Origin of the sequence: Mycobacterium sp. (assembly GCF_052144515.1) — a bacterium.
GTDB lineage: Bacteria > Actinomycetota > Actinomycetes > Mycobacteriales > Mycobacteriaceae > Mycobacterium.
The window spans coordinates 1-57,671 of record NZ_JBKQQD010000158.1 but is presented as its reverse complement, the minus strand read 5'-3'; the positions used below and the strand labels follow the sequence as shown (position 1 = coordinate 57,671).

Annotated in this window: 47 protein-coding genes, 1 tRNA gene and 6 pseudogenes (1 of these 54 running past the window's edge); 20 read left to right on the top strand and 34 right to left on the bottom strand. The window is 65.9% G+C overall.

Annotated elements, in window-relative coordinates:
• From ACLP9N_RS10295 to ACLP9N_RS10285, 3 genes and pseudogenes are all read left to right on the top strand, one after another.
• Nucleotides 1-165 carry the final stretch of an NADP-dependent isocitrate dehydrogenase gene (locus ACLP9N_RS10295; protein ID WP_442407305.1) on the top strand. The gene continues 2,073 nt to the left of window position 1, outside the view, so 165 of the gene's 2,238 nt are visible here — the last part of the coding sequence; the start codon falls outside the window, past its left edge; the stop codon is at nt 163-165.
• A gap of 20 nt (nt 166-185) precedes the next feature.
• Nucleotides 186-427: pseudogene (locus ACLP9N_RS10290) on the top strand (DUF167 domain-containing protein).
• An 85-nt stretch (nt 428-512) separates the two neighbouring features.
• Entirely contained in the window at nt 513-1,721 is a 1,209-nt protein-coding gene (locus tag ACLP9N_RS10285) for a sodium-dependent bicarbonate transport family permease (RefSeq protein ID WP_442407304.1), read from the top strand.
• A 4-nt stretch (nt 1,722-1,725) separates the two neighbouring features.
• On the opposite strand, the gene ACLP9N_RS10280 is transcribed toward ACLP9N_RS10285, so the two are convergent.
• From ACLP9N_RS10280 to ACLP9N_RS10260, 5 genes are all read right to left on the bottom strand, one after another.
• Nucleotides 1,726-3,066 carry a sensor histidine kinase gene (locus ACLP9N_RS10280; protein WP_442407318.1) on the bottom strand — a complete coding sequence of 447 codons (1,341 nt, stop codon included), beginning with the start codon at nt 3,064-3,066 and terminating at the stop codon, nt 1,726-1,728.
• Nucleotides 3,067-3,149: 83 nt separating this feature from the next.
• The gene (locus tag ACLP9N_RS10275; RefSeq protein ID WP_442407303.1) at nt 3,150-4,142 is read right to left on the bottom strand and encodes an LLM class flavin-dependent oxidoreductase; all 993 of its coding nucleotides are present in this window, start codon (nt 4,140-4,142) and stop codon (nt 3,150-3,152) included.
• 21 nt (nt 4,143-4,163) lie between these two features.
• Nucleotides 4,164-5,972, bottom strand: a complete 1,809-nt coding sequence (selB, locus tag ACLP9N_RS10270) for a selenocysteine-specific translation elongation factor (protein ID WP_442407317.1) — start codon at nt 5,970-5,972, stop codon at nt 4,164-4,166.
• Nucleotides 5,969-7,285, bottom strand: a complete 1,317-nt coding sequence (gene selA / locus ACLP9N_RS10265) for an L-seryl-tRNA(Sec) selenium transferase (protein WP_442407302.1) — start codon at nt 7,283-7,285, stop codon at nt 5,969-5,971. The genes selB and selA overlap by 4 nt, the downstream gene beginning before the upstream one ends.
• A 16-nt stretch (nt 7,286-7,301) precedes the next feature.
• A tRNA-Sec gene (locus tag ACLP9N_RS10260) sits at nt 7,302-7,394 on the bottom strand.
• A gap of 156 nt (nt 7,395-7,550) precedes the next feature.
• Between ACLP9N_RS10260 and selD the strand changes: the two genes are divergently transcribed.
• Nucleotides 7,551-8,528, top strand: a complete 978-nt coding sequence (gene selD / locus ACLP9N_RS10255) for a selenide, water dikinase SelD (RefSeq protein ID WP_442407301.1) — start codon at nt 7,551-7,553, stop codon at nt 8,526-8,528.
• On the opposite strand, the gene nrfD is transcribed toward selD, so the two are convergent.
• The 6 genes and pseudogenes from nrfD to ACLP9N_RS10225 all read right to left on the bottom strand — a co-directional run bounded on the left by nrfD (nt 8,525) and on the right by ACLP9N_RS10225 (nt 16,091).
• Nucleotides 8,525-9,595, bottom strand: a complete 1,071-nt coding sequence (gene nrfD / locus ACLP9N_RS10250) for an NrfD/PsrC family molybdoenzyme membrane anchor subunit (RefSeq protein WP_442407300.1) — start codon at nt 9,593-9,595, stop codon at nt 8,525-8,527. The two genes, selD and nrfD, sit on opposite strands and share 4 nt — an antisense overlap.
• Complete coding sequence (locus tag ACLP9N_RS10245; RefSeq protein ID WP_442407299.1) at nt 9,592-10,554, bottom strand: 4Fe-4S dicluster domain-containing protein; 963 nt, start codon at nt 10,552-10,554, stop codon at nt 9,592-9,594. The genes nrfD and ACLP9N_RS10245 overlap by 4 nt, the downstream gene beginning before the upstream one ends.
• A complete protein-coding gene (gene fdh, locus ACLP9N_RS10240; protein ID WP_442407298.1) occupies nt 10,554-13,841 on the bottom strand; it encodes a formate dehydrogenase in 3,288 nt (1,095 codons plus the stop codon). Before fdh ends, ACLP9N_RS10245 begins: the two co-directional genes overlap by 1 nt.
• Nucleotides 13,842-13,892: 51 nt before the next feature.
• A complete protein-coding gene (locus ACLP9N_RS10235) occupies nt 13,893-14,780 on the bottom strand; it encodes a fructose bisphosphate aldolase (RefSeq protein WP_442407297.1) in 888 nt (295 codons plus the stop codon).
• A gap of 66 nt (nt 14,781-14,846) precedes the next feature.
• Nucleotides 14,847-15,137, bottom strand: a pseudogene (locus ACLP9N_RS10230) (ABC transporter permease); the annotation flags it as partial.
• A 12-nt stretch (nt 15,138-15,149) separates the two neighbouring features.
• The gene (locus ACLP9N_RS10225) at nt 15,150-16,091 is read right to left on the bottom strand and encodes an alpha/beta hydrolase (protein ID WP_442407296.1); all 942 of its coding nucleotides are present in this window, start codon (nt 16,089-16,091) and stop codon (nt 15,150-15,152) included.
• 91 nt (nt 16,092-16,182) lie between these two features.
• On the opposite strand from ACLP9N_RS10225, the pseudogene ACLP9N_RS10220 reads away from it, so the two are divergent.
• Nucleotides 16,183-17,183 (top strand): annotated as a pseudogene (locus tag ACLP9N_RS10220) (LacI family DNA-binding transcriptional regulator).
• Between the two features lie 14 nt (nt 17,184-17,197).
• Here the strand turns inward: ACLP9N_RS10220 and ACLP9N_RS10215 are convergent.
• On the bottom strand, nt 17,198-18,610 hold the full coding sequence (locus ACLP9N_RS10215) for a xylulokinase (protein WP_442407295.1): 1,413 nt from the start codon (nt 18,608-18,610) through the stop codon (nt 17,198-17,200).
• A 254-nt stretch (nt 18,611-18,864) separates the two neighbouring features.
• Here ACLP9N_RS10215 and ACLP9N_RS10210 point away from each other — a divergent pair, with 254 nt between their 5' ends.
• On the top strand, nt 18,865-19,269 hold the full coding sequence (locus tag ACLP9N_RS10210; RefSeq protein WP_442407294.1) for a SecDF P1 head subdomain-containing protein: 405 nt from the start codon (nt 18,865-18,867) through the stop codon (nt 19,267-19,269).
• A gap of 239 nt (nt 19,270-19,508) precedes the next feature.
• Here the strand turns inward: ACLP9N_RS10210 and ACLP9N_RS10205 are convergent, their stop codons facing one another.
• The 5 genes and pseudogenes from ACLP9N_RS10205 to ACLP9N_RS10185 form a co-directional block, all read right to left on the bottom strand.
• Complete coding sequence (locus ACLP9N_RS10205; protein WP_442407293.1) at nt 19,509-20,252, bottom strand: hypothetical protein; 744 nt, start codon at nt 20,250-20,252, stop codon at nt 19,509-19,511.
• A gap of 75 nt (nt 20,253-20,327) precedes the next feature.
• On the bottom strand, nt 20,328-20,648 hold the full coding sequence (locus ACLP9N_RS10200) for an STAS domain-containing protein (RefSeq protein ID WP_442407292.1): 321 nt from the start codon (nt 20,646-20,648) through the stop codon (nt 20,328-20,330).
• Nucleotides 20,648-24,791 (bottom strand): annotated as a pseudogene (locus tag ACLP9N_RS10195) (SpoIIE family protein phosphatase). The gene ACLP9N_RS10200 and the pseudogene ACLP9N_RS10195 overlap by 1 nt, the downstream one beginning before the upstream one ends.
• A 240-nt stretch (nt 24,792-25,031) precedes the next feature.
• The gene (locus ACLP9N_RS10190) at nt 25,032-26,069 is read right to left on the bottom strand and encodes an LLM class F420-dependent oxidoreductase (RefSeq protein ID WP_442407291.1); all 1,038 of its coding nucleotides are present in this window, start codon (nt 26,067-26,069) and stop codon (nt 25,032-25,034) included.
• A 20-nt stretch (nt 26,070-26,089) separates the two neighbouring features.
• Nucleotides 26,090-26,458: a nuclear transport factor 2 family protein gene (locus tag ACLP9N_RS10185; RefSeq protein WP_442407316.1), complete on the bottom strand. Its 369-nt coding sequence runs from the start codon at nt 26,456-26,458 to the stop codon at nt 26,090-26,092.
• 182 nt (nt 26,459-26,640) lie between these two features.
• On the opposite strand from ACLP9N_RS10185, the gene ACLP9N_RS10180 reads away from it, so the two are divergent.
• The 4 genes and pseudogenes from ACLP9N_RS10180 to ACLP9N_RS10165 all read left to right on the top strand — a co-directional run bounded on the left by ACLP9N_RS10180 (nt 26,641) and on the right by ACLP9N_RS10165 (nt 29,420).
• Complete coding sequence (locus tag ACLP9N_RS10180; RefSeq protein WP_442407290.1) at nt 26,641-27,198, top strand: PadR family transcriptional regulator; 558 nt, start codon at nt 26,641-26,643, stop codon at nt 27,196-27,198.
• Nucleotides 27,199-27,229: 31 nt separating this feature from the next.
• Nucleotides 27,230-28,195, top strand: a complete 966-nt coding sequence (locus ACLP9N_RS10175) for a DMT family transporter (protein ID WP_442407289.1) — start codon at nt 27,230-27,232, stop codon at nt 28,193-28,195.
• Between the two features lie 76 nt (nt 28,196-28,271).
• Nucleotides 28,272-28,680, top strand: a pseudogene (locus ACLP9N_RS10170) (flavin reductase family protein).
• Between the two features lie 8 nt (nt 28,681-28,688).
• On the top strand, nt 28,689-29,420 hold the full coding sequence (locus ACLP9N_RS10165) for a pyrimidine reductase family protein (RefSeq protein ID WP_442407288.1): 732 nt from the start codon (nt 28,689-28,691) through the stop codon (nt 29,418-29,420).
• Here the strand turns inward: ACLP9N_RS10165 and ACLP9N_RS10160 are convergent.
• The gene (locus ACLP9N_RS10160) at nt 29,396-30,319 is read right to left on the bottom strand and encodes a class I SAM-dependent methyltransferase (RefSeq protein WP_442407287.1); all 924 of its coding nucleotides are present in this window, start codon (nt 30,317-30,319) and stop codon (nt 29,396-29,398) included. The two genes, ACLP9N_RS10165 and ACLP9N_RS10160, sit on opposite strands and share 25 nt — an antisense overlap.
• Nucleotides 30,320-30,428: 109 nt before the next feature.
• On the opposite strand from ACLP9N_RS10160, the gene ACLP9N_RS10155 reads away from it, so the two are divergent.
• Nucleotides 30,429-31,049, top strand: coding sequence for a TIGR03085 family metal-binding protein (locus tag ACLP9N_RS10155; RefSeq protein ID WP_442407286.1), 621 nt, complete (start codon nt 30,429-30,431; stop codon nt 31,047-31,049).
• 9 nt (nt 31,050-31,058) lie between these two features.
• Here the strand turns inward: ACLP9N_RS10155 and ACLP9N_RS10150 are convergent, their stop codons facing one another.
• The gene (locus ACLP9N_RS10150) at nt 31,059-34,010 is read right to left on the bottom strand and encodes an aminotransferase class I/II-fold pyridoxal phosphate-dependent enzyme (protein WP_442407285.1); all 2,952 of its coding nucleotides are present in this window, start codon (nt 34,008-34,010) and stop codon (nt 31,059-31,061) included.
• A gap of 273 nt (nt 34,011-34,283) precedes the next feature.
• Between ACLP9N_RS10150 and ACLP9N_RS10145 the strand changes: the two genes are divergently transcribed.
• Nucleotides 34,284-34,529, top strand: coding sequence for a hypothetical protein (locus tag ACLP9N_RS10145; protein WP_442407284.1), 246 nt, complete (start codon nt 34,284-34,286; stop codon nt 34,527-34,529).
• Between the two features lie 117 nt (nt 34,530-34,646).
• Here ACLP9N_RS10145 and ACLP9N_RS10140 read toward each other — a convergent pair whose 3' ends face one another.
• Complete coding sequence (locus ACLP9N_RS10140) at nt 34,647-35,732, bottom strand: ketopantoate reductase family protein (RefSeq protein WP_442407283.1); 1,086 nt, start codon at nt 35,730-35,732, stop codon at nt 34,647-34,649.
• A gap of 98 nt (nt 35,733-35,830) precedes the next feature.
• Between ACLP9N_RS10140 and ACLP9N_RS10135 the strand changes: the two genes are divergently transcribed.
• A complete protein-coding gene (locus ACLP9N_RS10135) occupies nt 35,831-36,097 on the top strand; it encodes a YdeI/OmpD-associated family protein (protein WP_442407282.1) in 267 nt (88 codons plus the stop codon).
• A 403-nt stretch (nt 36,098-36,500) separates the two neighbouring features.
• Here the strand turns inward: ACLP9N_RS10135 and ACLP9N_RS10130 are convergent, their stop codons facing one another.
• The gene (locus ACLP9N_RS10130; protein WP_442407281.1) at nt 36,501-36,950 is read right to left on the bottom strand and encodes a hypothetical protein; all 450 of its coding nucleotides are present in this window, start codon (nt 36,948-36,950) and stop codon (nt 36,501-36,503) included.
• A 126-nt stretch (nt 36,951-37,076) separates the two neighbouring features.
• On the opposite strand from ACLP9N_RS10130, the gene ACLP9N_RS10125 reads away from it, so the two are divergent.
• The 3 genes from ACLP9N_RS10125 (at nt 37,077) to ACLP9N_RS10115 (ending at nt 39,049) form a co-directional block, all read left to right on the top strand.
• Nucleotides 37,077-37,289 (top strand): hypothetical protein, encoded by a 213-nt coding sequence (locus ACLP9N_RS10125; RefSeq protein ID WP_442407280.1) that lies wholly within the window; start codon nt 37,077-37,079, stop codon nt 37,287-37,289.
• Nucleotides 37,290-37,404: 115 nt separating this feature from the next.
• The gene (locus tag ACLP9N_RS10120; RefSeq protein ID WP_442407279.1) at nt 37,405-37,800 is read left to right on the top strand and encodes a Zn-ribbon domain-containing OB-fold protein; all 396 of its coding nucleotides are present in this window, start codon (nt 37,405-37,407) and stop codon (nt 37,798-37,800) included.
• 37 nt (nt 37,801-37,837) lie between these two features.
• A complete protein-coding gene (locus tag ACLP9N_RS10115) occupies nt 37,838-39,049 on the top strand; it encodes a thiolase family protein (RefSeq protein ID WP_442407278.1) in 1,212 nt (403 codons plus the stop codon).
• 122 nt (nt 39,050-39,171) lie between these two features.
• Here ACLP9N_RS10115 and ACLP9N_RS10110 read toward each other — a convergent pair whose 3' ends face one another.
• The 4 genes from ACLP9N_RS10110 to ACLP9N_RS10095 all read right to left on the bottom strand — a co-directional run bounded on the left by ACLP9N_RS10110 (nt 39,172) and on the right by ACLP9N_RS10095 (nt 45,972).
• Nucleotides 39,172-40,785: an MFS transporter gene (locus ACLP9N_RS10110; RefSeq protein ID WP_442407277.1), complete on the bottom strand. Its 1,614-nt coding sequence runs from the start codon at nt 40,783-40,785 to the stop codon at nt 39,172-39,174.
• Nucleotides 40,786-40,946: 161 nt separating this feature from the next.
• On the bottom strand, nt 40,947-41,879 hold the full coding sequence (locus tag ACLP9N_RS10105) for a TIGR03564 family F420-dependent LLM class oxidoreductase (protein WP_442407276.1): 933 nt from the start codon (nt 41,877-41,879) through the stop codon (nt 40,947-40,949).
• A gap of 173 nt (nt 41,880-42,052) precedes the next feature.
• Nucleotides 42,053-42,793, bottom strand: coding sequence for an SDR family NAD(P)-dependent oxidoreductase (locus ACLP9N_RS10100; RefSeq protein WP_442407275.1), 741 nt, complete (start codon nt 42,791-42,793; stop codon nt 42,053-42,055).
• Nucleotides 42,794-42,885: 92 nt separating this feature from the next.
• Nucleotides 42,886-45,972, bottom strand: coding sequence for a replicative DNA helicase (locus tag ACLP9N_RS10095; RefSeq protein WP_442407274.1), 3,087 nt, complete (start codon nt 45,970-45,972; stop codon nt 42,886-42,888).
• Nucleotides 45,973-46,224: 252 nt separating this feature from the next.
• On the opposite strand from ACLP9N_RS10095, the gene ACLP9N_RS10090 reads away from it, so the two are divergent.
• The gene (locus tag ACLP9N_RS10090; RefSeq protein WP_442407273.1) at nt 46,225-46,383 is read left to right on the top strand and encodes a hypothetical protein; all 159 of its coding nucleotides are present in this window, start codon (nt 46,225-46,227) and stop codon (nt 46,381-46,383) included.
• Between the two features lie 129 nt (nt 46,384-46,512).
• Here ACLP9N_RS10090 and ACLP9N_RS10085 read toward each other — a convergent pair whose 3' ends face one another.
• The 9 genes and pseudogenes from ACLP9N_RS10085 to ACLP9N_RS10045 form a co-directional block, all read right to left on the bottom strand.
• The gene (locus ACLP9N_RS10085) at nt 46,513-47,202 is read right to left on the bottom strand and encodes a sensor domain-containing protein (protein WP_442407272.1); all 690 of its coding nucleotides are present in this window, start codon (nt 47,200-47,202) and stop codon (nt 46,513-46,515) included.
• A 117-nt stretch (nt 47,203-47,319) separates the two neighbouring features.
• On the bottom strand, nt 47,320-47,778 hold the full coding sequence (rplI, locus tag ACLP9N_RS10080; RefSeq protein ID WP_442407271.1) for a 50S ribosomal protein L9: 459 nt from the start codon (nt 47,776-47,778) through the stop codon (nt 47,320-47,322).
• A 32-nt stretch (nt 47,779-47,810) separates the two neighbouring features.
• On the bottom strand, nt 47,811-48,065 hold the full coding sequence (gene rpsR / locus ACLP9N_RS10075; RefSeq protein WP_442407270.1) for a 30S ribosomal protein S18: 255 nt from the start codon (nt 48,063-48,065) through the stop codon (nt 47,811-47,813).
• Between the two features lie 55 nt (nt 48,066-48,120).
• Nucleotides 48,121-48,642: a single-stranded DNA-binding protein gene (locus tag ACLP9N_RS10070; RefSeq protein WP_442407269.1), complete on the bottom strand. Its 522-nt coding sequence runs from the start codon at nt 48,640-48,642 to the stop codon at nt 48,121-48,123.
• A gap of 179 nt (nt 48,643-48,821) precedes the next feature.
• The gene (gene rpsF / locus ACLP9N_RS10065) at nt 48,822-49,112 is read right to left on the bottom strand and encodes a 30S ribosomal protein S6 (RefSeq protein WP_442407268.1); all 291 of its coding nucleotides are present in this window, start codon (nt 49,110-49,112) and stop codon (nt 48,822-48,824) included.
• Nucleotides 49,113-49,237: 125 nt separating this feature from the next.
• The gene (locus tag ACLP9N_RS10060; protein ID WP_442407267.1) at nt 49,238-49,876 is read right to left on the bottom strand and encodes a DJ-1/PfpI family protein; all 639 of its coding nucleotides are present in this window, start codon (nt 49,874-49,876) and stop codon (nt 49,238-49,240) included.
• Nucleotides 49,836-51,546: pseudogene (locus ACLP9N_RS10055) on the bottom strand (glycosyltransferase family 87 protein); the annotation flags it as partial. The pseudogene ACLP9N_RS10055 and the gene ACLP9N_RS10060, both read right to left, overlap by 41 nt.
• On the bottom strand, nt 51,543-54,095 hold the full coding sequence (locus tag ACLP9N_RS10050) for a transglycosylase domain-containing protein (protein WP_442407266.1): 2,553 nt from the start codon (nt 54,093-54,095) through the stop codon (nt 51,543-51,545). The gene ACLP9N_RS10050 and the pseudogene ACLP9N_RS10055, both read right to left, overlap by 4 nt.
• Nucleotides 54,088-54,522 (bottom strand): DUF5318 family protein, encoded by a 435-nt coding sequence (locus tag ACLP9N_RS10045; protein ID WP_442407265.1) that lies wholly within the window; start codon nt 54,520-54,522, stop codon nt 54,088-54,090. Before ACLP9N_RS10045 ends, ACLP9N_RS10050 begins: the two co-directional genes overlap by 8 nt.
• A gap of 292 nt (nt 54,523-54,814) precedes the next feature.
• Between ACLP9N_RS10045 and ACLP9N_RS10040 the strand changes: the two genes are divergently transcribed.
• From ACLP9N_RS10040 to ACLP9N_RS10030, 3 genes are all read left to right on the top strand, one after another.
• On the top strand, nt 54,815-55,345 hold the full coding sequence (locus ACLP9N_RS10040; protein ID WP_442407264.1) for a PadR family transcriptional regulator: 531 nt from the start codon (nt 54,815-54,817) through the stop codon (nt 55,343-55,345).
• 74 nt (nt 55,346-55,419) lie between these two features.
• On the top strand, nt 55,420-56,529 hold the full coding sequence (locus ACLP9N_RS10035; RefSeq protein WP_442407263.1) for an inositol-3-phosphate synthase: 1,110 nt from the start codon (nt 55,420-55,422) through the stop codon (nt 56,527-56,529).
• A 90-nt stretch (nt 56,530-56,619) separates the two neighbouring features.
• Nucleotides 56,620-57,531: an alpha/beta fold hydrolase gene (locus ACLP9N_RS10030; protein ID WP_442407262.1), complete on the top strand. Its 912-nt coding sequence runs from the start codon at nt 56,620-56,622 to the stop codon at nt 57,529-57,531.
• Nucleotides 57,532-57,671 lie beyond the last annotated feature (140 nt).

The window sequence follows — 57,671 nt, the reverse complement described above, 5'->3', positions numbered from 1 at the left end:
GAAGCGTTGGCCAAGAACGAAGACGTCATCGTGGCTGAACTCAACGAGGCCCAGGGCGAGGAGGTCGACATCGGCGGCTACTACCTGCCGGACACCGAGAAGACAGTGGCGGTGATGCGGCCGAGCAAAACCTTCAATGCCGCGTTGGAGGCCGCGCAAGGCTGACGCCCCCCTTGGGTAAGAGCATGACGGACATCATCGTCGTCAAGGTCAAGCCGGGCAGCCGCAAGGGACCCCTTGTCGAGATCGGTTCCACCGGTGAGTTGACAATTTACGTGCGCGAGCCGGCGGTCGACGGCAAGGCCAACGACGCGGTCGCGCGCTTGTTGGCCGCCCACCTCCAATTACCAAGAAGCCGCATCGAATTGGTGTCCGGAGCTATGTGCTGTTCCTGTCGCGCCAGAAGCGCTTTCGTGTTAGCCGCTGATCGCAGCCGTTGTATCGCCGTCGGGGTGCCGGCGCCGACGGACTGACGGCTAACCTGATCGCTGCACCACTCACAGGAGAGAACAATGCTGCACGCGTTCTGGCATAACTTCACCCATAACCTGTTCAAGCCGCTCCTGCTGTTCTTCTACTTCGGGTTCCTGATCCCGATCCTGAGGGTGCGTTTCGAGTTTCCGCATGGCATCCACCAGGCCCTGACCATGTATCTGCTGGTAGCGATCGGCTGGCAGGGGGGCGAGCAGCTCGCCGCGATCAAGCCGGTGCATATCGGCGCGATCGCCGGCTTCATGATCCTGGGCTTCGTCTTGAACTTCGCGATCGGTGCCGTCACCTACGTGGCGCTGAGTTGGCTGAGCGCCATGCGGCGCGTGGACCGGGCGATGGTCGCGGGCTATTACAGCTCGGATTCGGCCGGGACCTTCGCCACCTGTGTGGCCGTGCTGACCGGCCTGGGCATCGCGTTCGACGCCTACATGCCGGTCATGCTCGCCGTCATGGAGATTCCCGGCTGCCTGGTCGCGTTGTATCTCGTCGCGCGACTGCGGAATCGGGGCATGGACCCGGCGGGGAACATGCCTGATGAGCCAGACTACTGCGCACCGGCGACGGTCGGCGCCGGGCCCGGTACCGAGGCGGCGGGCACGCACGACCAGGCCCATGCCGCCGCGGGCGAACGCGAGATCGCTTCGGGTAAGGGGGAATATCTCGAGCGAGAGCGCCCGCACGGGGATGGCGTAGACCAGCGCGTCTCCAAAACCGAGCTGCTCAACGAGGTCCTGCTCAACCCCGGGATCTGCCTTCTCGTCGGCGCGATTTTCATTGGCTTCATCAGCGGGTTGCAGGGCCAGAAGGTGATTCACGACGACAACGCTTTCTTTGTGTCGGCCTTCCAGGGGGCGCTGTGTCTGTTCCTGCTCGAAATGGGCATGGCTGCCTCACGTAAGCTGAAGGACCTGCGGTCGGCGGGCCCGGGCTTCATCCTCTTCGGTTTGGTTGCACCCAATGTCTTTGCGACACTGGGGATCGTCATCGCTCACGGATACGCCTTCTACACCCACACTGAGTTCAAACAAGGCACCTACGTGCTGTTCGCGGTGTTATGTGCGGCCGCGTCTTACATCACCGTCCCGGCGGTTCAGCGGCTGGCGGTCCCCGAAGCCAGCCCGACCCTACCGTTGGCGGCGTCGCTGGGTTTGACGTTTTCCTACAACGCCACCATAGGAATACCCCTGTATATCGAGATCGCCCGCGTCGCCACTTGGTGGGGCCTGTAACGGTTCAGGCGGGGCCGCGTCCGTCGCCGGTGAGTTTCACCAGCAGTCGCGTGCCACCCAGCGGGCTGGCGTGCAGAGACGCTGCGCCGCCGTGCAATTCGGCCTGCTGGGCGACCAGTGCCAGTCCTAATCCGGACCCTGAACGCGATGCGGTCGACCCGCGGGAGAAGCGTTCGAAGACCGCGGCGCGTTCCTCCTCGGGGATCCCGGTGCCGTTGTCGTCGATCGCGATTTCCACGCCGTCGCCGGAACTGGTTACGTTGAGCCGAATTTCGCTGGCGCCGCCGTGTTTGACAGCGTTGGCGATGGCATTGTCGATCACCAGCCGCAGCCCGGTGGGCAGCCCGATCATCAGCACGGTGGGCGACGGCACCAGCGACACCTGCACGTCCGGGTAGATGCGGAGCGCGTCGTGTGCGGCGCGGTCCAACAGCTCGGTGATGTCGAAGGGGACAAAATCGTCGACGGTGGTCAGTTCGCCTTGCGCCAGTCTTTCCAGCGCCGTCAGTGTCGCTTCGATCCGGCTTTGGGTGCGGATGATGTCGCCGATCACCTCGTGACGCTGGTCGGCGGCCAGCTCCAAGGTGGACAGCACCTCCAGGTTGGTGCGCATGGCCGTCAACGGGGTGCGCAATTCGTGTGAGGCAACGGCGGCGAAGTCGCGGGCCGACTCCAGCGCTGCCTTAGTCCGCTGTTGCTCGTTGCCGATGCGGGCCAGCATTCCCTCTACCGCTTCGGCGATCTCGACGGCTTCATGCACACCGCGGACCTGGACTTCGTCGGGGCTGGACTGGGCATTGATGGCGCGTGCCTGCTGCGCCAGCAGAAGGAACGGGTTGACCATGATCAACGAGATCACCCAGCCGACCAGAACCGTGCCACCGATGACGCCGGCGCAGATCAGCAACACCCGCAGATGGAGCTCGTTGATCCGATGTTGAGCCTCGGCCAACGGCGCGGCCAGCGCGATCGAGGCCGGACCCGCGGAGAAGGTACGGACGCGGTATTGCACGCCGTTGATGGTCGTGTTGGCATAGCCGGTCGCAAGTTTGGGCACGACGACGTTGCTGGGCACGGACACCGTCACGCCCCCGATGCGTGCGGTGCGTACCAGGTCGCCGTCCGACGTTGGCCGGTCGGGGTTGGCGAGCTGCGCGGTGTTGAGCAGGCTGTTGATATCACCCAAGCTGCTGACCGAATCCAGGCGGCGGTCGAGCTGGCTGTATTGATCGTTGGTGACGCCAATCCACACCCACGCGCCCAGCGCGAGCACAAGTGCGATCACCGATAGTTGCGAGACGATGACGATGGTGCGTAGCGACAGCACCCGCGTCGGCAGCCGCATCCCAAACACGCGGATATCGGGCTGCCCTGCGCCGACAGCGCTTCCCTGTGACATCTTTCCTTCTAGTTTCCTCTCTAGGCCTGTCAGCTTGCGAGGCCAGCGGCGGACGCGAATGCTTCAAGTTCTCGCTCGATGCCGGATCCGGCGGGCTGGTAAACGATCTCGGTGACGCCTTGGGCGGCGAGGCCGGCGATCTTGTCCGCGACTTGCTCGGCGGTGCCCGTCAGCGCCATCGAGCTGGCAAGCGGGATCAGGTCGACAACATGCGGCTCATCAAGAGGATTGGCCTGCACGAGATGCCCGGCATGGATGGCGAGATGCCGCTCGTCCTCGGGATAAGCCTCGACCGCCTCGCGCCAGCCTTGCCCACCCGGGAATGCGTCCACCGCCGCGCCGCCGCGCTCGTACACGGCGTGGTAGAGCACCACCGCACCGGGCCCCGCGGCATCGATGGCGCGGGGCGACGTCAGGTCCTCGCCATCGTCGAGCACCGTGCCGAAGCACAGCAGCGCCCTCCAGTCGGTCCACTTCGCGGCATCGGGCTGGGGTACGGCGGCGGAGAACACGCCGTCGCCGAGCTCGGCGGCCACAGCCAACCCCTTTGGGCCCTCGGCGCCGATCAGTATCGGCACCTGAATCGGTCGCAGCGCCCCGAAGCGGGGCAGGTGCAGCATCGAGATCTTGGCCCCCTCCCACTCGGCGGTGTCGCCGGCGAGAAGAGCCCGCAAGCAGCGGACGTACTCGGCGACCTTGCGCCACGGCATCGGCCGCTGGCCCAGAGCCATCCGGCCGGTAAACCCTGAGCCGACCGCGACCACGACCCGCCCGGGTGCCTGGCCCTCCAGCTCGGCGATCGCAGCGGCATTGACCATCGGATGCCGCAGGCTGGGAACGAGCACTCCCGGCCCGAGGCCGATGCGCGTCGTGCGCTCGGCGCATCGGGTCAGCACCATCCACACGTCCGGGTAGAGCGCCGGCGAGTCGTAGAGCCACGCATGCCGGTAGCCCAGTGTTTCGGCCAGCTCCACGTGGGCCGGTGTGTCGGACGAAGTGGCAAACGCACAGGAGATGTCCATCGCCAAACACTAGCCCGGCCGTCAGCGCACTACCTCGCGGTGGCCCGCGTCGAGGCGACGGGTCCAGCCGCGCGCGTCCAGGTGTTCCAGCAACGGGATCGCGACCCGTCTAGTGGTGCAAAGGGCTTGCCGCGCTTGGCTTGTGGTGAACGGTTGTTCCAGCGCGGCGAGAGCCCGCATCGCCAGCGCGGGTGCCGTGGGCAGCAGCACCACGCCGTCACGCAGTCGCAGCACCCGACCGGCGCGCTCGGCCGCGGCCAGTTCGCGGGCGCCGAGCCGCAGCGCCGACAGCTCGTCGGCCTCCGGCGCGTGGAATGGCTCGGCCCGTAGCCGCGCCTCCAGCTCACCGACGGCCGCTTCGGCGTTTCCGAGGTCGTCGCGGGCGCCGGCCAGCCGGATGTGCCCGCCGCCCTGCTCGAGTCCCGCGTCGCGGGCGACCGCGTCCAGTAGCGACTCGTCCGGCATACCCAGCAGGTCGCGGGCCGCGCCACGAGATAGTCCATCCGCCAACGGATCTCGGGCGTGCAGCTCGTTCACCGCGGACCGCAGCCGCTGCTGCCAGGCGTCGTAGGCCGGGCCGTGTACCCACCAGCCGTCGAGCACCCGAACGCCCATCGGCGGATCAGCGTCGCGGGATAGCAGCCCCAACCGTCGTAGGTGGCGCTCTCGCACCGCACCCCGCCGTGCCACCTCGGCTGCCACGTCACCGCCGGGGTCCATTCCGGCGAGCGCCGCGGCCCGCCGAGCGCTGTCGCCGCGGCGCCGCAATGGCGGCGGATCGGCGTCGAGCACCTGTGCACCGGCGAGTGCTTGACTGCCGCCTGGGTAGCGCAATATCAACCGGTCGCCGAGGACCAGCGGCAGCCGCCGTTCCAAGGTCAGCCGGCCGTGCTCGTCGTCGAAAGGTCGCAGCCGCGCCGGCACGGCCGCGGTTCCGACATGCACGACGAGCTCCGCCGGGGCTTCGGTCAGTGGGCTACCGGTAACGCGGCGCACGTCGAGGGTGCGCGTGCTCGGCCACGCGTCGGGTGTGACCAGCGCGTCGCCGCGGTGGACGGCGTCGCGGGACACCCCGCGCAGGTTGAGCGCGACTCGAGCCACCGGTCCGACGTTGGGGTACGGTTCGCCGCGGCTCTGCAGACCGCGGATCACCACCGATCGCGTGCGTTGCGCCCCGAGCAGGTCAAGCCGGTCACCGCAGGCGAGCGTGCCCGCCCCCAGCGTCCCGGTGACCACGGTTCCCGCACCGGTGATGGTGAAGGAGCGGTCGACCCACAGCCGCACCCGCGCGGTGGTCTCGGGCGGGGGTACCCGCGAAAGGACACGGTCGAGGGCGGCACCCAACTGGGTCAGCCCGCTGCCGTCGAGCGCCGAGACGATGACGCCGGGCGCGTCGCGCAACCCGGTCTCCGAAAGCCTCTCGCGGGCCTGCTCGAGGACTTTCGCGCCGGCACCTTCCGGTGCTCGGTCGGCGCGGGTGATCGCGATGAGGCCGTGCCGAATACCCAACGCGGCGAGCGCATCTCGGTGGTCGCTGGACTGCGCCTGCCACCCCTCGTCGGCGGCGACCACGAAGCAGACCACCGGTGCCGGGCCGAGACCGGCCAGGGTGTTGCCCAGGAAGCGATGGTGGCCGGGTACATCGACGAATGCGACCTCGCGGCCCGACGCCAACGTGGTCCAGGCGAAGCCGAGGTCGATAGTCAGCCCGCGACGACGCTCCTCCTCCCAGCGGTCGGGCTCCATGCCGGTGAGGGCCCGGATGAGGGTGCTCTTGCCGTGGTCGACGTGGCCGGCGGTGGCAACGACATACGTCTGCGGGGTCTTCAGCGGTCGTCCTGCAGTCGCGCCAGCGCTTCACGTACGGCGCCCAGCAGGCGATCATCGTCGGATTCGGGGATGCACCGCAGGTCGAGCAGGCACGCCCCGTCGTGCACCCGCGGCAGCACCGCGGGGTCACCCGAGCGTAGGGGGCCGGCCGCGGCTTCGGGCAGGCGCACCGCCCATCCGGGCAGGGGGACGCCGGGGGCTCCCCCGCCGCCGACCCGGCCGTCGTGCGCGACGACCGACGCGCCCACCGCGTCGGCGAGACGCTCGGCCCGGGCGCGCAGCCGTTCGACGTCGGCGTGCAGCGCCTGGGTCACCGGCGAAGCGCCGGCGCGAAGGGTCGCCTCGAGCGCGGCGAGGGTGAGCTTGTCGGCGCGCACCGCGCGCGCCAGCGGATGCCGCGCCATCCGGGCGACCACGTCCGCGCGGCCGAGCACGATGCCCGCCTGCGGGCCGCCGAGCAGCTTGTCACCGCTGGCGGTGACGACGTCTGCGCCTTCGGACAGCGCGGTGGCGGCATCGGGCTCATCGGGCAGCACGGGGTCGGGCGCGAGCAGCCCGCTGCCGAGGTCTGCGACCAGGGGCACGTTGTTGGCAGCGGTCAGCTCCCGAAGCTCTTGCAGGGCAACGGATTTCGTGAAACCTTCCACCCGGAAGTTGCTCTGATGCACCTTGAGCACGCAACCGGTCTGTGGCCCGATCGCGTCGGCGTAGTCCTTCAGGTGGGTGCGGTTGGTGGTGCCCACTTCACGCAGGCGGGCACCGGTGGAGGCGATCAGGTCGGGCAGCCGGAACCCGGCGCCGATTTCGATCAATTCCCCGCGACTTATCACCACCTCCGCGCCGGCCGCGAGTGCTGTGGTGGCGAGCACCAGCGCGGCGGCGCCGTTGTTGACCACGAGGGCGTCCTCGGCTGCCGAGCAGGCGGCCAGCAGCGCCTCGCGGGCCGCGACCCCCCGCTTCGAGCGGGTGCCGGTGGCCAGGTCCAGTTCCACATCGACGTAGCCGCTCGCGGAGATCAGCGCTTCGACCGCGCCCGCGGCCAGCGGGGCGCGACCCAGGTTGGTGTGCACGACGACACCGGTGGCGTTGAGCACTGGCCGCAACGTGGTGGCGGTGCGCTGGGCCAGTGACTTGATTAGAGCGTCTTGTACCTGGTCGGCTGCCAGGTCACCGCGTCGGGCCTGGTCCTGAATATCGCGCACGGCCGCTTTTACGACGTACTCGCCCAGCCGCGCCCGCGCCTGCCGCACTGCCGGGAGCGCCAGCAGCTGATCCGTGCGCGGAATTGGGCGTCGCGGGTCGACCTGAGTCACGTGCCTCCTCGATTCGCGGAGGCGGACGGGAATCGAACCCGCCAGACCGAGCTACTCGATCTCACCGGTTTTGAAGACCGGGGGGACCACCAGGAACCCAAACGCCTCCACCGGACAAACTAGCCCGTGCGGCTGGTGCCGGGCGACGTATCAAGTCACATCCGCCACAGTGGCCTCCCGGGAGGACGGTGTTCGTTTTGTCCAAATTGGATATACCTGCTGGCCCAGAGACACGTCTGGCAATTGTGACCAATACGCTGTCGGCATGGGCCACACGCGCCTCACCGGATACGCGCACGGCGGCGGGTGTGCTTGCAAGATCCCACCCGGTGAGCTCGAAGAAGCGGTCCGCGGTCTCGTCGGGCAATCGGGCGAGGACGTCTTGGTCGGGCTCGACGACGGCGACGACGCGGCCGCGGTGCGAGTCGGCGAACTTGCGGTGCTGTCCACGGCGGACTTCTTCACACCGGTCGTCGACGACGCCTACGACTGGGGCCGGATCGCCGCGGCCAACGCGCTTTCGGACGTCTACGCGATGGGCGGTCGCCCGATCGTAGCGATCAACCTTGTCGGCTGGCCGCGTGATGTGCTGCCGCTGCAGCTGATGACCGAGGTCCTACGCGGCGGGTTGGCGGTGGCGTCGGAGGCGGGCTGCCCGGTCATCGGTGGCCATTCGATCGACGACCCGGAACCGAAGTACGGGATGGCCGTCACCGGTGTCGCCGACCCGGCTCGGCTGCTGCGCAACAACGCCGCCGAACCGGGCCTGCCGCTCACCCTGACCAAACCGCTCGGTGTCGGACTGCTCAACAATCGGCACAAACAGACCGGCGAGGTGTTCGCCGAAGCGATAGCCACGATGACGCAGCTCAACCGCGACGCCGCCGAGGCCGCGGTGGCCAGCGGTGTGCGCGCGGCCACCGACGTCACCGGCTTCGGGCTGCTCGGGCACCTCTACAAAATGTGCCGGGCCTCCAAAGTAGGTGCCGTCATCGACGTCGCCGGGGTGCCGGTTATCGAGAGCGCACGCGGCGCGTTGCGCGACGGGTTCGTCTCCGGTGGGACTCGCCGCAACCTCGACTGGGTTCGGCCGCAGCTGCGATGCGCGCCGCACATCAGTGAGGATGACCTGCTGTTGCTCGCCGACGCGCAAACCTCCGGCGGCCTGCTCGTGGTCGGCGAACTACCCGGTCATCCGGTGATCGGTTACACCGTGGCGGGCGAGGGTATCGAAATCCGCTAGCTCGCTGTCGTGATCGAATCGCCGGTGATACCCGCGGCGCGGCGCGCGGCCAGCCTGCGCTTCTGCGGCTCGATCGTGTAGCGGGGATCGCGAGCTGATTCCTTGCCCGCCTCGAAGAAACCAAACCTCAGCATCGCCGACGCCGTCAGTAGCGTCAGGCCGGACAAGGCAGCGACACCGCGGCGTTGGCCGCCGAGCAACGCGCCCAAACCGCCTGCGGCGGCTAGCCATTCGCTCCATGCCAGCAACCGGCCTGGCGTGCCGTGATGCAGCGGTTCTCTGGTCACAGGGTCCATCCGATACTCCGTGAACCTGGCGGAGATCAGATCACACGCCGCACCGATGACAGCTAGCCTGCGGGCAGGCCCGGCCTCGGAGACGGGAGTGGTGATCATCGCCAATCCCGATGCGGCCAGGCTCGCCGAACTGACGAAGACGAACGGCAGGTCTTTGTACGCAGCGTTCCACGTCGGGGTCGCGGTGTCGGTGAGCAGCACCGCGGTGTAGACGGCAAGCGGCGGCGCAAAGATCGCGGCTTCCAATCCGGCCGGTCCCTCCATCGCCCGCAGCACGGGCCGCAACGGGCCCAACGGGATTCGCTCGCCGGTCATCCGGTCGACCTCGGACGCCGCGGCAATCCCGATGCCAGCGCTGAAGAAGCTCAGAATCCACGAGCCAATGCTCATCGGCGAGGTCAACTTGATGGTCCGCAACATGTTGACGAAACGCTCGGGCCGGCCCAGGTCCTTCACCAGCGCAACCGCGCCCAGCAGCACCGCAACCAGGGCGGACAGCCTTGTGTTGCGGCGCAACGTGTTTCGCCCGGTGAGTTGGGCGCCGGCCGCCAGCAGACCGGACCCGCCCGCAACGCCACCCAGGAACAGATACGCGCCGACCTCGTGGCCCCACGTCGCCGGCTTGACCACCGGGCGCCCGTAGTAGCTGGTGAACTCCGCCTCGGGCACCATCAACGACTCGTCGCGTCGGCGCCGGTTGCCCTGAGGCCTCAGGCGCCGCTTGCCACCGGGCTCCGGCGGACGCAGGCTGTCGTACTCAGACGTGCTCACCGGCTTCTCCAAAACGCCAGCGCCCCAGCCGCGAACATTCCCGCCGCGGCCATGCCCGCCCGTTTGAACATCTGCAGCAGGTCGGCGGTCGGCACCCGCGGGTCGGGCGGCAGGCCGTAGACCTCCGGCTCGTCGAGCAGCAGGAAGACCGAGCCGATACCGCCGACGCCGTCGTGCTCGTTGGCACCGTAGAGGCGAGCTTCGGTGAGCCCGCGCGCGTGCAGTTCGGCGACGCGTTCGCGCGCCTGCGCAACCAGGTCGTCGTGGTTGCCGAATTTGATCGACGTTGTCGGGCAGGTCTTGGCGCAGGCCGGTATCTCGTCCTCGATCAGCCGGTCGTAGCACAGCGTGCATTTCTGCGCGACGCCGGTGACGAACTTTTCTTCCGGAAGCTCGGACCGTTTCGTGGGGGTGGTGTACGTCCCGTCGCTGCGGCGTTCGACGACGCCGAACGGGCACCCGGCCACGCACGTGCCGCACCCGTTGCAGACGTCGTGCTGCACGACGACCGTGCCGAACTCGGTGCGGAACAGCGCGCCCGTCGGGCAGACGTCCAGGCACCCGGCGTGCGTACAGTGCTTGCACACGTCGGAGGCCATCAGCCAGCGGAACTCCGGGGTGTCCGGCGGACTCGTATCCGGCGGGCCCGGGACAGTCGGCATGCCCAGATTCACCAGCTCAAGCCCGGATTCGCGTGCCTGCTCGATGCGTTCGCGGCCTTGCTCGATAAATGCGACATGCCGCCAGGTGCTGGCACCCAGGTGACCCGTGTTGTCATAGGACGACCCCAGCAGTTCCAGGTCACCGTCGAGTGGGTTGCGGTTCCACTCCTTGCACGCCACCTCGCAGGCCTTGCACCCGATGCAGATCGACGTGTCGGTGAAGAAACCCTTGCGCGGCTTGGGATCCGACCACCCTGCGGCGGCGGCGGGGTCGGTCGGTCCAGACAGTTGGCCCATCAGTCCTCCCGTCCTGGATCGGTGATGCGGATATTGTCCGTTTCCACGGTTACCCCCGCGCGGGATTGGTACTCCTCGATCAAACGCAGCAGCGCCTCGCCCTGCGGCCGGCGGCCCGGACGGATGTCGCAGGACCCGGCTTTGGACTCCTGGATCTGCACGTTCGGATCGAGCGCCACCCCGAGCAGGTCGTTGGCCGCGTCACCGCTCACCACCGCGTCACCGCCCACTCCCCAGTGATACGGCAGCCCGATCTGGTGCACGGTGTGCCCGCCGATCACCAGCGGGGTCATCCGTTCGGTGACAAGCACTTTGGCCTCGATCGCCGCGCGCGGCGAGACGATGGTCGCCCAGCCGTAGGGTTCCAGGCCACGTTCGGCGGCCAGCTCCGGAGACACCTCGCAGAACATTTCCGGTTGCAGCTCGGACAGGTAGGGCAGCCAGCGGCTCATGCCGCCCGCGGTGTGGTGTTCGGTGAGCCGGTAGGTGGTGAACACGTACGGATATACGTCCGCACCGGGGTCACCTGCGCTCGGCGCCCACAGATTGTCCTTGCGCGGGAAGATGATTCGCGACGGGTTCTGCTGTTGCGGGTAGAGCGCGTTGGTGATCGGCGACTCCTGCGGCTCGTAGTGGGTGGGCAGCGGGCCGTCGACCAAGCCCTTGGGCGCGAACAGCCAGCCCTTGCCGTCGGCCTGCATGATGAACGGGTCGTCGCCCGCCAGGGCATCGGGTCCGCCGACGTCGGGATCCGGGCGGACGTGCGGGGCGCGGTCGACCGGGAAATCGGGCACGTCGTCGCCGACCCAACGGCTCTGCTGCTCGTCCCACCAGATGTAGCGTTTGCGCTCGCTCCACGGTTTGCCGTCGGGGTCGGCCGAGGCCCGGTTGTACAGGATGCGGCGGTCGGCGGGCCAGGCCCAGCCCCACTCGGACTGGCTCGGACTCGGACCGCCCTGCGGCGCTCGGCGGGCGGCCTGGTTGACACCGTCGGCGTACACGCCCGAATAGATCCAGCAGCCGCATGACGTCGATCCGTCGGCACCGAGTTCGGTGTACCCCGGTACGGGCTGGCCGGCTTTGGGCCCGCTCAGGTAGCAGCCGCTGATCTCGGCCAGTACTGCTGTGGAGTCGGGCTCTCCAGGCTCGTCGGTGGGATAGTCCCACGTCAGATCGAGCAGCGGCCGGTCGCGTTCGTCGGTAGACTCGGCCAGCCGCTGCCGGATTCGCTTGCCCAGCTCGACGAAGAACTGCAATTCGCTCTGGCAGTCCCCGGGCGGGTCGACGGCCTTGTGCCGCCACTGCACCAGGCGTTGGGTCTGGGTGAACGATCCGGCCTTTTCGACGTGGGTGGCCGCCGGGAAGAAGAACACCTCGGTCTCGATCTCCTCGGTCTTCAGCTCGCCGGAGGCGATCTCGGGGCCGTCCTTCCAGAAGGTGGCCGACTCGATGAGGTTCAGGTCGCGTACCACCAACCACTTCAGGTGCGACATGCCCATGCGCTGCATGCGGCCGTTGGCCGATCCGACGGCGGGGTTCTGACCCAGCAGGAAGTAGCCGTCGACCTCGTCGTCGAGCATCGACATGACCGTCTGATAGGTGCCGTGCGGGCCGGACAGCCGCGGCAGGTAGTCGAACGCCCAGTCGTTGTCCGCACGGGCGGCATCGCCCCACCACGCCTTGAGTAGGCTAACGATATAGGTGTCGGCGTTGGCCCAGAAGCCTTTCTGATTCTTCGGCCCGACGGCCTCGATGTAGTCGCGGAAGGTGTCGTGGACGCCGGCCTTGGGCATCGACAGGTAGCCGGGCAGCAAATTGAACAGCGTGGGGATGTCGGTGGAGCCCTGAATGGTCGCGTGGCCGCGTAGCGGCATGATGCCGCTGCCGGGGCGTCCGACGTTGCCCAGCAACAGCTGCAAAATCGTTGCGGTGCGGATGAATTGGGCTCCGAGCGTGTGCTGGGTCCAGCCCACCGCGTAGGCGAAGCAGGTGGTGCGTTCGCGGCCGGAGTTCTCGGTGATGGCTCGGGCGAGGTAGTGAAAGTCTTCGATGCTGATGCCGCAGACGTCGCGCACCATTTCCGGTGTGTAGCGGGCATAGTGCCGCTTGACGATCTGAAACACCGTCCGCGGATGCTGCAAGGTCTCGTCGCGCTGCACGCGGGCGTGTGGCAACGGTGGGCCGCCGCTGCCGTGCACATCGCCGGCGGCGCGGGCCGAGGCGCTGGCACCGTGTTCTTGGCCGGCTTCGGCGTCTTCCTGTCCTGCATAGGCCCACGTCGACGGGTCGTATTGTCCCGTCTCGAGATCAAAGCCGGAGAACAGTCCGCCCAGATCCTCTGTGTCCTTGTAGTTTTCGTTGATCAGGGTTGCCGCGTTGGTGTAGGCGATCACGTAGTCCTCGAACCAAAAATCGTGGGTGATCACGTGATTGATGAGCGCACCCAGCAGCACCACATCGGATCCGGCCCTGATCGGGATGTGCTTGTCGCACACCGCAGATGTACGGGTGAACCGCGGGTCGACGTGAATCACCTTCGCGCCGCGGGCTTTGGCTTCCTCGACCCACTGGAAACCGACCGGATGGCACTCGGCCATGTTGGAGCCCTGGATAACGATGCAGTCCGCGTTGGCCATGTCTTGCAGTGATTGGGTGGCGCCGCCGCGCCCGAAGGAGGTCCCCAGACCGGGAACCGTGGCGGAGTGTCAAATACGGGCTTGGTTCTCGATCTGGATGGCGCCCGCGGCGGTGAAGAGTTTCTTGATGACGTAGTTCTCTTCGTTGTCCAGCGTGGCGCCGCCCAGCGCGGCGATCTTCATGGTGCGCCGCAGCGGATGGCCCTTCTTGTCGATGTCCTGCCAGGCGTGGCGGCGGGCCTCGACGAAGCGGTCGGCCACCATGTCGATGGCGGTATCGAGGTCCAGCGACTGCCATTCGGTGGCGTGGGGGGCGCGGTAGAGCATCTTGATCTGCCGGCCCGGGGAGTTGACCAGCTGCTCGCTGGCCGAACCCTTGGGGCACAGCCGGCCTCGCGAGATCGGCGAGTCCGGGTCGCCCTCGATCTGCACGACCCGCTCGTCTTTGACGTACACCAGCTGCCCGCAACCGACCGCGCAGTAGGGACACACGCTTTGCACCACTCGGTCGGCCGTAGTGGTGCGAGCGGTGATGGCGCGGGTCTGCTTGGAGGTCACCGCCGTCCCGCGGCCGAACCGGTCCCCAGAACGCAGCTGACGGACCACGGGCCATTCAAGGAAGATTTTCGGCAGGAAATTGTTCGGCGCCATGCCCGAAAGGTTAGTGCGCTTCGGGCGCGTGCGCGACGGACGCAACCGCGATCACGTCACCGACGCGGTGTAGATCTCCTCGATGTTCGACGCGAGCTTCTGGTCGAATTCCGCGTCGGTCTGCTGGGCGGTCAGCCCCTCCGTCAACGCCCGCGAGAAACTCGCGATGAGTCGGTGATTGCGGGCCAGGATCGCACAACTCACCGCGAGGCTGTAGCCGCCGGACAAGGCGACCACACGCAGCACTCGGGGATGATCAATCAGCGGCGCATAGAGGTTGTCTTCGTCGGGCAACGTCAGTTTGAGCATGACCTGCCTGTCGTCGGAGAGCTCGTCGAGCTTGGTGGTCAGCGCCGCCACCAACAGGCTGTCCGCTTTCGGCTTGTCGGGGCTTTCGATGCTGACCTCGGGCTCGATGATCGGCATGAGTCCCCGCTCGGCGATGGTGTTCGCGTAGTCGAACTGCTGGTCGACGATGGCCTTGATTCCCTCATCGTTCGGCTCCTGGATGAACGAACGCATCTTGGTGCCGAAAATGCCGTTGGCGACGGCGCGCTCCAGCAGGGAGTCGAGCTTCGTCATCGGCTTCATGAGCTGCACACCGTTTTCGGCGGGGCTCAGCCCCTGGTCGACCTTCACAAACGGCACGATGTGCTTCTGCTTCCACAGAAACGCCGCAGTGGCGTCACCGTTAATGGTTCGGTCCATGGTCTGCTCGAAAAGGATGGTCGCCAGTATCTTGTCGCCGGTGAAGCTCGGGCTCGACATGAGACGTGCGCGCATCTCATGGACGAGATCGAACATCTGCTCTTCGCCGTCGTATGAGTCCTCCGAAATCCCGTAGAGCTTCAAGGCTTTTGGCGTGCTGCCACCGCTTTGGTCCAGCGCGGCGATAAAGCCACGCCCCGACGACATCACGTCGCGTTGCTCGTCGTTCACTGTGATCCTTCCGTCGTTGGAGACCTTCGCCCATGTTCTAGCATCGCGCACCGGCACCCCGTCCGGCTAGCACCTGCGGGCAGTGCAGGCGACCCAGCTGCGGCGGCGCACCAATCGATGCTCGACGGCGCCCAGGGCCCAGTCGCTGAGCTTGCCCAACCCGGCGAGCAGGACGATCGCCAGCAGCATCACGTCGGTGCGCCCGGTGTTCTGGCTGTCGATCAGCAGAAACCCGAGACCCTTCGACGAGGCGATCAGCTCCGCTGCGACCAGAAACAGCCATGCGTTGGCCATACCCATGGGCACGGGGGTCAAGATGTCGACTTCCGTTGTCCGAAGCGCCGAGCAACCCACGCGCCTCGCCAGGCGCTACAAGGCCAGCGCCTGGCGCAGCACCGCGATCGCCTCGGCCTGCTCCCGCCGCGAGACCGCCGCGGTTTGGATGAGGGCTGAGCCGTGGAAAGTGCCTGGGAACAAATGCAATTCGACGCTGACTCCGGCGGTGAGCATGGCCAGGGCGTAGGCGACGCCCTCGTCGCGCAGGGGATCGAAGTGCATCACCGAGACGTACGCGGGCGGCAGGCCCGCCAGGTCGGTCGCGCGGGCCGGGGCGGCATAGACCGACACGTCGTCGGAGCCGGCGCGGCCCGGCCCGAGGTAGCAGTCCCAGCTGAACACTGCTCGGGGACGATTCCACAGCGGGGTATCGGTGAATGCGGCCATGCTCGGGCTGGTGAGCCGATCGTCGAGCTCCGGCACCGACAGGAACTGAAAGGCGATATGCGGCCCACCGCGGTCACGGGCCAGCAGCGCCAGCCCCGCGCCCAGTCCGCCGCCGGCGCTCATGCCGTGGATCGCGATGCGCGCAGCGTCAATGCCCAGCTCACCCGCGTGAGCCGCCATCCAGACCAGGCCGGCATAGACGTCTTCCAGCGGCCCGGGGAACGGTGTCTCCGGCGCCAGCCGGTAGTCCACGGACACTACGCCGACGCCGAGCTCACGGGCGAGCGTGACGTTGGAGGCGTGCTCGGTCTCGAGATCCCCGGCGATAAACCCGCCACCGTGGACGCTGTATATCCCGGCGGGTGCGGTGGGATGTTCGGGCCGGTAGATCCGCACGGTCACCGCGGGATCACCGTCGCGGCCTGGGATTTCGCGGTCCTCGATGTGCAGCCCCGTCGTATCCGGCAGCGGCAGCTGGGCGATCATCTCCGACATCGCCGTCCGCATCCTCGCCACGTCGTCCCCCTCCCAGGTGGGGAGGAGAGGGACCATCTCAGCGATTTCAGGGTCGAACGCGTAGGTCGTCATTTGGCGCTCCGGGATCGATTTCGCATCACCACATCTTGCTTAGCAATCCTGCCGCTGGCCAGTGTCGGGACCGATCATGTCACCATGAGGCATGGCCGGCCCCGAGGATGGCGCGTCGAGCGTGAACAAACTCGCGCGGCCCACCAACGCCGACGTGGCCCGGTTGGTGGGCGTGTCGACGGCGACCGTCAGCTATGTGCTGAACGAGGTGGCAGGCCGAAAGATCTCGCCCCGCACCCGTGAGGCGGTCTATCGCGCCGCTGAGCAGGTGGGTTATCGGCCCAATCTCGCCGCGCGCAACCTCGCCCGCGGCAAGAGCGGCGTGGTGTTATACGTGCTGCCGCGCGTCGCGGTGGGCGAGATGCCCATGCAGGCGGGCAGCCGGATGACCACGGAGCTGGCGCGGGTGGGCTTGCTGCAGGTGCAATTCTTTGAGACCGAGGACGACCAGCATGTCATCGACGCGGTCAAGAACCTCGACCCCGTCGCGATCACCAGCCTCTTCCCGTTGAGCAGAGACGTTGTCGACGTGGCGGAGGCCGCCTCGATACCGCACATCGAGATCGGGACGCTGCCCGCTCTGGGAGCCCCGCATCTCTCGGTTGGAGAGCTGCGCGTGGAGCACCTGGTCTCGCGCGGTCACCGATGCATCGCGTTCGCCTACGGGGGGATCGGCCGGTGGCGTGCCCTGGGCGATTACTGGCTGCAAGGGGTCGCCGGCGCGGCGCAGGCTCGTGAGCTTCCGCCCGTGCGCATCGCCGAGGTCACCGGGGAAAACGCCGCGCAGGTGGTCACCGACTGGGTGCGGGACGGCGTCACCGCGGTGTGTGCGCAAAGCGACGAGATCGCGTGCGTGGTTTTGAACGGCATCCGCGATGCGGGGTTGCGCTGCCCGGACGATCTCGCCGTGATGGGCGTTGACGCCACTCCGATGTCAGCGCTGAGCTCTCCCGCGCTCACCACGGTGGAGTTCAACCCCATCGCGGTCGCCGACGTGGCCATCGCCGCTGTGCTCACCGAGTTGGGTATCCCGCCCAACCGCCTCCGCAGCCGACGGACATCGCCCGCCTGGTCGCGCGCGCCTCGACCTGATCGGACGCTAACCGTTACCCCGGGGCCGCGGCGCGTGCTCCCTCAGTGAGATCGCGGACCTGGGCGTAACGTTCACGCACCGCGGGGCAGGGTAGCCCGCGGTACTCGTCGGCGGGCGGCGTCTTCCACTGCGGCGGACGCGGGCCGCCGCTGAGTACCCAGGCGGCCTGTCGCGCCGCCCCGAGCGCCACGTATTCCGCCGGGCTGGGCGCCAGCACGGGGACGCCGAAGACCGTCGGCGCCATTTCGCGCAAGGCCTGCGATCGGGCGCCGCCGCCGATGAGAAGGACCCTGCGGGCAACCACACCGAGCGCGGTCAGGTGGTCGATGCCGTCTGCGAGCGCGCACAGCAGGCCTTCGACTGCCGCACGCGCTAGGTTGGCGGCCGTCGAATTCGACACCCGCAGGCCGTGCAGAGCTCCGGCCGCGTTGGGACGGTTAGGCGTGCGCTCGCCTTCCAGGTAGGGCACCAGCACCAGGCCTTCACTGCCCACCGGCGCCGATAGCGCCAGCCGGGACAGCTCGTCGTGATCGACACGCAACATGCCGGCTGCCGCGTCGAGCACCCTGGCTGCGTTGAGGGTGCACACCAGCGGCAGGTATCGCCCTGTGCCGTCAGCGAATCCGGCGACGAACCCGCGATCGTCGTGGATCGGGGCACGCGCGATCGTCGACACCACCCCTGAGGTTCCCACCGAGACGATGATGTCGCCTTCCTCCGCGCACAGGCCGAGCGCGGCCGCGGCGTTGTCGCCCAAACCCGGCCCGAACGCGGTCGGCCCGCTCGACGTGATGGCCTGACCGGGCCCCAGCACCACCGGCAGCAGCGGGCGCCGGCCGCGCATCGCCAACTCGAGCAGGTCGCTGCGATAGGCGTTGTCCACCGCGTCGTAGTAGCCGGTGCCGCTGGCGTCGCTTCGATCAGTGGTCAGTTCGGTGATCTCGCCGTGGCCGCGTAGCCGCCAGGTCAGCCAATCGTGGGGCAGACACACTGCCGCCGTCCGATCGGCGTGATCGGGTTCGAGGTCGGCCAGCCAGCGCAGCTTGGACACCGTGATCGCCGCCAGCGGCACCACCCCGACCGCATTCGCCCAGGCTTGCCGCCCGCCCAGTTCGGCCACCAGTGCCGTGGCTGCATCGGCCGAGCGGGTGTCATTCCACAGCAGCGCTGGGCGCACCACGTGGCCGTCGCAGTCGAGGCAAACCATGCCGTGCTGCTGGGCCGCCACCGACACTGCGGCCACATCGTCGAGCCCACCGGCGGCCGCGATACCGCTGGCCGCCGCGGATTCCCAAGCGGCCGGGTCGATTTCGGTGCCATCCGGATGTGGCGCGCGTCCCTTGCGAACGACCTCACCCGTGCCGGCATCACAGACCGCAACCTTGCACGACTGAGTCGACGAGTCGATGCCGGCGACGAACTTCACGTCCGCCTCACCCGCTTCTGCGCCACGGCACCAATGATGCCTCACCGTCGGCCGACGCTGATCGCGATCGGGGCCACGGCGCGGTGTTTACTAAACTGTTCTGCACTGTGCTTAACACCGAACACACACCCGCTGCACGCCAAAGGTTTTCCGGCCTTCTGCTTGCCGCCACTTTGGGATTGGGCGGGTGCCAAACACACGTACCTGCACAGAAACCGGCGCCGACACCTACACCGACGCTGCATCCGATCTCGGTGCGTCCGGTCAAAAAGTTCTCCCCTGCGCCGCCGGGATCGTATGAGTGCCAGCAGGCGGTCGCGGCACCGGCGCCGAGCGATCCCCTTGTCGCCTGTGACACCGTCCGCACCGGGTCCTACACGCTCGAGCCCGAGGCGGTGGTGTTGCATCCGACGCGCGCCGAATCACGCCAAAATGCCACCGGGTACGGCGTCGTGGTCGCGTTGGACCAACCCTCACAAGCGGCATTTGCCAGTTACACCTCCGCCAACGTGGGCACCCAAGCCGCGCTCGTCCTCAACGGCGCGGTCATCGGCGCGCCCGAGATCCGTGTGCCCGTAAACTCGAATCAACTCGAGATATCCACCTACGGCGAGACCGCCCAGCAAGCCGACGCCATCGTTCAGTCGTTGCAGTCATGATCCGGCATAACGTCAAAGATGCTTGACGGCAACGGGTTTCGGTTCCCACGCCCGTCGGGCACGTCTCGCGAGTTGAAGAACCCCGATTGCCCATCGCCTGGGTTGAATCCACCCGACCTCTTATTGGTCTTGTTAACGCTCGGTTGGTTGCGCCGCAACCATCGCATTCACGCCCCCGCCAGAAGACTCTATGACCAAATCGGCACGAGTGCCGGAATTTTGGCGCGATGCGAAGACGGTTATGCCACCGTGCCTTTGCGCTGCCCGGAACCGGCAGCCGATAGCGGCGCGTTACTGACAACGCTTAACCCGGCTAGGCGCCGCCATGAGCGGATGGCGTGGCGCGTGACTTCCAGGATCCGGGCGGGGCCATCATCCCCGTTTGCCAGTCTATGAGCTTTCAGGGCATTACCCGTCACGGCATCTAGCGTGTCCCAGTCGTCGGTCTCGACAAGTGCGGTCGATTGGTATGCGGCCCGAACGGCATACCGTTCGGGCGTCACTGGCGTCGTAATGATCGCGCGCGCCGCACGAGCGGCGCTGTCCCACGCTGCGATCGACGGCATCTCGCCGGGGACGAACCTGCGGTGGAGTTCGGCGATCTCGGAGATCGCTTCGACTGCACCGTTCTGCGCGTATCGAACGACGCCCCAGTGCGGGCTGATCAAAAGCTTGGTCACCCACGTGTGAACGACGCTGTCGGCGACGGTGCCGGCCACGCAGGCGGTGCCGACCGTGAGCCAACCCAAGTCGACTACCACAAAGCTGTCTTCTGGGGACAGGTAGCCGTCGGGTCCGGCGAGCAGGTCGTTGCACAACTGGACGAAGGAGGCCAGCGGGCGGGCCGACGTCGCCGGAAAGTCGGTGATCTGCGCGTCGCCGTTGATGTACGAGATCGCGTTCATGGCACACCCTTTGCCCGATTCCGGCTGATGGGATCCTCTGGCCAGCCGCAACGGGTGGGTGATGCGTTCGAAGTCCATTGACGTTGCTTTCTCTGGTGCACGACACGAGCCCTGAAAAACACTCTACGACAAGCGAAGTCGTGCGATGCCCGACTAGGTATTCGTGGGGCCGGCTTCGACGCTCGCGACCTTGGTGAGACCACTTATCGTCAGGACGCGAATCAGCAGGGGATGCACGATCAAATGCAGGTCATCGACTTGGTCGGCATGCTCGAAAAGCGCGTTGATGCCAGCGCTGTCCAGATATTTGACCGCGCTGAGATCGACGGTGATCGGCCCGCGGCTGCCCACCCTGGCGGTTGTGAGCGCCTCGGTGAACGCATCGATGTTGCTGAGGTCGATCTCCCCTGATGCGGTCAACCGAGGCCTCCCGTCGGCGCCAAGGTCGGCTGTCAAGTTGAGTGGTGTGGCCATTACGGGATCCTCGCGTACAGGTGAACGGTGGTGCCGGCATCGCCGGAGTCAATCGTGAAATCATCCATCAGTCCTCGCATGAGGACGATGCCGCGCCCGCGACTGACACCGGCGACCTTGCGCGGCGTCTTCCAGGTGCCGTTGTCGGTCACGGTCACCTGCAGCCGATCAACGAGAGCGGTCGCACGCAACGACACGGTGCCCTCGGGTCGGTCGCGATGGCCGTGTTCGATCGCATTGGCGACGGCTTCGCCGGTGGCGATGAGCACGTTATGAATCTGGTCAGGCCCGAGCCCCGCCTGGTTCAGCCAGCTGCGCAGGGCAGCACGGCTCGGGGCCAGGTGGGTGGCGTCAGCGGCGAATCTCATCGCCAGTGGCGTCGGCTGCCGGTATAGCAACATGGCCACGTCGTCTGGATAACCGCCTTCGGGCTCAAGCCGGGACATCAGCTGGTCTGCGACCTCATCGAGCGCCTCCGAACGGCCATCCTGAACCAGATCAGCAGCACGGCCTATGCCGTCGTCGATCGAACTGCCGCGACGTTCGACCAAGCCGTCGGTATACAGCAACAGCGTCGCGCGGGCCGGTATCGTGATACGGGCTTCGGGTCGGGACCCGGACCGCCAGTGCACCAGCGGAGGCCGGTGTCCGCCCTCCAGCATCACGGTGGTGCCGTCGGGGCACACCATGATGGGCGGTGGATGGCCGGCACTGGAGTAGACCAGTTCACCGTGTCAAGGGTGAGCACCGCACAGAATGCGGTGGTGCACCGGGCGCCGGGCAGATGCGCAGCGAAGCGGTCCAGCCCCGCGAGCGCCGCGCTGGGACTGGGCTCCTCGAGCAGCAAGGCACGGCAAGCGCTGCGAAGCTGACCCATCACGGTGGCCGCGGCCAAGCCGTGGCCGACACAGTCGCCGACGGTCAGCGCGACGCGCCCATCCCCGAGATCGACGACGTCATACCAATCACCGCCCACCTGCAGCGGTCGGCTCGCGGGGCGATACCGGACGGCGAAGCCTTCCGGCAGAGTCGGCGGGCCCAGCATCGCGTGCTGCAGCGCCACGGCGGTTTCCCGTTGCTCGTCGAGCTGGTGGACGCGGTGCAGGCCTTGACCGAGCCGTCCGGCCACCAACGTGAGCAGCGTGTGATCCTCCGGGGTGAACGGCCGTTGCTCAGCCAATCGACCCACACGACCAGCACTCCTCGGGGATGCTGCAACGCGACGCCCGTTGCGCCGACTTCCTCGGCGACGGTTGTGAGCAGGTCGCCATGACGCAGCGACTCGATCAGCTGCCGGTGGCGTTGCGGCAGGTGCGCCCAGTCGGCGGGCTCGCCGGCGCACACCAGGTTCGGCGCGCCGCTTTCGGGAGAGTCGCGGGAGAACGTCGCGGCCAGAACGCGCCGAGCCTGCCACACCCGCCGCAATTCCTCGGCGGCGCCCCGCAGCGCGTCATCCAGCGTATCCGCTTGAGCCAGTTGCTGATTCAGCGCAGCCAGCGCAACCTGGCGCTGCACGGCGTAGTGTTCCGCGGTGACATCGCGGAACGTGCCGACCATGACTCGCCGGCGGGATTCGGGATCGTCGACGTGGTTGAAGTTGACCTCGACCCACAGCCGATGCCCATCCCGGTGGGTGACGGGAATGGTGAAGGCGCCGTGGGTTTGGCTCAGCAGTTCCGCGAACGCCGCTTCGACTTGTCGGTGGGCTTCGGGGTCGGTGTCGGCGTCTGGCCACCACGGGTGGATGGGTTCGTAGGGCAGCTGTTCGGGGCCGTAGCCGAGGATTTCGGTGAAGGCGGTGTTGATCTCGATGACGGCACCGTGTTCGTCGCAGACGAAGAACGCTTCCTGCAGCGAGTCGACCAGGGCGGTGCGCCAACGGGCGTGATGGTTGCGCAGCCGCGCCAGCTCGACGTTGGCGTGTACCCGGGCGAGCAGATCCGCCGCGGCAAACGGTTTGACGAGGTAGTCGTCGGCGCCTGCCAGTAGGCCTTCGATCGAGGCTTCCTGTCCCGCGCGAGCGGACAGCAGCAGGACTGGTAGGGCGGCGGTGCGCGGGTCGTTGCGCAGCACCGCCAGCAATTGCAGACCGTCCAGCTTGGGCATCATCACGTCGCTGATGACGAGGTCGGGGACTTGCGCGCGGATAACCTCGAGCGCCTGCTGGCCGTCGGTGACGCTGCGTACCTCATAGCCGGATGTCTGCAGCAGGTTGGTCAGGTATTCGCGCATGTCGGCGTTGTCATCGGCGACCAACACGCGCGCCGGCCTGCCATCCGTTTCGGCTGGGGTGACGGCGGTCGTGGTTGCCGCCGTACTCGCGTCCGGCGGTGTGGAATTGGCGTCAGCGGGCAACCAGCGCAGAACTTCCTGGACGTAGGGTTCAGCGATGACACCGGGTACGGGGCGGGTGCCCGGCGCTGGGGCCACGTCGTGGGCGGGCAGCTGCGCCGTGCCCATCGGCAACCGGACGGTGAATGTTGTGCCGATATCCTCTCGGCTGTTCGCAGTGATGGTGCCGCCGTGCAATCCGACGAGTTCTTTGACCAAAGCGAGCCCGATTCCGCTGCCTTCGGTGGAGCGTGCGCGTGCGGTTTCGATGCGGTGGAAGCGTTCAAAGAGCCGGGGCACCTCGGCGGCGGGTATTCCGATCCCGGTGTCGGTGACGGTGACTATGGCGTCAGCGGCGTCGGTGTTCTCGCGATCTATGCGGACGGTGATGGAACCCTCGAAGGTGAACTTCAGTGCGTTGGAGAGCAGGTTGAGCACCACCTTCTCCCACATTTCGCGGTCCACGTACACCGGTTGGTCGAGCGGCGGGCAATCCACGACAAACGTCAGCCCGGCCCGATCAATCGCCGATCGGAAGACGCTGGCCAGTTCGGCGGTGACGGCGGACAGGTCGACGGGCTCGAATTTGGCCTGCATTCGGCCTGCCTGGATGCGCGAGAAGTCCAGCAGGGTGTTCACGAGCTTCGCCAGCCGCAAGGCGTTGCGGTGAATGATGTCCAATTCGTGGCGGGCCTGCTCATCGAACCCGTCCGCTCGGCCGCGCAGCTCGTCGACCGGTCCGAGGATCAAGGTGAGCGGGGTGCGAAACTCGTGGCTGACGTTGGAGAAAAACGTCGTCTTGGCCCGGTCGAGTTCGGCCAGTTCTTCGGCGCGCTGCTGCTGGGCCCGGTAGCTGCGCGCGCTGCCCACGCCCGCGGCGATGTGCGCAGCCACGAGCTCGATGAAGCCGCGGTAGCTGTCGTCGAGCGGACGGTTCCGGTTCAGGGCGGCCACCAGGAACCCCAGCGGCGCGGCGCCTTGCTGCACCAGCGGTACCACGAGCGCCCGGGTGGGCGGCGCGTACCAGGCCCCTGTGGGCAAACTCAATGTGCCATCGGCGAGTTCGACCAGCTCGGGTTCACCATGCGCGGGCTTCTCCACGGGCCATAGCGAATCCCCCTCGCGCGAAAGCGTTTCCGGCGCCGCGGGATGCCCGTGCGCGATTCCGCTGGCCCCCGCAAGCCGCGCGTCGCCGTCGTCACCGAACAGATACGTCAGGGTGAAAGGAAGGTCGTACGGGTTGCCGGCGAGCTGGTCGGCCGCGAAGTCGAGCATCTGCCGCTCGGTGCGCACGACGCTCGGGTCGGAGCCCAGGTCTCGCAGCGTCGCCATTCGGCGCTCGGCGATAACCCGGTCGGTGTCCTCGCTGACCACGCACAGCATGCCGATTACGCGCGCTTCATCGTCGCGCAATGGGCTGTAGGAGAACGTGTGGTAGGTCTCCTCCGGGTAGCCCGACCGCTCCAGGATCAGCATCAAGGCCTCGTCCCAGGTCGCCTCCCCGGTTGACAGCACGCGCTCGATCCGCGGGCCGATGTCGGTCCAGATCTCTGCCCACACCTCGCTGGCCGGACGGCCGAGTGCCCAGGGGTACTTGCGGCCGAGGGTGTCGCGGCGATAGGCGGCATTGCAGAAGAACGTCAGGTCGGGTCCCCACGCCATCCACATGGGAAACCGCGACGCCAGCAGGATGTTGATGGCCGTGCGGAGGCTTTGTGGCCATTCGTCCACCGGCCCGAGCGGGGTGGACACCCAGTCGACCCCAGCCAGATCGCTTCCGATCTCCTGGTCTGCCCGGAATACCACTGCCATCCCCTCGAAATGTGACCAGGCCCGGTCGCCTACCCCTGCCGTTTGCGGTTCATCTTTCCTTAAGACAACCATCCATCGGGTTCGCGTGACCAGCGTTTGCCGGAGAACGCGCAAACGGAGCCAACCGGAGCCGCGATCAGACCACATGACGCCGGACTCGGGGCTGCGACGCGAGGCCGACGCCGGACGCGTCGGGATCCTCGCTGCCGCAGCCGGGTGACCGCGCGCGAGCGTTGGCGCTCAGAGCAATTCGCGTAGCGTCTCGATCAGCTTGATCCGCTCGGCCGGCGTAGCCGCGATGGGTGCCACGTTCAAGGTGGTGACCCCCGCCTCACGAAACGCCGCCACGCGTTCCTTGACGAACTCGCGGGTACCGATCAGGTTGACGTCTCGTGCGAGTTCGTCGGGCACGACCTTGGCCGCGCCGTCCTTGTCGCCGGCCAGGTAGAGCTCTTGGATCCGGTCGGCTTGCGGGCCGTAACCGTACTTGGTGGCCAGGGCATGGTAGAAGTTCTTGCCCTTGGCGCCCATTCCCCCGATGTAGAGGGCCAGGTGTGGTTTGACGAATTCCCGCAGTGGCTCCACGTTTTCGCCGATGGCCAGTACCGGCCCGGCGTACACATCCAGCTTGCCCAACGCGGGGTCCCGCTTGGCCTGCCCGGCAGCCAGAGCCTTTCCCCACACGTCTTGAGCCTTCTCGGGCAGATAGAAGATCGGTTGCCAGCCCTCGGCAATTTCGGCGACCAGCTCGACATTCTTGGGTCCCAGCGCGGCCACCAATATCGGAATGCGTTCCCGGACAGGCTGATTGATGAGCTTCAGCGATTTGCCAAGCCCGGTGCCCTGGTCGGCGGGCAACGGGATGGTGTAGTGCTTGCCCTGGTAGTCCAGGTACTCACGGCGCCACACTTGACGGCAGATGTCGATGACCTCACGGGTGCGGCCGATCGGGGCGTCGTAGGGCACACCGTGGAAGCCCTCGATGACCTGTGGGCCAGAGGCGCCCAGGCCGAGCGTGAACCGTCCATCGGAGACGTAGTCGAGGCCGGCCGCGGTCATCGCGGTCAGGGTGGGGGTTCGGGTGTACAGCTGCAAGATGCCCGAGGCCAGCTGAACCTTTTCTGTGGCGGCGGCCAGGTAGCCCAGCGCACTCACCGCGTCGAACGAATACGCCTCGGGGACGAAGACGATGTCCAGCCCGGCGCGTTCGAGGTCGGCCACTTCGGCGGCGACCTCTTTGAACCCGCCGGCGTAATTGATCCCCAGCCCAATCCTCATGTCCAGTTCCCCTCCGCCCCCTACGCCGAAGTGAACTGATCGGCCAGCTCCAGAGCCTCTTGCTGGATCCGGTCGAACTGGGTGCCCATGGCCTCGGACAATGCCGTCGCGCCGGACAGCGGCCGCACCATCACCATGAAGTCGTCGATCAGACCATCGTCGTTGAAGTGCAGGAAATCGCAGCCGGTGATTCTCTTGCCCTCGACGCCGGAAATCCTGGCCTCGAACACGAACGCATGTTCGCGGCCGTTGCGGTCATGGATCTCACGCACGTAGCGGAAGTCCTCGAAGACCCGCAACACACCGCGCAGGATCGCGGCGGTGATCGCCTTGCCGATATAGGGCTTGAACGCCACCGGGCTGGTGAATACGACGTCGTCGGCCAGCATCGCCTGGATGGCCGCCTCGTCGCGTTCCTCGACTGCCTTGCGGAAGGGGTGCTGAGCAGACACGAGAACCTCGCATGGTCAATTTGTTGAGTAGGTGGGACTGACGGTAGAGGGCGGCGGCATTGATGTCTATAGGTGATTAATCACTTTATTGAATAATCGCATCGTTGTACCATCGGCCGATGTCGCTGCGTGACGCGGTGCTGGCCGCACTCCTCGAAGCGGAGGCTTCCGGCTACGACCTGTCCAAAAGCTTCGACGCCTCGGTGGCGAACTTTTGGATGGCGACCCCGCAGCAGCTCTATCGCGAACTGGACCGGCTCGCCGAACAGGGCCTCATCCAGGCGCGCATCGTCGAACAAGAACGGAGGCCCAACAAGCGCATGTATTCACTGACCGAGGCTGGCCACGAAGCGATCCACCGGTTCACTGCCAAGGCGCCGAAGCCCTGTGTGATTCGCGATGAACTGATGGTCAAAGTCTCGGCTGCCGATGCCGGCGACGCGCAGGCTGTCCGCGACTTCATCGTTGAACGGCTGCAATGGGCGACCGCGAAATTGCAACGCTACGAACGGTTTCGGACGCGTCTGTTCGACGGTCGTACCGAGGAGAAATACCTGGCCCAAACCGAACGAGTCGGTCCCTATCTGACGCTGCTGCGTGGAATAGCGTTCGAAGAAGAGAACATCCGATGGGCCGAACGTGCGCTGAAGATCCTCGAGAACCGCCTGCCGAGTTAGCCGCAGAGGAATCCGGGGTATAGACCCCGACATGGGGTGGGTGACATCACACGCGGTCGCAATCTTCTCGGGGTTGCTCGCTGCATTTTGGGCTGCGGTGGGCATCGTCGTTCGGCAGCGAGCCGCCCAGGGTGTTGCGGCTGGTGAGGCCGAGTCCGGAGCGCTGGCGACGACCTTGGTTCGCGAACCGTCGTGGTGGGCCGGGACTCTCGCCGCGGTCGCCGGCTACGCGTTTCAAGCTCTGGCGCTGGCCCATGGGTCGTTGCTTCTGGTCCAGCCGCTGCTGGTTTCGTCGCTGCTGTTCGCGTTGCCGTTAAGCGCGCGCCTTTGCCACCAACGCATCAGCTGGGCTGAGTGGGGCTGGGCCGCGCTGTTGACCGCCGCTCTGGCGGTGTTCGTGCTCGTTGGCCAGCCCCGCGAGGGCCATAACCGCCCCCCAATACCGGCGTGGACATTGGCGTTGGTGATCACCGTCCCGCTGGTGATTGTCTGCGTGACCGCAGCGCGCCGCGCCGTCGGCCGCGGGCGTGCCATGCTGCTGGCGGTCGCGGTGGCGGTCCTGCTCGGCATGATCGCCGTCTTGACGAAGATCTGCACGCACCGCTTCGCCGTCGGCGGATGGCATGGGCTGCTGACCATTCCCGCTCCCTACATGTTGGTCGCACTTGCTGTGACGGTGACCGTGGTGCAAAACGCCGCGCTTCACGCCGGAGCGTTACAGGCGTCGGTACCGGTCATGTTGGTGGGCGAGCCGGTCGTGGCGGTTCTGCTCGGGGTAGTCGTGCTCGGTGAACACGTGGCGGTGCGGGGCCCGGGGGCAATCATCCTAGTGGTGGCCGTCTGGGCGATGGTGGCGGCCACTGTAGCGCTGGCGCGCAATCAAGCGACCGAACAAGCCGGTTCTGCGGTGCAACAACGATATTCGCCGTCCAACCCTCACGCGCCCGACTCTGCAGTCCCACTGGCGGCCGTCGGCGTCCACGATCGCAGCGACTGAGGTCGTGACAGCGTCGACGGGGCCGACAGGGGGAGCAGAAGCCTTCGAACGACTGGTCGGGCTCCTGGACTATCCGATGTTCGTGGTGACGACCAAAGCCCGGGGCGCCCGTGCCGGGTGCCTGGTGGGCTTTGCAAGTCAGACCAGCATCCGGCCGCCGCGATTTCTCATCGGCCTGTCCAAGCGCAACCACACCTACCGAATCGCGCGGGACGCGGACCATCTCGCTCGCGCAGCTGTTCGGGAGCCAGACCGGCGACAGTATTGACAAGTTCAGCCGCTGCGCCTGGCATGCCGGCCCCCAGGACATGCCGATTCTCGATGACGCCATCGCCTGGTTCGTCGGCAAAACACTGACGCGCATCGACGTTGGGGACCACGTCGGTCACCTGTTGGAGCCGATCGCCGGCGAAGCACCGGATTCCGTTGACGAGCTGATCATCTTTGCGGACGTCACCGATCTAGAGCCGGGGCACGAGGCGTGACGGTTCGTATGTCCGCGATTGACGACATCGCTGAACTGCAACGTTTCTACAGCGACCCACCCGACGGAGTGCGCGCCAACATGATCTTCAGTGTCGACGGCGCGGCATCGATGCACGGCCCGGCCGGCCCGCTATCGGGTCCTCTCGATCAACAATTGTTGTTGGCGCTGCGCGGCTATGCCGATGTGGTTATCGTCGGAGCCGGGACGGCACGCGCGGAGAATTACGGCCCGGTGCGGTTGACCGACGCTCAACGCTCCTACCGGCGAGGGCGTTGGGCACTTGACGAACCGCCGCCCATCGCGGTGGTGTCCCAGTCGGGAAAGCTGCCCCAATCATTGTTCGCCGAGCCCGCACAACGCCCGATGGTCATCACGAGTTCGACGGCCGCCGCTGGCCTGCGGTTCGAATCCGAAGCGCGTCCCGACGTGGTGATCGCCGGCGAGGACAGTGTCGATATGACAAAGGTGATTACCGCCTTGAGTTCACGGGGCATGCGGCGCGTCCTGTGCGAAGGCGGTCCCACGCTGCTCGATGAACTTGTCTTACGCGGCCTCATCGATGAAATGTGTGTGACCATCGCCCCTAAACTCGCCGGAACCGGCCGATCCGCAAAATCGGCGGTTTTACCGCAGCTTCCGGCCCCCAACGAACTCTCGTTGCACCACGTGCTGGCCCATCAGGGATACCTGTTCCTGAAATACGGCCTCGCTGATCACCCGAGCTCTGCCTTGATGTAGCTGACGGCGCCGCGAAATGCCTTGATTGCCTCGTGATCCGGCAGCGCAAATCCGTTGGCCGCATATGCCTGCTCGGTGGTGTACTGGGTGACCCGCCAGCCCGCAGATGTCAAGTGATCGGCGGCTTGACGGCGCGAACCGAGCCACACCAACTCGGCAACGTCGATGTCCAGTCCGTGCTTGCGCCACCCACTGCGCAAGGACCGAAACCGCTCGTCGGTAAACACACTCATGTCGGAGATATTCTCCGTGGCCAGCCGGCTGCCCGGCGCGCTGAGTGCGGTGATGTTGTCCAGAAGCCGGTCTTGGGCCTCCGGTGGCAGGTAGGGCAGTAGGCCCTCGGCGATCCAGGCGGTGGGTGCTGCGGTGTCGAAGTAGTTGTCGCGCAAGGCGGTTGGCCAATCGTCACGCAAGTCGACGCCGACGGCGCGGCGCTCGGCGGTCGGTTCAGCACCGAGTTGGGTCAGCGTGGTGCTCTTGAACGCAATGACCTCAGGCTGGTCCACCTCGAACACCACCACGCCCGCCGGCCAGGCCAACCGGTAGGCTCGCGCGTCGAGCCCGGCGGCCAAGATGACAGCTTGACGTATCCCGGCGGCGGTCGCGGTGAGGAAGAAATCGTCGAAAAACCTGGTGCGCACCGCGATCTGTTGGCGCCGCTGCTCCGGGGTGGTGGGCAGGTCCTCATCGTCGAGAGGGATATCGCCGTCCAACATGCGCGTGAAGAAGGGGTGTCCGACCGCACGCACCAATGGCTCGGCGAACCGATCGTCGAGCAGCGGATCCGGGCCGCGAGAAGCCAGCGCTCGGGAAGCCGCCACCATCGTTGCCGTCGCTCCCACGCTGGAGGCCAAGTCCCAGCTGTCGCCCTCGCTACGCGCCGAACTAGGTGATGACACTCGTGCCTCCCAATGATTACCTGGTCTAACCGACAATCCTATCGGCTCTACGCTGAAGCGGTCAGCGCCGCAGGCGAACCACCGCTCACCCAAACTGAAGGGAAATCAGGTGTCTATTGCTCAACGCGAACGCGCCGCCCTCGTCGACACCCTGCGCGGCGTCGGGCCGGAGGCGCCCACCCTGTGCGAAGGCTGGAAAACCCGCGACCTGGCCGCCCATTTGATGATCCGGGAGTACCGGCTCGATGCTGCACCCGGCATCCTCATCTCCTTCTTCGCCGACCACACCGCCAAGGTGCAAGACGGCGTGGCCCAGCGCACCGACTGGAACGAGCTGGTGGACAAGGTCGCATCCGGGCCGCCGGTCTACTCTCCACTCAAACTGCTCGACCCGGTTGCCAATGTCGCCGAGATGTTCATCCATCACGAGGACATTCGCCGCGCGCAGCCCGGGTGGCAGCCCCGTGAGCTCGAACCCGCGCTGACCACCGTGCTGCGCCGCACCCTGCCGCTGATGGGCCGGATGACGCTGGCCAAGGTGCCTGGCAGGCTTGCGTTGCGAACCCCGGAGGGCAAGACAGTCATGACCGTCGGCCGCGGCCCCGCCGTCACGGTGACCGGCGCACCCGAGGAGCTGCTGCTGTTCGCCGTCGGACGAGAGGCCCGGGTTGAATTCAGCGGCGACGCCGCGGCAGTACAGGCGATCCGGGACGCGCCCAAGGGCCTGTAGCGGCTACGCCTACTTGCCGGTGAGGTCTGCTGCGCCGACCTCGGCGGCAGTCCCCTGACCCGGCGGTGGCACGGTGATCCCGTCGCCGGGCTGTTGCCGGCCGACCAACTCATCCTGCCCGACCTCGGGAAGGTTGCGATCGCCATTCCCGCCGCGGCGTGCCAGCTTTTTCTTCGGTGTCTTGCCCGGTGCCGGCGCGGGTACCGCGGAGCCGTGACCGTTCACCGTCAACCTGGCGGCCGCGCTGACCGTCTCGATCGCCTTCTCGGTGTACACGCGATAGCCGAAATTCGGTAAATAGCCGTGGATTTCGGGCGTGTCGAGATCGCGCATGAACTGCAGTATCTCGCGGCTGAACACCTGACCCGGCACGAGGACCGGAAATCCCGGGGGATAGGGCGTTACGTAGGTCGCCGACACGATGTCGACTCCGGCGTCCAGCCGTTCGTCGATCTGCTCGCCGGTGAGGTACTCGCAAGTGGTGTCGTCGTAGGACAGGTAGAAAGCCCGGCGGACATCCCCTTCCGGTGTCGACTCGCTTCCGCTGTGATCCATGAACGCGGGGTGGAAGCCGCTGAAATCGGGCAGGGGCAAAGGCATTTCGGTGAGCCGATACACCGCGCGCTCGAAGTGTTCGCGCTCACCAAGACTCATCTCGGAGATATCTTGGTCGAGTTCGCGCGCGATGTTGACGAGGACTTCCACCAGGAAGGCGACCGAGCTGCGCGTGGTTCCGATATTGGTCATGAACAGCACGCTGTTGCGCGACGTCTTGTTGATCTGAATTCCGTAGCGGTCCATCAACTGCTGGCGCTTGAAGGTGTCGCCGTCGTAGCCGGTGGGCCCGATGAACAGGGTGATCCTCGAGGGATCGAGCACGAACTCGTCCTGATCCCAGGCAGCCATCATGTTGCGCAGGCCCGAGCGCAGCGGTTGGGCGATGGCCGACGGCCGGAACCGGTCTGGAATCAGATCAGAAGTCCGAAGGCACCTCATGTACTTGCTGAGCAAGGGATGGTTGTCGATCGCATCGCGAAGCTGCATCGCGTTTTCAATCTGCCGCTGCACCAATTCGACACCCTCCAGCGCCACCTGCCGGCGGCCCAGATCCAGCGACGCAAGGATCTGGTAGTTGGGTGAAGTCGAGGTGTGCGCCATGTAGGCCTCGTGGAACGGCTCTGCGACCTTCTGGTCGAAGTCCTGGTCGTAGACATGGATCATCGACCCCTGCCGCAGTGCGGTCAGCGTCTTGTGCGTCGACTGGGTGGCGTATACCCGCACCCGGGCCCGTGCCGGGTCGGGAATGAGGCGACGATGCAGGAGGTCGTCTTCGCTGGCTTCTGCCTGGGAGGCAAGAGACTCCTCATAGCGGCGCTTGTAGCCGGAGTCCTGCAGCCGCTCGCGCAATGACTGCGCGGACGCCATCGCGGTGCGAGTCCGATAGACCGGGTGAAAACGCGCGAACGCGAACCACGCCTCGTCCCACAGGAACACCAGGTCGGGCTTGATGGCGAGGCACTCCTCCATGACACGCTGCACGTCGTAGACGACCCCGTCGAAGGTGCAGTTGGTCAGCGACATCATCTTGACCCGGTCGAGCTTGCCGGCGCGCTTGAGTGCCAACAACTTTGACTTGATCTCGCGCAGCGGCACCGCGCCGTACATCGAGTAGTCGTTGAGCGGATAGGCCTCGAGGTAAATGACATTCGCGCCGGCGAGCATCATCCCGTAGTGATGCGACTGGTGGCAGTTGCGGTCCAGCAGCACGATGTCACCGGGTGCCACCAACGCCTGGGTGACGATCTTGTTGGCCGTCGACGTTCCGTTGGTGACGAAGTACGTGTGACGCGATCCGTAGGCTTGCGCCGCGAGTTGCTGTGATTCACGCAAGGGCCCGGTCGGCTCGAGCAGCGAGTCGAGGCCGCCGCACGTCGCCGACGTCTCGGCCATGAACACTTCCAGGCCGTAAAAGCCGACCATGTCCCTGATCCAGTGCGAGTTGACGATCGACTTACCCTGCGAAATCGGCAGGGCGTGAAAGACACCCGTGGGCCGGTGGCTGTACTCCTTCAGCGCGCTGAAGAAAGGCGTGCGGTAGCGCGCCGCCACGCCCTGCAGGATCGACAGGTGCAGCTCGAGCATGCCTTCCCGAGCATGAAACACCCTGCGGAAGTACTGTCCCAGCCGCCCGGCCATCTCCTCCACATCGATCTCGGTCATGAGGTACAGGTCGAGTTCGGGTCGCAACTTCGCCAGGGACACCGCCAGGATCTGCGCGCGTTCCTCGGGCGACTGATGATCGGCCAACTCATCCGACACCGCGGTATCCACGAACTCCGCCAGAGCCGACAAGTCCCGGGTCGACTGATGCGAAAATCGGCGCCGAATCACCACCGCCTGCAAATTGACGTTGAGCCGTGCCGCGATGAGCGCCTCATCTCCGCTGGACACCACCACGAGCTCATAGACGAATTCGTCGTCGGGACGCCGCCATTTGCGTACCTCGTTGCGCAGTGCCCGTTCCTGGTCCTCGGTCATCTTTTCGACGACGAGCACTTCGAAATAGGGGCGGTCGCGCTGGGGCGACGGTTCCTCGAGCCGGCGCGGATCGGACGGAAACATGTCCAGTTCGTCGGCCCCGGCGTTCTCCACGTCCCCCGAGCGGTACGACTCCGTGGTCAGCGCGCGGTTGATCCGCACCACCGCCTGCGCGAACTTGTCATAGCTGCCGGCGGCGAAAAGCCGTTGAACTAGCGCGAATTGGGGTGAGCCCGGGTAGGCCCAGTAGGGCTCTAAGGTGCTCAGGCGCGCCAGTAGCTCCTGGCAGGCGCTCACATACTTCTCTTTCAACGCTCCTGTGGTGGACGGACGCGTCAGCCGATCGGCGGCTTCCTCCAATCGGCACCACGAGTCACTACGGACCTGCCACAGACTGTTGTAAGCGCGCAGATGTTCGGTCATCGCAAGCCCTTCCAAGTCCCGGCGAATCCACCGTCCCGGTGCGTCGCTCAAGGTTCGCAGACCCAGTGCGCCCGTCGGTGACCAGAAGGCAAACACTGCACGTCCGTCGCGTGACGGCGCAAACAGACCGCGGGTGAGGAGTTCGATCGGGTTCCGCCGAGCGACAAATTTCAGCCGGTCCGTCCATTGCGCGAGTGTAGTCAGCTGACTACACTCGCGTACGAAGGGTGTAGTCAACTGACTACACGAGCGGATCACCATAGGAAGGACGAGATGAAAACCAAGCGATCGATCCGGGTTGCGGCCGCCGGCGCACTGGCGTTCGCGGGACTAATGACCACCGGCGTCGGTGTCAGCAACGCGGCCACGCTGCAGACCGAAGCCAGTTATCCGAATCGCGCGGCCTGCATCGCAGCGGGGCCGGGCGTCAAAGCCACAACGGGCGGGAACTGGAACAATTTCTGGTGCGTCCCGGATCACGTCGCCGCTGGGTCGTGGCGCCTGGTTCTGAGCAACTGATGCCGTACTGCACTGCCTATGAGACCCGCATCCAGGGGTGGGCAGCTCATCGTCTCGAAGGCCGCCACCGTTGCCGGAACCTTCGCATGCATGGGAACCCAACGAGGGCAGGCGGGGTCAGTCCGGCACGGTAGTGGTCACGTCAATCCCGAGCAGGTCCGCCAGTTGCGCGGCCGAGTGATGGCTCGGCCCAGAGCCATTGCGGACTGCTGCACGTACTGCCCGCGCTAACGCGGCATTGAGTGGCGCGGTGATGCCGTGCTTGTGAGCGAGCCGAACGATCTCGCCGTTGAAGAAGTCGGTCTCCACGTTGCCGGTGTTGCGGCTCAACGATTGCCAGGTCGAGTTGCTCGCGCCGGCATTCCATCCGGGTACCGGTCGTATGGTCGGTCCGTCTGCCCGCGCCGCCGTGGATGTTTCGAACGAAACGTAGTCAATTCCCGCGTGGCGCAGCACATTCGCGCCTTCACTGCGCACCGCGGCCACCACGTCGCTTGCGTCGGCTGATTCGGCGGTCAGGGCACCCACGGCGTTGCCTAGGTTGCTCAGCAGCTTGTTGTACTTCCAGGGGACGACATCATCGGGAGTACGCACGCGGATTCCCGCGGCACTCCACATCTCGGCGAGCCGCGCCAACAAGTCGACGTCGCCCTGGGTGCTGATCGAGGCGGGCCAACGTGCAGTGTGGAACTGGCCGACCACCGGCCAGGACCGCACGATCACCTCGCCGGGTTCGAGGTGCACGGCGGGCAACCACACGCAGATACCGAACACCCGGCCGAAATAGCGCAGCGCTTTCTCCTCGGCGGCAACGCCATTGAGCGCGGTCATCGCCGGCAGCAGCTCGCCCGCCGTCCTTGCGACACCGTCCCGATCGTCGACCGGTTGATCAACCCAGTCTTGCAGCGCGGCGTCGAGTTGCTGGGTCTTGGTCGCGAAGACCAGCACGTCCCGACGGGTCAACCGCACATCCTCGGGCCGAGACGCCGCGGTGACTGCCGTGTGGAATGTGCCGTCCGGGGTTCTGAGTGTGATGCCCGCGGTTGTCAGGACGTCGGCGTGCCGGCCCCGCGCAACCAACACCGTGGGAATACCGGCCCGCGTCAGCACGGCCCCCACAGTGCCGCCGATAGCGCCGGCACCAATGATCACGTACCGGTAGTCAGCTTCAGAGGACAATGCTCGCCCAATGTCAGAGTCCAATGTCACGCCTTCCATCGATTCTGGCTATTGCGCGAGGTTATCTCCTGTCCCAGACGCACTGCCTGCCTCGCAGCGCAGCAGTGGGTTACCCTGGCCGCGTGAGCACCAAGCGATTACCGGGTGGGGTGGTGCACAAGCTGCCCGCAGACCTACGTACGGCGCTGATCGCCAACTCCACGGCACTCGCCGCGTGGAAGGACATCACACCCTTGGCGCGCAACGAGTTCATCTGCTGGGTCGGGGATGCGAAGCAACAGGTGACCCGTCAGCGACGAATTCGCCGCACCCAAGAGGAACTGGAAGAAGGCCAGCGCCGACCCTGCTGCTGGCCTGGATGCAAGCACCGCGAGCGCACCGGCAGGTAATCGCACTTGGTGCGGGGGTTGTAATTCTTTGCCCAACAATGATATTCGTCGGTACTCGCCGAAACTACCCGCTGACGCTGTGGGCACCGGCATCATCGGCGGTGTCCACAGCGTCGGCGGTCACCTCCCTCCTAACCAAAACCGGTCAGCAGGGAAGGAATGGAACACAGACTGGCGGCGGAGGCGGCGGGCCCCCATAAATCGACGGAGTCTGACGGTGCGTTGTGCCACCATTATCTCCCCTCCTCGGCGTAACAACATCGACGCTAGTCACGGGAGATTGAGCCGGCCTGTCCAAAAGCTATTTCCCAGCTATGCAATTCAGCGCGATGGCCTGCACGCAGCACATAAAACCTTTTTGCACCTTCCCAATTCGGAACGACGGGCCGAATACTGTTGCAGCTCAAAGCTTGTCGAAGATGCTGTTGACGATGTCGTCGCCGATCCCGATGCCCGCACCGGTGACGATTGCCTGGCCAAACCGTCCGCCAAGGAACCGCTGCAGCGTCCCACCGCCGGATGGCGCGGGCTGCTGGTACTGCGGCTGATACGGGGCCTGGTATTGCGGCGGTTGCGCGTACTGGGCAGGCTGCGGATAGTAAGACGGCTCGGTCGCAGCAACATGATTGTCGACCAGTGTGTGGATCGCTTGCAGGAGCTCCGTGGTGGTGCTCTGCTCGTCGCGGATCGCTAGTGCGATCTCCTTGAGGTCCAGTGCCCATTCGCGAGCGTTGGGGTCGCCGGCCGCGGCCGCGGTGGACAATTTCCCGGCGAGCGTTTGGATCAATGTTGCGGTTTGTTGCGCCTGCTGCTGCAGTGCATTGAATTGGCGGTCCACGGTCTCGGTGTCCACTGCCATGCTCCTTTCGAAAGGTGTCTGAGTTGACTTCTACCCTCACACAAGCTGATGTTGCTGAGAGCCGGCTGAATGATTTCGATGAGACGCACGAGGTCACGCAGCATACTCGAGGAACCTGAAATGCCAACCTTCGAATTGCGGGGCTGGTACGTCTCCCATGACGTCAAGTTCGCCGATGACATCACGACCAGCGTCGAGCTTCCAGCCCGTCCTACACGAGAGCAGGCCGAAGGCATTCTGCTTCCGCTCGCCTGGGCCGAGCTCGAACGCTGGTGCGGCGGCGCGGACGATCTGCAGTTCACCTCCGTCGAGGTCGACGGCTCACCGGCCTAAGCCCACCCGACGTTCCGGGGTCTGGCCCCAGTCATGTGACCGGTTCATGATTGTCAAATCTGGGCAAGTAGGTTGACGGTACTGGTGCGCTAAGCCGGACATGGTGGAGGTTTTTATGGCTGGGCAGATCCCTTTGGTCGACTATCTGGTGCTCGACGACGGCGAGCCGCACCTGATCGCGCAGGAATGTACCAACTGCGGCGCCCGGTTTTTTGACCGGCGCAACGCGTGCGCTGGGTGCTTCGCGACCGAATTCAAGACCGTCCCGGTTGCGACCGAGGGCACGGTGCGCGCGTTCACGATCGTCACCTTCGCCGCGCCGGGGATCCCCACCCCGTTCGTCGCGTCCGTGGTCGACTGCGACGGCACCCGGGTCCGCGCCAACCTCATCAACGTCGACCCCGATCCCGAGCAGATCCGCGACGGCATGAAAGTGCGGCTCGCCACATACTCGATCGGCACCGACTCCGAGGGCACCGAGGCGATTGGCTTCGGCTTCGAGCCCGCCTGATGACCCACCACCACCGACCGACGAAGGAGCAGCGACGATGAGCGCCAGCGACGAAATTTGGATTCTCGGGATCCGGATGACCAAGTTCGGCAAGCACCCCGACAAGGACACCGTTGATCTGGCGGCCGAGGCCGCGACCGGCGCGCTCTCCGACGCCGGCGTGACCATGGCCGACATCGGCGTCATTGCGGCCGGCAACCTGATGGCCGCGAACGCCGGGATCGGTCAACAGCTTCAGAAGCAGATCGGCCAGACCGGCATCCCGGTGTACAACGTGGCCAACGCCTGCGCTACCGGGGCCACCGCGCTGCGGACCGCCATCATGGCCGTGAAGGCCGGCGAGGTGAAGTACGGATTGGCCGTAGGTGTCGAAAAGCTCTCCGGCGCTGGGCTGCTCGGCGCGGGCGGCAACAAGAAGGCCGACGCCGACGTCTGGTCGCCAAAGGGCCGCTACGGTGCCGTTGCGCCGGTCGACGGGCGGATCGGCACCGAGGCCATGCCCGGTGTGTTCGCCCAGATCGGCACCGAGTACGGCCACAAGTACGGCGGCACGAGCTTCGAATTGTTCGCCAAGATCAGCGAGACGAACCACGCCCACTCGACGTTGAATCCGCTGGCCGCTTACCAGAAGAGGTTCACGCTCGAGCAGATCATGGGTGACGTCATGATCGCCTACCCGAACACCCGCCCGATGTGCTCGGCCAACTGTGACGGTGCCGCGGCCGCGGTCGTGTGCAACGGCGAGACGTTGAAGTCGCTCTCGCTCGAACAGCAACGGCGCGCGGTGAAGGTGTCGGCTTCGGTGCTGACCACCGACCCCTGGGAGGAGGGGTGCCAGGTCCTGCCGAACGTCAACACCCTGACGCGCAACGCCGCCGCGACCGCCTACGAGCAGGCCGGCGTCGAGCCGAGCGACCTCGACCTGGTAGAGCTGCACGACTGCTTCGCCACCGCCGAGCTGGTGCACTACGACAACCTGATGCTGTGCGAAGAGGGCGGCGCCGCCGACTTCTTCAACTCGGGTGCCTCCTGGCGTGACGGCTCGACCCCGGTCAACGTATCCGGCGGGCTGCAGTCCAAGGGTCACCCGATCGCGGCCACCGGCATCGCCAACATCTGGGAGATCTGCCATCACCTTCGCGGCGAGGCGGGCGATCGCCAGATCGAGAACGCCAAGGTGGGGCTGGCCCACGTGATCGGCCTGGGCTCCGCCTGCGGCGTGCACATCCTGGAAAAGTCGGCGGTCTAGTGGCGATCGCGAGCGCGGCGTAGCCGGGCGAAGCGGGTCGCCACCATCGGGTCTAGCGGCGGGTCGCTACTACCAGTGGCCTTGGCCCGTAAGGCATTTCGCGCCAGAGGCCTCGTCACAAGTCATCGGCGCATCCGCAAAGCCAGGTAGTACTCGTGCTGTCGGTCGCGGTCGACGGTGTAGCTGATCGCCTTCCCGACACCATCAGTGTCGTAATCGAGCCAGCGCTCGGTGCGCTGTCGTTCGAATTCGGTCCAGGACGCCACGGTGAACCTCTCGAGGAACGTATCGGGCCGTCCGACACTGTGATACAGCCGCCAACTGTGGCCACCCGTTCGCAGCCGCGACTGCCTGACTGCTCTCATCGCCTCGGTGAAGTCTTTCAGGCTCTCGGCCGGCACTCGGTAGTGGACGGTTACCAGCACCGGTCCATCGCTAGGACATGGTTCGAAAGTGACTGTCGGCGATGGCCAGGCAGTCGAAACGTCGAGGCTCAGCATTCCGGTGCACGGTCGGAGCCCCAGCGCGGGGGTGCTGAGCGCAACGACGCCCAACACCACGGCCGAGCCGATCATCGCCATCTGAAGTCCCCCCCGCGTGGCGATGGCGCCCCAGACATAGGAGCCGATTGCCTGAGATCCCGTGGCGACCAGCAGATACGCCGACAACCCCCGGGCCCGAACCCATCGCGGCAACGACAACTGCGCTGCAGCGTTCAGCGTCGTCAGCGTGATCAGCCACGCCATCCCGGACAACACCAAGAAAGGCGTCGCCGCAGCGAACGGCAGCCAGACCACCGCCAACGGCGCAAGACCGGATACGGCGGCGGACGCAGCCAGCAGCACGTTGTCCGACACTCTGCGGTGCAACTGTGTGGCAAACACGACAGCGAGTACAGCGCCGAAACCGATGGCCGCTAGCGCCACACCATAGCCGGCTGATCCCAGGTGCCACCTGTGGGCGGCAGCCACCGGCAGCAGAGCCAACACTGCCGATGCGGGAAACAGGAAAAGGGCTGCACGCAAAAGGATCCTGCGGAAGATCGGACTATTACCAACGAATAGCAGTCCAGATACGATGGCGTGGCCGAAGTGCTCTCGCTCGAGTGGCGTACGTTGCTTTGGTCGCTTCCACGCCAGCAGGGCAACGATTATTGCAGCGAACGACACCGCGTTGATCGCGAAGACCGCCGCAGGGCCTGCCAATGCCACGACGACGCCGCCAATAGCCGGTCCAATAGCCCGGGCGGCGTTACCCGAGACGCTGCCCAAAATCGAGGCGGCCGGTATCTGCTCGCGCGGGACGGTCTCGGGCTGAATCGCCTGCCAGGCCGGTCCGGTCAGTGCAGAAGCGCAGCCGATGGCCAACGTAAACATCAACAGTGCTGTCGGGCCGACGCGACCGAGGTATGTCAGCACCGCTAGCGCCAGCGCCACCAGCACTGCATACGTCTGGAGGACAATCAGTAATCGCCGCCGGTCGAACAGGTCGGCAAGCGCCCCCGCGAGCAGTCCCAAAAGCAGCGTCGGCGCAAGACTTGCTGTCTGGACCGACGCAATGATGACGTCACTGCTGTGCTTTTCCACCAAAAACCATTGGGCCGCCACGCTTTGCATCCACGACCCGATGTTGGAGGCCAACTGCGCGATGAACAGACTGCGGTATACGCGACTGCGCAGAGGTGCCCATACCGACGGCTGCTCAGCGTCGGCACGCTCCTTGTGATCCAGAGTCACCAGCTGAGCATCCTAGGCAAAGGCGGGCGGGCTGATCGCTGACATACGGGCAACGCCTTTCGCGCTGTGCGGGGACTTGACGTGTAAAGCATCCACCCAAATTCACGCTGGCGCGAGCGGGGATCGGCCGCGATCCAGCTGGTCATCGCCTTCGACGGAGGCTAGGAACTTGAAGTCTTAGATTCCCACGCGCGCAAGCACGCTCGCGTGCGCACACCTGCCTCGGGCGACGGTTCGAACGAGATGGCGACGAACTCGTCCACGCCTCCGTCGCGAAGCTCATCGAGGTGCTGCGACACCGTGGACTCGTCCCCGATCAACGCGGCGTCTTCCGGACCGGAATAACCCTCCCTGTCGAGCATCGCGCGGTAGGACGGCAGGTGCCCGTACATCGCGAATTGCTGAGCGGCGAGCGACCGCGCGCCGTCGACGTCGTCTGTCACGCTCACCGGCAGCGCGGCGGCGACCGCGACCGACCCGTCGGCGCGTCCTACTTCCGCGGCTGCGGCGCGCAGCGTGGGTCCGACGTGTTCCCGCAGCGTCTTCGGGCCCGTCATCCAGGTGATCGTGCCCGCCGTGCGTCGACCAGCGACCCGCAGCATCTGCGGACCGAGCGCGGCGACGTACACCTTGGGGGTCGGCGCGCGGGGTATCTGCAACGCGCCCCTGGTCGTGACGAGCTCGCCAGGGGCGTCGACCGACTCCTTGGCCAGCAGGGGCAGCAGCCCGTCGAGGTATTCCGACAACCGCTTCACCGACTTGTCCCAAGAGATACCCCACATTCCCTCGGTCACTGCCCGGTGGGTAACTCCGATGCCAAGCGTGAACCGCCCGTCGCCAATCATGTTGAGGGTCAACGCCCGTTGCGCAAGTAACGTCGGATGTTGGTTTTGGATCGGCACCACGCCGCTGGCCACCTCAATGTCAGGAACCTCGCGCAGCGCCGCGGCCAGGACGGTCAGCAGATCGACGTCGTACGGCATCTGGGTAAACCACAGCCGGGCAAACCCCTCGTCGCGCGCTTGGGCCAACTCGCGGATACAGGATTCGACCGGCGACTCGTTGTCGAGGTTGGTTATCAGGCTGATTCGCATGGATTGACCTTTCGCCTTCGTGTGGATGAAGCGTAGGACACGGGGATCGGCATCGACTAGGGGCGGTATCGGTTCAGCCAGCCTTGACGTCCTGCATATCGCGCTCGGCGCAAAGCCGCAGTGCCGCATACCAATTGAGAGGACCGCTCGCGTGCCTAGCAGGCAGGCGGGACTCAGCCTGCGCCTTTACCGTTGTCGACCCGATAGACGGCGCCGTGGATGGCCGCGGCATCGTCGCTGGCGAGAAACGCGATCACGCTGGCGACATCGCGGGGCTGCATCATGCCGCGCGGTGACGCCGACCGCAGGATCAGGTCGTAGTTGGGGTTCTCCGGGGCGCTGAACTGCTCGATCTGCGGGGTCAGCATGCCGCCCGGGCACACCGCATTGACGCGCAGCCGATCCGCCGTGTACTCCACGGCCAGGGCACGGGTCAGGCCGATCAACCCATGTTTGGCCGAGCAGTAGCCGGCCGAATACGCCTGGCCCTCGACACCGGCGATGGAGGCGACGTTGACGATGTTGCCGCCTCGGGCCAGCAGGTGCGGCAGCGCGGCCCGGCACAGGTAGAACGGCCCACTCAGGTTGGTCGCGAGGTCTTCTGCCCAGTCCTCGTCGCTCATCAACTCGGTCCGGCGCATCTGGTGCCGGCCGGCGATGTTGATCAGCACATCGAGCCCACCGAACTTTGCGACGCACTGCTCTACGGCGCCTCTGCACGCCTGCGCCGAAGCCACGTCCACCAACGCGTACGCACCGCCGTCGATGTCAGCGAACACCTCGGCGAGCCGATCGGCATCCCGTGCGATGCCGAAAACCGTTGCGCCCTGGCGGGATAGCAGCCGCGCGGTTTCCGCGCCCAGACCTGACGAAGCGCCGGTCACCAACGTGATCTCGCCCTCTAATGCGGCCAATGTCCGCCCTTCGACTTACTCAGTCATTGCTCCCTAGATGCGTTGTAGCGCAACAATATCAGCGGGGCACATCTTCAGAACCAAAACTAGCGTCAACGCGCCATGTTGGCGAATCGCGACAGATGCAGTTGATGCGCCACAGTGACCGTCTTGGTCGGGCCGTTGCGGTGCTTGGCCAGAATCAAGTCCGCCTCTCCCCCCCGCGGATCGTCGCGGTCGAACGCGTCGGGCCGGTGCAGCAGGACCACGACGTCGGCATCTTGTTCCAACGAGTTATGCAGGCTGATGCCATTTGCGACGAAATTTTCTGTGCCGCTTACGGTTCCGTCGTAAACATCGCGGTCTCCGATGCTAGTAATATCCATAATCCGGTCCCAGAACACGTCGCTTGTTGCGAGCGCGTGCAGCGGTCCATCGTCGAGCATCGCCGCGACACCATGCAGCCGAGAACGTCCCGGTGCGAACCTCCGTGTCGCAGTTGCGAAGCTTGATTTCATAGCCACAGACAGCTCCCGGTGAGTTATTCCTTTGGCGGCCAAGGCCGACCCGATTTTCGCCCACACTTCCTGGGGTACCGTGTCGGTGCCCGCACGACCTGTACGCACCGACAGTTCAGCGAGTACCTCATGCACCAACTTAGCGCGTGCGCCGTGGACACCAATGTTACGAAGGAACCGGGTCTGATTCTCTGCTCTGTCGATGTGCAAATGCCAGCAATCGCGGTATCCAGACTTGGGAACCCGGCTGATCTTCGAAAGGATGCCGAAACGCAGGAGCAACTGGGCAATGTCATCGACTAGACGGCGACTTGTCGATGCGTAGTAGATCTTCGCCTGCCCACCCACAGGATCCCACCGAACCGAACCGTCTGTCGCCCAAAGGTGACAGAGAAACAACGCCACCTGGTCATTGGGTAATGCGAAAACTGGTTGTGGCACGAACTTTTCATGACTCCGTCGCCCGAACAGGCCGAGTCCATCGAGCCACGCCGCGATAGGGTTCCGCTTGCCACGTGCCAGCCGGTTTGGCGACCGCAGCCGCAAGGTGGTCACTCGCGCTGCCGGGCAGTCGTCGCGCACTGCCGTCACACCGAAGTGCGCGGCGGAGATCGTCACCGCGACGAGGTTCGCTTCGTCCACCGAGGCGTAGCGGATCGGCTGGTTCTTCACGCACGACCCGTCGCCAATCATGTGGGCGAGCAGCATGACCTCGGCATCGTCCATCCGCTGCGTGTCAACGGGTTCTGGCACCCGGCGGGGTACCGCAATGCGATCACCAACCTCCAGCTGCTCCAACTGAGTCCAGCCATCGAGCTTCATGAACGGATGGTTGCCGGTGGCCTCGACTTCACGCCCTGAGGCCAGCCGAAGCCGAAACACCTCCTTGCGCCCACTGGGGAACACGTTGGTCATCGGCCGGGCCACCATGCGCAACCGCTCGTCCAGCGACCACACCAGCGGGCGCTCGCCGGTGCGCATGAGCTCACCGAACGTGACCTCGGCGCCGGTATCGGCACGCAAGATCCGCGTGGCGGCGGTAAGACATCCCGACTCACGAAGGTCGGACAGCATCGGCTTCTTGTCGGTGCGCTGCTCGGGACCGCGGTTGAGCTGGCTGATCGCAACCACTGGTACCTCAAGCTCTTTGGCGAGCAGCTTGAGTTGGCGAGAGAACTCCGACACTTCTACCTGTCGCGACTCGTATTTCTTGCCCGAGGTCATCAGCTGCATGTAGTCGACCACGACCAGCTTCAAGTCGGCTTTCTGCCGCAGCCGTCGCGCCTTGGCGCGGATCTCCATCATGGTCAGGTTCGGCGAGTCGTCGATATACAGTGGCGCCTCGCTGATTTCGCTCATCCGTCGCGCCAGCCGCGTCCAGTCGTCGTCGTTCATCCGGCCCGAACGCATATCGGAGAGCTTGATCTTCGCCTCCGCCGAGAGCAGCCGCATCACGATCTCGGACTTGCTCATTTCCAGCGAGAAGATGACGCTGGCCAGCCGATGCTTGATCGAACACGACCGCATGAAGTCCAGCCCGAGCGTGGAGTTGTGCGTCGGCACCATCCCGCGGCCGGCCAGATACAGGTGCTCGGGATTGTCCACCTGGACGCAGCGCACCGGAACGCTGTGCACCCGGCGCACCGTGGCGATGTGCAGCACGGGGGCCAGCACGGCGGAGGCGGTCCGCCGCTCGGGGTACCGAGCGGCGGACCTTGCCACCACGATTGTGTCCAGGCCGCAACGCAATTGAGCCGACGTCCGGATGCCGTCGCCCGTCGGCCACCGGTGCTGGGCGTCGGCGACGATGACCGTGCCGTCGGAAAACTCGATCTCATAGCACGGCCGGCCCAACATGACCTCCGTCGCGGCCACTACCCGCGTCGGCAGACCGTCGGCGTCGAGCAACTCGTCACCGACCGCGACGTCACCCATCGCGGTCCAGCCCGACGGTGTGGGCAGTGGCGTGTCCAGCGCGAGCGCCTTACCCACGCCCGGGCGCGCGGCCACGATGATCATCTGTCCGGGATGCAGTCCGTTGGTCACCTCGTCGAGCTCGTTGAAGCCGGTCGGCACGCCCCGCGAAATACCTCCGCTGGAAGCGATGGCGTCGATCTCGTCCATCGTCGGCTGCAGCAGATCCTCGAGCGGGACGAAGTCCTCGGAAAGCCGCCGATCGGCGACGTCGTAGATCTCCGCCTGAGCGCGGTCGACCACCTCGGCGACATCGGCGCCCTCGGCGCCCGCGTAGCCGTACTGCACCACGCGCGTTCCGGCCTCTACCAGCCGGCGCAGTAGCGCCTTCTCGGCGACGATGCCCGCGTAGTAGCCGGCGTTGGCGGCCGTCGGCACCGTCGAGATCAGGGTGTGCAAGTACGGGGCACCGCCGATGCGGCGCAGCAACCCGCGGCGGTCCAGTTCGGCGGCCACCGTCACCGCGTCAGCTGGCTCCCCCCGCCCGTACAGGTCCAGGATGGCGTCGTAGACGTTCTGGTGCACCGGCCGATAGAAGTCGCCAGGCCGCAGCCGTTCCAGCACATCGGCGATGGCGTCCTTGCTCAGCAGCATCCCGCCCAGCACCGACTGCTCGGCGGCCAGATCTTGCGGTGGCTGACGGCCGAAGTCTTCACTGGGCGGCGAGGCATCCATGTCCGGATGGCCCAGATCGTCGACGACCGCCACGGACTCTTACCTCCCTCTGACGAGCAGCCGAACATACATTCGATAACAGGCCTTCAGAGCGTAAGCCGAGGCACCGACACCCGCACACCAAGCGCCCGCGTTGCCTCGCGCCGGGTTGAACGTAAACGTTGCTGGCGAGCACTCCAAGGGGCTGCTGTTCATGAAGCTGTGCATCGTGTGTGCATATCCGTTGACACCTGTGTTGAAGGGGTGTGGACAACCTGTGGATTAATCCGGGGCGGGATTACATCAATGCAGATTAACGCGCTGACACGCGGTGGCTTTGGTGTGGAGAAGAATCTCTTCGGCGTGTCGGGCCAGGTTACCGCGTCGGGCGTGTTGGCTTTCAGCCAGATTTTCGCCGCGTTACGTGTCGGTAAAGACGCTTACGCGCACGCTGCGCCGAAATAGTTCGCCAGCCCGACGGCGCTATGCCGGCGCTGCAGCCAATGCCGGAGCGGCGCACGTCGGCCGCGGCGATCCGCCCCGCTCCGCCCCGCCGCAGCGGTGTTTGCCGCGAACGGCTCGCGCCACCCACCTTCACAGTGGATTGCCGCCGGCGATCGCGTTGACAACGCGCACCGCCTGGTCGCTCACCGCGTAATCGGTGACGCGGACGTCGATCACCACGTTGTCGGCCGCGCGCATCGCATGCGAGGTACGCCAGCCCGACGTCGAGTCGGGGTCGTCGGCGTCGACCACTTGCACCCCGTTGACGACCCGCGGACTTCCCATGTTCCAGCGTTCGGGCGCCCTGTTCGCCGACGTGATCGTCAGAACCGCGTCCGCGCAGGCTCGCCAGGACTGCACGGTGGCAGCAACGAATGTCTGCGCAGCCGAACCGCTGTCGAAGGCAACCACCGCCTCGTCGATGCTGCGCGCGTCGCTCGGGCGGTCGTCGGCCAGCCGCGCTCCCCGCACCTGGCCGTAATGGCTGCCGTGATACCCCACTTTCATCGCGTTGGCGATCTGCGGCATGCATTCAGGGCGCGAATACACGTCGCCCTCCGGCCACCCGGGCAGCGCACGGTAGGTGTAATACACCCGAAGCGCGGTGGTGCCCATGATCGCGTTGATGGCCGATTCATCGGCCAGCATGCTGGCCAGCTGGTCGACGGCCCGCGGTGGATCGGCATGATTGACTCGGGTCTCGCACGCCCCCACCGGTGCAGCGCCGACGAGCACTGCAACAAGCACCCCGCCGCGCAGCACCCATGATGTCGGAATCATGCCGCCCCCACCTCGTCACCGCTGACCCCTATCCGCAAGGTCAACGATTTCAACCATAAGCGCACCGACAACTCGGCAGCCACGGCAAGAACGACGGCTCAGCAAAGCCGCCGGGGCTTAGCTCTGCCCGACGACCTCGAGCGAAACCACGACGTCGATTTCGGGGTGCAGCCGCACCGACACCGGGTGCGTGCCCACCGACTTGATGTGCGTCTGGGGCAGCCGAACGATTCGCTTGTCGAGGTTCGGCCCGCCGGCCTTCTTGATCGCAGCGACGACGTCACCGGCGGTCACCGAGCCGAACAGCTTGCCGGAATCGGCCGCCGTCTTCACCGGCAGCGAGACCGGGCCCAGCGCCTCGATCTCGGCCTTGATTTCGTTGGCATGCTCGAGGTCGCGCACGGTCTTGGTCTCGCGGCCACGACGGATCTCGTCGGCCTGCTTCTGCGCGCCGCGCGACGCGACGATCGCCAGGCCGCGCGGAAGCAGGAAGTTGCGACCGAACCCGTCCTTGACCTCGACGGTGTCACCGACGGAACCCAGGTGGTCGACGTCAGCCGTCAGAATCAGCTTCATTGTTTTCGTACTTTCCGTTGCGTGTCCGGCGGCTAGCGTGTTGACGAGGTGAAGGGCAGCAGCGCGACCTCGCGGGCATTCTTCACCGCGATCGCGATGTCACGTTGGTGCTGCACGCAGTTGCCGGTGACCCGGCGTGCGCGGATCTTGCCCCGCTCACTGATGTAAGTGCGCAGCAGCGTGGTGTCCTTGTAGTCGATCGATTGACCCTTCTTGGAGCAGAAGACGCATTTGCGCGCCTTGATCGGCTTTTCCGGAGCCGGGCGCCGTTTGGTGGACTTCGCCATGTATATCGGTCTTTCTCTTTCTCAGTGCTCTAAAGTGTTTCGAATTGTCTTTACGTCAGAAGGGCGGTTCGTCGTCACCGCCGCCGAACGAGCCCGACGCCGGGGCGCTGCCCCACGGGTCGTCGGCCGGTGCGCTGCCGCTCGGCTGGGCCGCGGGTGCCGGACGGGAGCCGCCGCCTGCGCCGAACCCGCCGCCACCTCCACCGCCGCTGCGGCTGGCCTTGTTGACCTTGGCGGTGGCGTAGCGAAGCGAAGGTCCGATCTCGTCAACCTCGACCTCAAAGACGGTGCGCTTCTCCCCTTCGCGCGTCTCGAAGGAACGCTGCTTGAGCCGCCCGGTGACGATCACCCGTGCTCCCCGGGTCAGGCTTTCGGCCACATTCTCCGCGGCTTCCCGCCAGATATTGCACCGCAAAAACAGCGCCTCGCCGTCTTTCCATTCCCCGCTCTGACGGTCATAAATCCGAGGGGTCGATGCCACCGTGAAATTCGCGACGGCGGCACCCGACGGAGTGAACCGCAGTTCGGGGTCAGCGGTCAGATTTCCGACAACGGTGATGGTGGTGTCACCAGCCACATTTTCCTCCTGAGTCGCGGGTTCCCGCTGAGCCTACGCAAGGACCCAGACAAGGGGGAGTCACCCGGCAAGTGCTTGATCGCCCGGCTCGCCCGCGCAGGCTGCGCGGCAGCATCGTCGCCGGGCTAATGCTTGATTGCCCAGCTCCTCGCCCGCTACCCGGTCGCATCGTCGCCGGGCTAGTGCTTGTCGGTGCGCATCACCTTGGTGCGCAACACCGACTCGTTGAGGCTGAGCTGACGGTCGAGCTCGGACACCGTCGCCGGGGCAGCCTTCAGGTCGATGACGACGTAGATACCTTCGGCGTGCTTGGCAATCTCGTATGCCAACCTGCGCTTACCCCAGATGTCGACCTTCTCGACCTTTCCGCCGTCCTTGCGGACGACGTTGAGGAACGCCTCCAGCGACGGGGAAACAGTGCGTTCGTCGAGCGTGGGGTCAAGAATGACCATGATTTCGTATGGACGCATGGAAACCTCACCACCTCCTCTGGTCTATACGGCCACGGTCGATCCGTGGCAGGAGGGTCGCCTGCGTCGGCAACCGCCCTAGGCTACCGGACGGTGGGCCGCGCCGAAAAATCCGGCGAAACGCGTCACTTCCGGGATTGCCGGTATTCGTCGGCCCTGGCCTTCGTCGCCGCGTCGGCCTTGGCGAGCGAACCCGAGTCGAACGGCGGCCGCGGGTCGTATTCGATGAGCAGCTGAGCGGCCTGCGCGGCCTCGCGATCGACCAACAGCTCAACCAGCCGCAAGGCCATGTCGATCCCGCTGGACACACCCGCGGCGGTGACGATCCGCTGCGGTAGATGCTCGACGACGCGGTCGGGCACATAGCGCGCACCCAACTCGTTGAGCAGGTCGGCGGCGCTCCAGTGCGTGGTCGCGGTGAGTCCGTCAAGCAGGCCTGCGGCGGCCAGCAACAGCGAGCCGGTGCACACCGAAGTGGTGAATGTGGTGTGTGGGTGTACCGAGTGCAGCCAGGCGTGGATCATTTCGTCCTGGATCAGTTGACGGGTTCCGATACCGCCGGGCACCACCACCACATCCGGAGCGCCGACCTCGTCGAACGTCGCGTCGCAGGTGACGCCGAGCATCCCGTTTTCGGTGCGCACCTCACCGCGCCGGTGTCCGACGAATATCACGTCGATCGACGGAATGCGTTGCAGCACTTCGTAGGGCCCGACAGCGTCGAGCGCGGTGAAGCGGTCGAACAGTGCGATTGCGGCCTGCATCACGCCTCGCTTGCAACGGTCTCAGCGGTCTCGGTTTCGGGGACCCCAAACGCTGTAGCCGCTGCCGGCGTGACCGGGGGCCGCAACAGCCCCGGCGGGCGCAGCCAGGCCGGCAGCCAACCGGGCGGGGTGTCTGGGGCACGATCAAACGGCCCGCCCCCGGGGTCGTCCACCCGCCCGCCCCATCGCACAGGATCCTCATCGGGCCGGTAGATCTGCCGAACGACCAACGCGCACAACGCTATCACCGCGATGTCACGTAGCAGCACCGTCGTGGTGAACCACTGTTCGGGCAGCGAACGGTTCGGGTTGCCGTACAGGAAGTACATCCGCGGCACCCATACCAGTGCGTCAACCGTCATCCACGCCAGGAGTAGCCGGCGATGCGGCAGCGCCAGCACCGCCAGCGGTACCAGCCACAGCGAGAATTGGGGGCTCCACACCTTGTTGGTCAACAGGAATGCCGCCACCATCAAGAACGTCAACTGTGCCACCCGCGGCCGCTGCGGGGCGGTGAGGGCGATATAACCTATCGCCGCACAACACAATGCGAACAACACCGCGACCACGATGTTAAGCACCATCGGCGGCTCCCAGAACCCCAGCTTGGGATCGAAGCCGCGCCAGCCGGTGAACGATTTCACGACGTTATACAGCGAGTCCATGTCGTCGCCGCGCCGGGTGTTGAGCCGGAAAAACTCCGACCACCCCCGCGGAAACAGCAGCAGCACTGGCAGATTCACCACCAGCCAGGTCAGCGCCGCCGTCGCCGCCGTGCGGACCACCCCGCCCAGGCGACGGGTGCGGATCCCCAGCACCAACAAGGGGCCCAGGAACAACAGCGGATACAACTTGGCCGCGGCGCCCAGCCCGATCAGGAAACCCGCGAGCACCGGTTTACGCCGCGCCCACGCCAGCAGTCCGCTCATCGCGAATGCCGTTGCCAGCGCGTCGAAGTTGGTGAATATCTGAAAGATCACCAGCGGGGAGGCGGCCACCAGAGCCGCATCCCACACCCGCCGGCCCGACAGTCCCGCGGTTGCCCAAACGGTACCCAGCCACGCCAGCGCCAGCCCGAACGCTGCGATATCGAAAAACATCACCACCTCGGCGATCACCGGAAGTGGGACGAGCTTGCTCAGCGCCGTGTAGGACTTGGCCAGCGCCATCGACACATACTGGTAAACCCCGGTCAGCACCGGATACTCCATGTATCGCACCGCGGGCTGGCCGTCGTAGCGGGTCTGCTGCACACCGCTGGCGTCGCTTTCGATCCAACTCGACTTGTACGGAAACTTGCCCTGGCTCAACAACTCCGCGCCGTAGAGCGGCACGGTGTCGGAGTAGCACAACTCGTAATAGGCACGCTGATTGTCCCAGTTGGCGACCCGCTGATCGCCCGGCCCGGTGCCGGTGGACTGCAGGCACGCCGCCTTCGTCGACCAGCCGAACGCCAGGAATACCAGCGCGATCACGAACATCACCCGCACTGGGGTCATCAGCCGGGTGCGCCCGATCAGTGCGTGTCGGCCCACCGGCCCACCGACGACGTCTGCCAGAGCGCCGCCCAAAAAGTCGGTGCGGCTAGGGCAATCGCGGTTGTCGGCGCTGCGCAGATCGGCGGCCAACGGCTTCGGCGAGATAGTGACGCTCTGCTGAGCGTCGGTCACGGCGGCGACTGGTTGGGCGGCGGGCCGGGCGGAGGTGCCGCCGGCGGCGGCGGCGCGACCGTGATGGTCGTGGGCGGACCGACCGGGATGGTGATGCCCGGTGCGACCTCGACGGTGGGCTGAATGACGGTCTCCGACGGCGGCGGCGCCTTCGGCGGCGGCGGAGCCGGAACGCCCGCGTAGCCGCCTATCTCGGTCGGCTTGGGGAAGGTTTCGTTGGAGGTGCCTTTCAGCGCGCCGTCCATGGTCGCCTTCCAGATGTCTGATGGCAGGCCCGAGCCGTAAACCTCTGCGCCCGAGGCGGTTACCAACGGCTTGTCGCCTCGGACGGTGCCCACCCACACCGCCGTCGACAGCGACGGCGTGTACCCGACCATCCAGGCGTCCTTGTTGGCATCGGTGTCGCCCAACTGGGCGGTGCCGGTCTTGGCCGCCGACGGCCGTCCCCCGGACAGATTGTGGCCATTGGAATAGCCGGCGATCGGCTGCATTGCCGCGGTGACGTTGTCGGCGACGCCTTTGTCGATGCGCTGCTCGCCGCTGTTGTTCGACGTGCCGGCGTCGAAAAGCACCTGGCCCTCGGCGTTGACGACTTTTTGCACGAAATGCGATCGGTTGTAAATACCGGAGGCGGCCAGCGTGGCGTACGCCGAGGCCATGTCGAGCACCCGGGTTTGGTACTGGCCCAGCACCACGCCGTTGTTGGGTGGTCCGCCCTTGCCGTCCTCGGACAGTGTGTGCGCGACGCCGGGGAAGCTGGTCGCGATGCCGGCTTGGTGCGCGGCGTCCGCGACGGCCTGGGGTCCGCCCTTGAGTTTGAGCATCAGCCGGTAATAAGAGGTGTTCAGCGACATCTTGAGCGCCTCAGCGAGATTGCAGGTCCCGCAACTCTCGCCCTCGACGTTGGTGATCTTGATGCCGTCGACGGTAAGCGGGGAACTGTCCAACTGGTAACCCAGGCCGATGCCCTGCTCGAGCGCGGCAATCAGGGCGAACACCTTGAACGACGATCCGGTCTGCAACCCGCCCTGCGCGAAGTCGAAGCCGTTGGCGTCCGGACCACCGTAGTAGGCGCGTATCGCGCCGTTGTGCGGGTCGACGGAAACCACGGCGGCCCGCATGTCGGGATCCTGTCCGTCAAGGTATTTCGAAACCGCCTTCTCCGCCGCCTGCTGGGCCTTCGGATCGATCGCGGTGGTGACCTGAAGCCCCTGGGTGTTCAACGTCTGCTCGTCGATGTTGAACAGCTCCATCAGTTCCCGGGTGACCTGGCGCTCGATTAGCCCGTTGGGCCCGGTGGTCTGGTTCTGCATCCGGGCCTGGTCCGGCGGCACCGTCGTCGGAAAGACTTGTGCCGCACGGTCACTCGGGGACAACGCCTTGGTTTCCACCATGCCGTCGAGGACCCAGTTCCAACGGGCCTCCGCACCTTTGGGATCGACCGCCGGGTCCAGCGAGGACGGGCGTCGAATCAGCGCCGCCAGCAGTGCCCCTTCGGAAACCGTGAGCTGCTCGACCGGCTTGTCGAAATAGGCCTTGGAAGCGGCCGAGATCCCGTAGGCGCCCCGGCCGAAGTAAATGATGTTCAGATAGGCCTGCAGCACATCGTCTTTGGACCACTCTCCCGACATCTTGGTGGCGATGACGAGTTCCTTAGCCTTGCGCATCAGGCCGCTCACCCCGTGTTGTGCGGAACCGACCAGCGCGTTTTTCACGTACTGCTGGGTGATGGTCGACCCGCCCTGCAGGTCGCCGCTGCCGAACACGTTGTTGTTCACCGCCCGCGCGAAGCCGCTGAACGAGAATCCCGGGTTCGAATAGAAGTTGCGGTCCTCGGCGGCGATCACGGCCTGGCGCACGTGCACCGGCACTTGGCTGAGGTTGACGTCTACCCGATTGCCTTCGGGCGGAACAATTTTGGCTATCTCCGAGCCGTCGCTGGCCAGGATCGTCGAGACCTGGTTGGTCCGGATGTCGCCCGGCTTGGGAATGTCGACGATGAAGTAGGCCATGGTGAAGGTGACGATCGGCAGCAGCACGATCATCGCGGCGGTGAGATACAGACCGCGCCGCAGCCAGTGCCAGTTGACCTGCTGGGCCCATTCCGCCTTCACCCTCGGCCCGGGTGTGCCCCTGCGCGGTCCGGCGGGGCCGGGCGGCCCGGGCGGAGGCGGAGGTTCTTCGGGTGGGCGGCGCCGGGAGTCCGGCCGATCACTGGGCTGCGACAGCAAGGATTTCGACGGCCGGCGCTCCAGCGCGGCCTTGACCTCGTCGATCGGGTCCCGCCGCTGGGGGCCAGCATGCCGGGGCGTCGACGCGGGGGCGTCGAGCGCGGCCTTGACCTCGTCGATGGGGTCTGCCGGTCCCGGCGACCGGTCGTCGGTGACGGCGGGGATGATCGCTGTCAGTCGGTCGTCGGGGGGGACGTGACGGCGCTGACCCGGCCCCGACCGCGCGCCGTCGTCGCTATCCGCATGCTTGCCCACGCGCTCAGTCTCTGAGCCGCTGGCGTCCCCGGACGACTGGTGGTGGCGCCCTTCGTTATTCACTGGCCGTGCGCGCGCCGTTGCGCGCCGTCCGCGTGCCGCGCGTGCCCCTGGGCGGAGGCGCCGAGCGTGCCGCGCCGAGCACATACGACTTGACCAGATGATTCCAGCTGCAGGTGCGGCATACCTCCACCACGTGGACCGAGAACTCCTCGTACCGGGTCGCCAACAACACCAACTCTTCGGCCGTGCGGGCCGAGCCCGACACCGCGCCCAGGTGATCGCCGAACACCCACGACACCAGCGTGAGCTGTTCCTTTCGGCAGATCGGGCACATCACCTGGCTCGGTTTGCCGTGAAACTTCGCGGCGCGCAGCAGGTACGGGTTGGCGTCACACACCTCGGATACACCGGTGCGTCCCGAATACACCTCCGCCAGCAGTGACCGCCGCCGAAGCGCGTAGTCCACCACCTGTCGCTGCAGTCGCACGCTGACCAGAGTACGTGCCCGGCCGCAGCGCCGACACGCAACCAATGTGTCTGTGTACGTGTGCAGCGACTACGGTGGCTCAATCGTCGGCGCTGGCCCGGCACCGTGAAGCCGCCCCGAATCGGCTGAATTTGCCCTCGCGCAGGACATGCGCAGAACCCCGGTCTCCCGGGCCGGTGTATGTGACTAACAACGCACCAACAACGGGTTGTGTTGTGGGGAATATATCGAACCGATACGATGAAGCGAGGCGTCGGTCCGTCGTAATCAGTCAGGCAAGGGAGGTGACTCGATGCTGGAACTGGCCATTTTGGGCCTCCTCATCGAATCGCCGATGCATGGCTATGAGTTGCGCAAACGACTGACTGGCCTGCTCGGAGCGTTGCGGGCGTTTTCCTATGGGTCCCTTTACCCCGCCCTGCGCCGTATGCAAACCGACGGGTTGATCGCCGAGAACGCGGCCCCGGCCGGAACCCCGGTGCGCCGGGCCCGGCGGGTCTACGAACTGACCGACGCCGGTCGCCAGCGCTTCGGTGAGCTGGTCGCCGACACGGGACCGCACAACTACACCGACGACGGCTTCGGGGTGCACCTGGCGTTCTTCAACCGCACTCCTGCGGAGGCGCGGATGCGCATCCTGGAGGGCCGCCGCCGCCAGGTCGAGGAACGCCGGGAAGGCCTGCGCGACGCCGTGGCCCGCGCCAGCAGCTCATTCGACCGCTACACCCGCCAACTGCATCAACTCGGGCTCGAGTCCAGCGAGCGCGAAGTCAAGTGGCTTAACGAGCTCATCGCGGCGGAGCGGGCGGCAGAACAAACGTGAACCCCTTGCACGAAAACACCACGAGCACCCAAGAACACCCAAGACAAAATGGCACGGAGTTAGGAGAACGCCCTATGAGTGAGTACAACCCGTCAGGGGCGCCGGAGGCGCAGACCGAGGTTCGAGTCGCAATAGTCGGCGTCGGAAACTGCGCGTCCTCGTTGGTCCAGGGCGTCGAGTACTACCAAAACGCCGACGAAACGTCGATGGTGCCCGGCCTGATGCACGTGAAGTTCGGCCAGTACCACGTCCGCGATGTGAAGTTCGTGGCCGCGTTCGACGTGGACGCCAAGAAGGTGGGCTTCGACCTGTCGGAGGCGATCTTCGCGTCGGAGAACAACACGATCAAGATCGCCGACGTGCCCCCCACAAACGAGACGGTGCAGCGCGGCCCGACGCTCGACGGCATCGGCAAGTACTACGCCGACACCATCGACGTGTCCGACGCCGAACCAGTCGACGTCGTCCAGGTCCTCAATGAGAACAACGTCGACGTGTTGGTGTCCTACCTGCCCGTGGGCTCCGAAGAGGCCGACAAGTTCTACGCCCAGTGCGCGATCGACGCGGGTGTGGCGTTCGTCAACGCGCTGCCGGTGTTCATCGCCTCGGACCCGGTGTGGGCCAAGAAGTTCGCCGACGCAGGCGTGCCGATCGTCGGCGACGACATCAAGAGCCAGGTCGGTGCGACGATCACCCACCGCGTGATGGCCAAGCTGTTCGAGGACCGCGGGGTGCAGCTCGACCGGACGATGCAGCTGAACGTGGGCGGCAACATGGACTTCCTGAACATGCTCGAGCGTGAGCGGCTGGAATCCAAGAAGATCTCCAAGACGCAGGCCGTCACCTCCAACCTGCAGCGCGAGTTCAAGACCAAGGACGTGCACATCGGACCGTCCGACCACGTCGGGTGGCTAGACGACCGCAAGTGGGCCTACGTCCGGCTGGAGGGCCGCGCGTTCGGTGACGTGCCGCTGAACCTGGAGTACAAGCTCGAGGTCTGGGACTCGCCGAACTCGGCGGGCGTCATCATCGACGCGGTGCGCGCCGCCAAGATCGCCAAGGACCGCGGCATCGGCGGACCGGTGGTCGCGGCATCGGCCTACCTGATGAAGAGCCCGCCGCAGCAACTGCCCGACGACATCGCGCGCGCCCAGCTCGAAGAGTTCATCATCGGCGCCGACTGAGGGCTCGAACCGTCCAGCGTGACTGCAGTGTCACGTTCGACGTCGAGTGTGACTGCAGCGTCACGTTCGCAGCTCGTAGAGTCGTCAGTCGTGACCGACATCTCCGAAGACGAACTGTCCGGACTGTCCGAGTTCTCGCTCCTGCCCGAGAACGTCGAGCAGGCCGGAGTTACGGGTCCGCTGCCCGACGTGGAGCGGGTCGACGTGGACACGCCCGACGGGCGGATCAGCGCGCTACGCTGGGGCCACAAGCCGCGGGTCGTCTTTCTGCACGGCGGCGGGCAGAACGCGCACACCTGGGACACCGTCATCGTCGGCCTCGGTGAGCCGGCGCTGGCAGTAGACCTGCCCGGCCACGGCCATTCCGGCTGGCGTGAGGACGGCGACTACTCACCGCAGAACAACGCCGCCGCCCTGGCTCCAGTACTGAACGACCTCGCATCGGAGGCCGACCTCGTGGTGGGCATGTCGTTGGGCGGGTTGACCGCGATACGACTGGCCGCGGCCGCACCCGCCCTGGTGGACGAACTCGTGCTCGTCGACGTCACCCCGTCAGCGTTGCAGCGGCACGCCGAGCTGACCGCCGAACAGCAGGGCACCGTGGCGCTGATGCACGGCGAGCGGGAGTTCCCCAGCTTCCAGGCGATGCTGGACCTGACGATCGCCGCGGCGCCGCACCGCGAGGTGAAGGCGCTGCGCCGCGGCGTGTTCCACAACTCCCGCCGGCTCGACAACGGCAACTGGACATGGCGCTACGACGCCATCCGCGCCGTACCGGATTTCGGCGGCCTGTGGGACGACGTCGATGCCCTCACCGCGCCGATCACCCTGATACGCGGCGGCTCTTCAGGCTTCGTCACCGACGAGGACGCAGCCGAATTGACCAGGCGCGCAAAGCAATTCCGTAAGGCCCATGTCGTGGATAATTCGGGTCACTCGGTGCAAAGCGACCAGCCGTGCGCGTTGATCGACCTGCTCCGCGGAGTGCTCGACGCGCGCTGAGCCTACGGTGGTCTCAGTGTCAGTGTGAGGTTGCCGCGTCCTGCGGTGGTTGGATCCTGATCATCTGGTGTCTGGCTCTTACGGTGTTTGCCGCCCTTGGGGTTGGCGTTCATGAGTTTTGTCGGCATCAGGTGTGAAGG

Coding starts and splice junctions, on each gene's coding strand:
- ACLP9N_RS10115 (WP_442407278.1), top strand. CDS start 37,838: ATGAGCGCCAGCGACGAAATTTGGATTCTCGGGATCCGGATGACCAAG.
- ACLP9N_RS10125 (WP_442407280.1), top strand. CDS start 37,077: ATGCCAACCTTCGAATTGCGGGGCTGGTACGTCTCCCATGACGTCAAG.
- ACLP9N_RS10190 (WP_442407291.1), bottom strand. CDS start 26,069: ATGAGGATTGGGCTGGGGATCAATTACGCCGGCGGGTTCAAAGAGGTC.
- ACLP9N_RS10285 (WP_442407304.1), top strand. CDS start 513: ATGCTGCACGCGTTCTGGCATAACTTCACCCATAACCTGTTCAAGCCG.
- rpsF (WP_442407268.1), bottom strand. CDS start 49,112: ATGCGTCCATACGAAATCATGGTCATTCTTGACCCCACGCTCGACGAA.
- ACLP9N_RS10035 (WP_442407263.1), top strand. CDS start 55,420: ATGAGTGAGTACAACCCGTCAGGGGCGCCGGAGGCGCAGACCGAGGTT.
- rplI (WP_442407271.1), bottom strand. CDS start 47,778: ATGAAGCTGATTCTGACGGCTGACGTCGACCACCTGGGTTCCGTCGGT.
- selD (WP_442407301.1), top strand. CDS start 7,551: ATGGGCCACACGCGCCTCACCGGATACGCGCACGGCGGCGGGTGTGCT.
- ACLP9N_RS10085 (WP_442407272.1), bottom strand. CDS start 47,202: ATGATTCCGACATCATGGGTGCTGCGCGGCGGGGTGCTTGTTGCAGTG.
- ACLP9N_RS10245 (WP_442407299.1), bottom strand. CDS start 10,554: ATGGGCCAACTGTCTGGACCGACCGACCCCGCCGCCGCCGCAGGGTGG.
- ACLP9N_RS10165 (WP_442407288.1), top strand. CDS start 28,689: ATGTCCGCGATTGACGACATCGCTGAACTGCAACGTTTCTACAGCGAC.
- ACLP9N_RS10175 (WP_442407289.1), top strand. CDS start 27,230: ATGGGGTGGGTGACATCACACGCGGTCGCAATCTTCTCGGGGTTGCTC.
- ACLP9N_RS10060 (WP_442407267.1), bottom strand. CDS start 49,876: ATGCAGGCCGCAATCGCACTGTTCGACCGCTTCACCGCGCTCGACGCT.
- ACLP9N_RS10040 (WP_442407264.1), top strand. CDS start 54,815: ATGCTGGAACTGGCCATTTTGGGCCTCCTCATCGAATCGCCGATGCAT.
- ACLP9N_RS10120 (WP_442407279.1), top strand. CDS start 37,405: ATGGCTGGGCAGATCCCTTTGGTCGACTATCTGGTGCTCGACGACGGC.
- ACLP9N_RS10150 (WP_442407285.1), bottom strand. CDS start 34,010: ATGACCGAACATCTGCGCGCTTACAACAGTCTGTGGCAGGTCCGTAGT.
- ACLP9N_RS10205 (WP_442407293.1), bottom strand. CDS start 20,252: ATGGACTTCGAACGCATCACCCACCCGTTGCGGCTGGCCAGAGGATCC.
- ACLP9N_RS10145 (WP_442407284.1), top strand. CDS start 34,284: ATGAAAACCAAGCGATCGATCCGGGTTGCGGCCGCCGGCGCACTGGCG.
- rpsR (WP_442407270.1), bottom strand. CDS start 48,065: ATGGCGAAGTCCACCAAACGGCGCCCGGCTCCGGAAAAGCCGATCAAG.
- ACLP9N_RS10180 (WP_442407290.1), top strand. CDS start 26,641: ATGTCGCTGCGTGACGCGGTGCTGGCCGCACTCCTCGAAGCGGAGGCT.
- ACLP9N_RS10200 (WP_442407292.1), bottom strand. CDS start 20,648: ATGGCCACACCACTCAACTTGACAGCCGACCTTGGCGCCGACGGGAGG.
- ACLP9N_RS10105 (WP_442407276.1), bottom strand. CDS start 41,879: ATGCGAATCAGCCTGATAACCAACCTCGACAACGAGTCGCCGGTCGAA.
- ACLP9N_RS10225 (WP_442407296.1), bottom strand. CDS start 16,091: ATGACGACCTACGCGTTCGACCCTGAAATCGCTGAGATGGTCCCTCTC.
- ACLP9N_RS10185 (WP_442407316.1), bottom strand. CDS start 26,458: ATGCTGGCCGACGACGTCGTATTCACCAGCCCGGTGGCGTTCAAGCCC.
- ACLP9N_RS10280 (WP_442407318.1), bottom strand. CDS start 3,066: ATGCGGCTGCCGACGCGGGTGCTGTCGCTACGCACCATCGTCATCGTC.
- ACLP9N_RS10275 (WP_442407303.1), bottom strand. CDS start 4,142: ATGGACATCTCCTGTGCGTTTGCCACTTCGTCCGACACACCGGCCCAC.
- ACLP9N_RS10090 (WP_442407273.1), top strand. CDS start 46,225: ATGCAGATTAACGCGCTGACACGCGGTGGCTTTGGTGTGGAGAAGAAT.